This window comes from Pandoraea sp., from assembly GCF_041919235.1.
Lineage (GTDB): Bacteria > Pseudomonadota > Gammaproteobacteria > Burkholderiales > Burkholderiaceae > Pandoraea.
Window position 1 is genome coordinate 114,287 of record NZ_JAYRUC010000004.1, and the last position, 57,671, is coordinate 171,957.

A 57,671-nucleotide genomic window follows, 5' to 3' on the forward strand; every position below is an offset into this window, starting at 1 on the left:
CAGCCAGCGCCAGGTGCTGGTGCTGCAATACACCACGCCGCTCGCCCTGCATCCGGACGCCGCCGCCGATCTCGCGCGCGCCTCCGATCCGTCCGCAAGCGGCGACAAGCCCGGCCAGAAGGGCGGCACGCGTGCCGATCCGCAGCGCCTCCCGGCCGCCCGCAAGGGTCATTGAGGAATCGACATGCCACGACCGCAATACATTCTGCTGCCGGTCAATCCGTACTTCATCACGCTCAGCCTCGTGGTGGCGTTTCTGGTCAACCTGATGCCGTGGGGGCATGCCCCCGCCATGCCCGACTTCGTGGCGCTGGTGCTGATGTTCTGGAACATTCATCAGCCGCGCAAGGTTGGCATGGGCGTGGCGTTCGTCGTCGGACTGCTCATGGACGTGCACAACGCCGGCCTGCTCGGCGAGCACGCGCTTGCGTACACGCTGTTGTCCTATGGCGCCATCATGATTCATCGCCGCGTTCTGTTCTTCACGCTGCTCGGGCAAGCGCTGACCGTGCTGCCGCTGCTACTGCTCGCGCACGTGGTGCCGTTCATCATTCGTCTGGCGACCGGCGCGGCATTCCCGGGCTGGTGGCCGATCGCGGCGGGCTTCGTCGAAGCCCTGCTCTGGCCGGCCATCAGCATTCTGCTGCTGGCGCCGCAGAAGCGCGCCGTCGACCGCGACGACACGCGTCCGATCTGATGAGCCCCGTGCCCATACGATCGCACCATCGAGCCCCGCCCGCATGACCGAGTTCAAGAATCCCCAGCAACAACTGCAGACGTTTCATCTGCGGATCACGGCGGCTGCGCTTTTCGTGCTGATCTGCTTCAGTCTGCTCGTGGTGCGCTTCGTCTACCTGCAGGTCTTCCGTCACAATCAGTACGCGCTGCAAGCTGACGAGAACCGCGTCTCTCTTGCCCCGATCGTGCCCAATCGGGGCGTGATCATGGATCGCAACGGCGTGGTGCTCGCGCGCAACTATTCCGCCTATACACTGGAAATCACGCCGTCGAAGATCGGCCGCCCGCTCGAAGACCTCATCACCGATCTGTCCGACGTGGTCGAGATCACGCCGCGCGACCGGGCGCGTTTCAAGAAGCTCATGGACGACAGCAAGAGCTTCGAGAGCCTGCCGATCCGCACGCGGCTGACCGACACGGAAGTCGCACGCTTCACTGCACAGCGTTTCCGCTTCCCTGGCGTCGATGTGCACGCTCGCCTCTTCCGCCAATACCCGCTCGGCGAGACGGCCGCGCACGTGATCGGCTACATCGCCCGAATCTCGCAACGCGATCGCCAGCGTATCGAGGCGATGAGCGAGGAGAACGACAGCGACAGCGCCAAGTACGACATCCGCCGCGACGTCAACAACTACAAGGGCACCGATTACATCGGCAAGATCGGCGTCGAGCAGAGTTACGAAACGCAACTCCACGGCATTACCGGCTTCGAGGAAATCGAGGTGACGGCGGGCGGTCGCCCGGTGCGCACGATCTCTCGCACCCCCGCCACGCCGGGCGACAACCTCGTGCTGTCGATCGATATCAAGCTTCAGGAGGTCGCCGAGCAAGCCTTCGCCGGACGACGCGGCGCGGTGGTGGCCATCGAGCCGAAGACGGGCGACGTGCTCGCGTTCGTGTCCGCGCCGAGCTTCGATCCGAACCTGTTCGTCGAAGGCATCGACCAGCAGAACTGGGACGCCCTGAACAACTCGCCCGACCGGCCGCTGCTCAATCGGCCGCTGCGCGGTACCTACCCGATCGGCTCGACGTACAAGCCGTTCATGGCGCTCGCGGCGCTCGAACTGGGCAAGCGCACCCCGAATTGGGGCTTCCAGGACACGGGCTCGTTCACGCTCGGCAACCATACGTTCCGCAACGACGTTCGCAGCGGCCAGGGCTGGATCGACATGTACCGCTCCATCGTGGTGTCGAACGACACGTATTACTACATGCTCGCGCACGATCTCGGCGTGAACGCCATTCACGACTTCATGGCGCCGCTCGGCTTCGGCCAGTTGACGGGCATCGACATTGAAGGCGAAGCGCGCGGCATTCTGCCGTCAACCGAATGGAAGCGCAAGGCGTACAAGAAGCCTGCGCAACAGAAGTGGTACGACGGCGAGACGATCAGTCTGGGCATCGGGCAGGGCTACAACTCGTTCACGATCCTGCAACTGGCGCACGCCACGGCCACGCTGGCCAACAATGGGATCGTGATGAAACCTCACCTCGTGAAGGCTATCGAGGACCCCGTCACGCACACGCGCCAGCTCACCGTACCGCACGAAAGCGCGCGGCTGCCGTACAAACAGGCGAACATCGATTTCGTCAAACGCGCGATGGTCGGCGTGATCAAGGAAGGCACGGGACGCCAGGCCTTCATAGGCGCACCGTACGAAGCGGGCGGCAAGACCGGCACGGCGCAGGTCTACTCGCTCGGCAAGAACGAGAAGTACAACCACAACGCGATTCCCGAATTCAAGCGCGATCACGCGCTGTTCATCGCCTTTGCGCCTGCCGACGATCCGAAGATCGCCATCGCGCTGATCGTCGAGAACGCCGGATGGGGCGGCGCGCAAGCGGGCCCGGTCGCACGCCGTCTGCTCGATTACTACCTGATCGACGAACCGAAGGAGCGCGCCGCAGAAGCGGCCGCATTGCAGGCCGCAGCGTCGCCGGCGGCGGCATCGGGGGCGTCGGCGGTGTCCGCAGCGCCGGACGCCCCGCCCGCCAGCGCCGCCGCACCGGGGGGCACGACGCCGGTGGCACGCGCCGCTCCCCTCGCTTCTGGCGCGACGGCGGGCGCGACGGCGGGCGCATCGCGGGCGAACAACGGCAAGGCCGTCGCCGGGTCCACGTCGGCTACGGCGGCGCCGAAGCCCGCACCGGCGCCGCCGCGTCAGCCGGCCGTGAGTCCGACCGTCGCTGACGAAGCCCGTCACCGCGCCGCCATCCGTGCACAAGGTGCGCAAGGAGGAACGCCATGATGGCGCTCGACAAACATTCGTGGAAAGAGCAGGTCAAGCGCCTGTTCGTCGGTTTCGACAAGCCGCTGGCGCTGATCGTCTTCCTGCTGTTGTGCGTGGGACTGGTCACGCTCTACAGCGCCAGTATCGATGTGCCCGGGCGCGTCGAAGACCAGGTGCGCAACATCGTGCTCACGTTCATTCTGATGTGGCTGCTCGCGATGCTGCCCACCCAGACGTTGATGAAGTTCGCAGTCCCGCTCTATACGGCCGGCGTCGCGCTGCTCATTGCGGTGGCGATGTTCGGGCTGACGAAGAAGGGGGCGAAGCGCTGGCTGAACGTCGGCATGGTGATCCAGCCGTCCGAGATCATGAAGATCGCCATGCCGCTGATGCTGGCGTGGTACTTCCAGAAGCGCGAAGGCAACGTTCGCTGGTTCGACTATTTGGCCGCGCTGGCGTTGCTCGGCGTGCCCGTCGGGCTCATTGCCAAACAGCCCGACCTCGGCACGGGTCTGCTCGTGGCCGCCGCCGGACTGTACGTGATCTATCTGGCAGGCTTGTCGTGGAAGCTGATTCTGCCGGTGCTCGTCGCGGGTGTGATCGGCATCGGCACGATCCTCGCACTCGAGAACAGGATCTGTCAGCCGGGCGTCGAATGGTATGTCCTGCACGACTACCAGAAGCACCGCGTGTGCACGCTGCTCGACCCGACGTCGGACCCGCTGGGCAAGGGTTTTCACACGATTCAGTCGGTCATTGCCATCGGCTCGGGCGGCACGACGGGCAAGGGCTGGCTCAAAGGAACGCAGGCGCACCTCGAGTTCATTCCCGAGAAGCACACCGACTTCATTTTCGCCGTCTTCGCAGAAGAATTCGGGCTGATCGGCGAAGGCGTGCTGCTGGTGCTGTATCTGCTGCTGATTGCGCGCGGGCTGATGATCGCGGCATCCGGTGCAACCCTGTTCGGGCGGTTGCTCGCCGGGTCCGTCACGATGATTTTCTTCACCTACGCCTTCGTGAACATGGGCATGGTGAGCGGCATTCTGCCGGTCGTTGGCGTGCCGTTACCGTTCATGAGCTACGGCGGCACGGCACTGGTGACCCTCGGCCTCGGTGTCGGCATTCTGATGAGCGTCGCACGCGAGAAGCGGCTCATGCAGAGTTGACGATGTGACGCGACGCCGCGCCAACGCAATGGCAAGGCCATCGCCCTGCCGTTGCCGCATTGGGTCTGTGGCTAGCGCGCAGCCCCGCTTGACGGGGACTGCGCACGCTCGCGGTTCATGGCATCGAGCTTGCCCAGCGCCGCCACGTCGCCCTGGGCAGCGGCCTTCTCGTACCACAGACGCGCCCGCGCGAGATCCGGTGTCACAACGCCATAACCCCGCTCGTAGTAGCTCGCCACGATGTACTGCGACGGCAGATCGCCGCCGCGCGCGGCCTTCTCGTACCAACCGAACGCTGTCTTGTAATCCTTCGGGACGCCGCGCCCGATGAAGTATTCGTTAGCGATGGCCGCCTGCGCCTGCACGTGGCCCTGCCTTGCCGCCTTCTCGTACCAGAGATTGGCTTGGGGAATGGACTTGCCGACGACATAGCCGTCGTCGAACATCTTCCCGTAGACGTATTGCGCCTGCACCATGCCTGCGTTCGCCGCGCGTTCGAGCCAACGCACGGCGCCGTTCGGATCGGGCGCGCCGCCCTCGCCGTTGAGCAGCATCATGGCGTAATCGAATTGCGCGAGACGATTGCCCCGCTCGGCGGCCCGGCGGAATTCTTCGAGCGCCTGCGACTGCTGGCCCGCCTCGTAGTGGTATACGGCCTGGTCGGTCAGTGGCTGGGCCGGGGCGGGCGCCGGCACCTGCGCGGCGGCCACGGCATAGGGCATCGGTAGGCACACCGCACTCACCAGCGTGAGTGCGGCACCGGCAAAGCGCCGGCGCATGGCGTAAGACGGCGACATGACACACCTCCTCAGGCAGACTTTGCGCATATTGTGCGCCAAACTGAAAAGGCGTGCCGGCACGCACGTTCGCTCCGGTTCGCTCCGGTTCGCTCCGGTTCGCCCTTGCGCACGATGCGCGACGCCCGATTCGCCCATCAAAAAAGCCCCGGCACGAGGCCGAGGCTTTTCCGACGCAGAAGACGACCGGCTTACGGCTTGATGTACGCGTAACCCTTCTGCTGCAGACGCGTAAGCTCGACCACGCCAGACGGCGTAAAGTCGGCGTCGAGCACGAACTGGTCCTTCTTCAGTTTGCGCAGCTTGAGCGTGAGCTCGCACACCTCGAACTTGACGCCGCGTGCACGCAATGCCGAGATCAGCGGCCCGACGGTCGCCGCATCCTTGTAGCTCTCCATCAGGAAATCGACACCTTGCGAATGCGCAACGACCACGACGTCGGTGTCCGGCGCCGTATCGAGCTGATTGCGGATGTTGCGCAACGCGGCCAGCGCCTGATGCTCGGCATCGTCGATGTGATACACCACCTTGTCGCGCGCGAAGGCCGACGTCGCAGGCAAAGCGAATGCGGTAAGCAGGAATGCGGCCAGCAAGCCGCGCAGCAGCGTCTTCATTTGAGGAGTCCCCTATTAGTTACGTTGTGCCAGCCGCATCATAGCGCGTTGGCACGCCGCGGGGCACCGCGAGCAAGCGCCGAATACGGCGGTGGCGCCTCCCAGGCGGCGTCGGTCTGCGTCGCGATATCGGAGAACACAGGCCCCGCGTGTCGCACCCGATCGGGCAACGCCGCGCGGCCTTCTGCACGCGACCCCGCAAAATCCTGGCAGAAGTCACCGCGTCCGGCGGGCGGCGCGCTCGGCCGCGGACGCACGGACACCAGGGCCGCCTGCCGATTCGCCACCCGCTCAAGCGCGGACAAATTCCCGTGTGAATCCACTCGGTGCATCGCGACAATCTGCACGCGCGTTTGACTATCCTGGGCAACCACGTTGCCATTCGCTGAAATTCTTGGCATAACCTTTCCCGAAATGAAAAACCCGCCAGACACGATATCTGGCGGGTTGGGACTTTCGGTCATGTCGTCTACGGCGGCCGTCGATTTCAACGGTGGGAGTTTCGAATTTGCCTTGCCGTAGGCATGATCCCAACGAATGCGCGCGGCACCGGCGCAAATCGCACGGTCGACGGCCCGAACGCGCCGACGTCCACGACGCGACCTACGCCGTGACTTCCGACCAGCAGTTCGGCGTCTCGTACAACCGCAGGCGTACCAGGCGCAGGTCGCGGCCGTAGTGGGCGTCGAAGACGTTGCTCAGCGTGTCGAACGCGACAGCGGCCAGATTCTCGACGGTCGGCACGCGATCGAACACCACCGTCTTGTGATCGGGCATGGTATCGAGGAAGTTGCGCACGGCGGTATCGCCCTCGTAGACGAGGAACGCGTGATCCCACACCGACACGAGATGCTCGTTGGCCAATGCTTTCACGTCGGCGAAATCCATCACCATGCCATTGTCGGACGCGCCGCTTTCGCGACTCACCTCGCCCGCGAGCGTAATCTCGAGCACGTAGCGATGCCCGTGCAGGTTGCGGCACTGGCTGCGGTGATCGGGAATGCGGTGGCCCGCATCGAATTCAAGTTTCCGGGTAATCGTAATCACAGCCACGGCTCAGGGAATATTCAGGTATTTGTGCGTCTGCATCGACAGCGACCATCGCGGATGCGATTTGCAATAGTCGATCGCCAGCTTCGTATTCGTGTCGCGCAACGGGCCGTCCATCGGCTGGAGGTAGAAGTGCCGGAAATCGAGCGCTTCGTAATCGGCCAGACGTTGACGATCCTGCGGCACCACGACCTTGAGCTCATCGCCGCGCGTGACGATCAGCTCGGCATCGGCTTTCGGACTGACGCACACCCAGTCGATGCCCGCCGGGACGGCCTGCGTGCCGTTGGTTTCCACGGCGATGCGAAACCCCTCGGCGTGCAGCGCGTCGATGAGCGGCGCGTCGATCTGGAGGAGCGGCTCACCGCCCGTGCACACGACGAACCGGTGCGCACGATCGGCCTCCGGCCACAACGCCACGATCTGCGCGACGAGATCGGCCGGCGTGCGGTACTTTCCGCCATTCTCGCCGTCCGTGCCGACAAAATCGGTATCGCAGAACTGGCAGACGGCGTCAGTCCGGTCCTCTTCGCGGCCAGTCCACAGGTTGCACCCCGCAAACCGGCAGAACACCGCCGGGCGGCCGGCGTTCGCGCCCTCGCCCTGCAAGGTGTAGAAGATTTCCTTTACCGCGTACGTCATGGTTCTCTCGATTATCCAAGGCTCACGCCGCGCCGCAATCCCGATCGTTGCCGCGTGCGCGCCACTGTTCATAACCCCGCTGGCGCAACTGGCACGCCGGGCATTCGCCGCAACCGTAACCCCACGGATGCAGCACGCTGCGCTCGCCCAGATAGCACGTGTGCGTATCTTCGCGCACGGTCTCGACCAGCAGGGCGCCCCCCAGATCCTGCGCCATCTGCCATGTGTCGGCCTTGTCGATCCACATCAGCGGTGTCTCGACGATAAAGCGCTGGTCCATTCCCAGATTGAGCGCAACCTGGAGCGCCTTCATGGTGTCGTCGCGGCAGTCGGGGTAGCCCGAGAAATCCGTCTCGCACATTCCGCCGACCAGCACACGCAAACCGCGTCGATACGCAATGGTCGCACCAATCGTCAGGAACAGCAGATTCCGGCCCGGCACGAACGTATTCGGCAGATGATTCTCCGCCATGGCGATCGTGGTCTCGCGCGTGAGCGACGTCTCGCTGATCTGACCAAGGATCGACAGGTCGATCATATGGTCGTCGCCCAGACGCGGCGCCCACTGCGGGAAACGCTCGCGCAGTTTGGCGAGCACATCGGTGCGGCATTCCAGCTCCACGCTGTGGCGCTGGCCGTAATCGAAGCCCAGCGTCTCCACGCGCGCGTAGCGCGACAGTGCCCACGCGAGGCAGGTCGTCGAATCCTGTCCACCGGAGAACAGAACCAGAGCGGAATCGGTGCTTGTCGTCATGATCATGCGCTAGCAGTATCGCCCTCGCCGTCAGGGCGACGGGGGCCGGGGCACGCGCTTGCGGCCACCTCAGGGCGGCCCACGTGCGGGATATGTCACGCGATTTTGAACCGCGACGCCCCGCGTCGCTATCGCCGAGACGTGATACCCATCATTGGGCAGCGTTTTCGTTCAAACGCAAAAAGGGCTTGCGATGTGCGCAAGCCCTTCGAATTTGGTGGCCTGGGTCGGAATCGAACCAACGACACGCGGATTTTCAATCCGCTGCTCTACCAACTGAGCTACCGGGCCAAGAGAAAAGCGATTATAGAGACAGCAGGCGCTTTGCGCAAGCCCTCTGTCGAAAAATCTGCCGAGAAGCGGCATTGCGACGCGCCTGAGCACACCGCAATGTCATCAGGTCTTGCTCTTCGAGAGCTCCACGCCCAGTTGCTTGAGCTTGCGATACAAGTGCGTGCGCTCCAACCCCGTCTTCTCGGCCACGCGCGTCATGCTGCCGTGTTCCTTGGCCAGATGATAGGCGAAGTAGGCGCGCTCGAAGGCATCGCGCGCCTCGCGCAGCGGGACATCGAAGGAGATGTCCCCCGACATGCCTGCGCCGGCGCCTCCCGCGCCGCCATCGGCATCGTGCGCGCCGAGTGGGGCATGATGCGTGGCCGCGCCGTTCAGACCTGCGCCCGCATGGCGAGGCTCGCTCTCGCCGAAGACGCCTGCCTCCGGCGCATCGTCGTCGGCTTCGAACGCATGGGGTGCGCCGCCGGACAGATCGCGTTTTCCGCGCGCGAGGCCCTGTTCCACGGCCTGCAGCAGCTTCTGCAGTGCGATGGGTTTCTCAAGGAAATTGAGCGCACCGATCTTGGTCGCCTCGACGGCGGTGTCGATCGTGGCGTGGCCTGACATCATGATCACGGGCATGGTCAGCAATTGCTGCGCCGCCCACTCCTTGAGCAAGGTCACGCCGTCGGTATCGGGCATCCAGATATCGAGCAGCACGAGATCGGGCGTGTTCGTGGCGCGGAAGGCGCGCGCTTCCTGCGCGTTCTCCGCCACCTCCACGACATGCCCCTCGTCGCTCAGAATCTCCGAGAGCAGCTCCCGGATCCCCATTTCGTCGTCCACCACCAAAATGGTTGCCATTTACGCTACCTTCGTGTGTTCTGCCGGCTTGTTGCGCGACAGGTCCTGGTCGTCAGCCAATTGAGTAAACAAGATCGAAATCTGTGCGCCTGCACTGCCTTCGCCCTCGGGTAATGACCGGTTGCGGATGTCGATGCGCGCCTGATGCTCATCGACGATCTTCTTGACCATCGCCAGTCCAAGCCCGGTGCCCTTCGATTTGGTCGTCACGTAGGGCTCGAATGCGCGGGTCAGAATGCGCGCCGGGAAACCCGGCCCGTTGTCCGTGATCGTCAGACGCACTGCGGTGCGCTTCGGTTCGCCGGGATGCACATCCGTTCCTGCGTATTCTACTGTCTTCGTTTCCACCGTGATAAGAGGGTTTTCGGTTGCGCTGACCGCATCTTGAGCATTCTGCAGCAGATTATGAATAACCTGACGCAATTGCGTCGAGTCGCCGCGAATTTCCGGCAGGTCGGCCCCTAGGTAGGCACGAATCGCACCCCGCCCTTCATCCACACCGTATAACGTCAGCACCTCGCCGATCAACTCGTTGAGTTGCAGCGAATGCATGACCGCCGGTGGCAAGCGCGCGTAGTCACGGAAATCGTCGACCATGCGCTTCATCGCCGCCACCTGATTGACGATGGTCGTCGCGCCCCGGCGCAGCACCTCGGCATCGGCCGGCGGCAGCTTGTCGGACAATTTCATTTGCAAACGCTCGGCTGAGAGCTGAATCGGCGTGAGCGGATTCTTGATCTCATGCGCCAAACGCCGTGCCACTTCGGCCCACGCGACCGAACGCTGCGCCGAGATCACGTCGCTGATATCGTCGAACACCACGACGTAACCGCCGCCCGCGCTCGTCGGCACCCCGGCCACGGCGACCATCGGTTCGGGCAAATGCGAGCCGCGCACGAGCAGCGTGACGGCATCGGTCTCGCCCGGTAGCGTCAGGCCGATCTGCTGTTGCCAATGTCCGCCCGGCCCGAGATCGGCGTTCGCATCGCGATCGGCGAACGCGCGACGCAGCGTCTCGCCGAATTCCACCAGCGCCGGAATATGCGCAGGCGAACGGTTCAGCTCGCCCTGAAGGCTCTGCTTGAAGATGCGTTCGGCGCCCGCATTGGCCGTCGTCAGGCGGAAATCGCGGTCGAAGACGAACACGCCGGCCGTCAGGCTCGACAGAATACTCTCCAGGTGCGCCTTCGAGCTCTCCAGCGCGAGACGGTTGCGCTCGACCGTGGTGCGCGCATCGGACAACTGACGCGTCATCGCGTTGAACGCCTGCGTGAGGAAGCCGAGTTCGTCGTTGGTACGCACCTCGCCCTTGGGCGACAGATCGCCCGCCGCGACTTCCTGCGTGCCGCGCGCGAGCAGGAAGAGCGGCCGCGCGAGCTGATTGCCGAGGGCCAGCGCGAGCATCATCGCCACGAAGGTGGCGAGGAACAGCGACAACGTGAGCGTGCCGATATACATCTTACGCAGGCCTGTGCGGCCCAGCGCCTTTTCCTGGTATTCACGATAGGCGCTTTGCACCGCCTCGGCGTTCTGCGCCAGATTGGCCGGTACCAACTGCGTGACTTGCAGGAAGCGCTCTTCGTCTTGCAACGACGACGTGTAGCCCGACGGAATGCGTATCACCACACGCCAGCGCAGTTGATCGTGCGCCTGATGCCTGTCGTAGCCCTCGCTGCCGCCTTCGATGGCCGTGTAGCCGCGCGACTGCGCGCGGGCCTGACGCAGCATGAGCGCCGTCGGCAGATCGGGCACCAGCGCATTGAAGCTGCCCGATGCCGACGCGAGCACGCGGCCGTTTCCGTCGACGATGGTGGCGTCCTGCAGGCCGAACTGATCGCGCATGCGCAGCAGCGTGAGCGTGCCGCCCTTGTCGCCGCTCGCCCCAAGGTTATCGGCCACGAGTTGCGCTTTGGCGCTCAGATCCGATAGACCGTTGTTCAGAATGGCGCGTCCGAGTTCGAGGCCCGAATCGAGCGCCGTCTCCACGCGCACGTCGAACCACGATTCGATACTGCGCGAGACGAATTGCAGCGACACCAGATAAATGATGCCGCCGGGCAGCACGCCCACCAGCGCGAAGAAGATCGCAAGCTTGGCGAGCAGCCGCGTGCCGAAGCGCCGCTGACGCAGTCGCACGACGATGATCCACACCAGCGCGCCGACGATAAACACAAAGATGATCGCCACCGCGATGTTCGCGGTGTAGAGCAGCGAGTAATAACGATCGAAGAATTCGGTATTGGCCGAGGCAAGCGCGAGCAGGCCGAACAGGCCGATGGCCACCAGCGCCATCGTGACGATCAGCGTGCGAATGACGATGTGCTTGAGCAGGCTGCCGCCGTTATTTGACACGGGCCGCTCCAGGCACCAGCGCCGCGCTGAACGCGAGTGGCAGATTGCCCTTCAGACGGGCCGAGGTATGCGGGTGGTCGTCGGGCGACGCGCTCGACCCGAGTGCCCACCCCGTCATGCCGAAGCCCGAGGGCGCGCTTTCCAGCGCGGCAGCCGGCGCATGCGACGGGCTCTCTCCTGCAGGCGAAGCATTCCGGGTTGCGGCGGAGGTTGCCACCACAGACGATGCGGGCCAGTTGGCCGCCGCCGGCGGTACCGTGGGCGAGAACATGAACCGCGCCCAGTCCGAGCTCAGATTCCAGTCGCGATTGTTCACGGCGTCGATCTGAAACGGCTTGGGCATCAGTGCGTTGTCGAGCCGCATGCGCACGGCGGCCTGATATTGAGTGCCCGGCTTGACGACGCCTTTTTCAATCACCCGCCAGCCGCTCACGTTGCGTACGAGCGCGAGCGCCTCGCGCAACGAACCGAAGCCGAGTTGCAAGCCGCTGTTGCTGCTGTTGCCGTTGTTGCTGGACACCCGGTACTGGCGCGTGAGCGGCTGGAACCACAACCGCACGCTCTGCGAAGTGGTCACGACCTTCTCGTCGAACCAGTACCAGCGCGAGCGGGTGAGTTCGAAGTCGGTCGTGAAGTACAACGAGATGCCGCGATTGACCGCGTCTTCCAGGCTACTGTTGAGTTCGAAGGCAAAACGCGCATCGAGCGTCCAGCCACCCTCGGACGGTTCGAGCCGGGCTTCGCGCACCTGGATATCGCCGTCGGCGCGTGCGGGCGCAGCGAAGCCGAGCGCAAATATGCACAGCAGCAGCGGCAGCAAACTGGCCAATAGCCGTTGGGAGAAAGTCACCGTTTCTGGAAGCGAGCGTAGTAGAAGCCGTCATGGGCGCCGCCAGGCGTCATCAGCAGTTGCCCGGGAGCGTCCAATCGTACCGCATCTGCGCGAACACGTTCAAACCATTGCGCTTGCTGTTCGTTTTCCGCCGGAAAGACCGAACACGTGGCATAGATCAACTCGCCGCCCACGGCCAGCGTGTCCCAAAGGGCGAGCAAGATGCGACGCTGCTCCTGCACCAATGCCGCAATGTCGCTCTCGCGGCGTAGCCAGCGAATGTCCGGATGTCGCCGCACGATGCCGGACGCCGAACACGGCACGTCCGCCAGAATGCGCTCGAACGGCACGCCGTCCCAACCGCCGCCGGACCACTTCGACGGGGTGCCCGCGTCGCCGATGCGCACGTCCGCGAGCAGTCCAAGCCGCTCAAGGTTCTCGTGAATACGCGGCACGCGCGTGCGATCCGACTCGAGCGCCGTGACCTCGACGTCCGCCAGTTCCAACAGGTGACCGGTCTTGCCGCCCGGCGCCGCGCAGGCATCCAGCACCCGCATGCCCGCACGCGGGCTTTCCCCAAGCACGAGCGGTGCGGCCAGTTGCGCCCCGGCGTCCTGCACCGACACCCATCCGTCGGCAAATCCCGGCAGACGCTCCACCGGTACTGCCTGTGCGAGTCGCAACGCCACTGGACCGATGACCTCGGCGTCCATGCCGAGCGCCGCCAGGTTCGCTCGCATGGCGTCCACGCCGATGCGGCGGGTATTGACACGCAGCGTCATGGGGCCTCGGCCATCGCCTGCGGCGAGCAACGTCTCCCATTGCTCGGGATACGCGTCGCGCACGGTGTCGATCCACCAGGCGGGGTAGTTCCAACGCGCTTCGGGCTGCAGCGCGATCTGGGCCATCAGGGCGTCGCGCTCGCGCAGGAAGCGACGCAGCACGGCGTTGGCCAGGCCCTTCGCGCCCAGCGTTCGCCGTTGCGCCGCAATCGCCTCCACGGCCTGATCGACGACGGTGAATTCGGTGTACGCAGCATCCTCGGCGGTGTCCTGGAGCAATGCGAAGGCGCACAGCAGGATATCGCGCACGCGGGCTTGCAGTGCGGGCTTGACCAATACGGCGAGCAACGCGCGGCTGCTGCCCAGACGGCGAACGGCGCGATAGGCGAGATCCTGCGCGGCGGCGCGCACGGTCGGCGCGCATTGCGCGGTGGCTTGTGCCAGCGCCTGCGGCAACGCGGTACCCTTCTGGACGGATTCGAGGGCCTGCGCGGCGCGCTGCAGCGCGTAGGCCAGAGATTCGGTGGGCAGACTCGATTGCGGCATGAGCTTTCTACAAACAAACATGCCCGCGCGACGGCGGGCATGGGAGGCTAACGGACGGCTGTCGGGCGACAGGATAGCAGACTGGCGCCGGGCACGAAGACCACGCCCGCGCTGGCGCTCAAGGCCTCAGCCGGCAGGCTCAGGCCTCACTTCGCGCTCGCCGTGCACTCGATCAGACCGGATACTGCCCGGTGCGCGCCATCTCCATCAACCGGGCGACGCGCTCTTCGGTCGCCGGATGTGTCGAGAACAGGTTGGCGATCGCGCCGCCGGACAGCGGGTTCATGATCATCATCTGCGCGGTGGCCGGATGCTGCTCGGCCGCCTCGAACGGAATGCCCTGCGCGTAGCGGTGAATCTTGTCGAGCGCCATCGCAAGCGCCTGCGGATCGCCTGAGATTTCGGCGCCGCCGCGATCGGCTTCGAATTCGCGGGCACGCGAAATCGCCATCTGAATCAGTGCAGCCGCCAACGGCGCGAGAATCGCCACGGCGATACTTGCGATCGGATTGGACGGTCGGCCGTTCTCGTCGCGTCCGCCGAAGAACATGGCGAAGTTGGCCAGCGCCGAAATCGCACCGGCCATGGTCGCGGAGATCGTCGAGATGAGAATGTCGCGATGCTTCACGTGCGCCAGCTCGTGCGCCATTACGCCGCGCAGCTCGCGATCGGAGAGCACCCGCAAAATGCCGGTCGTGGCCGCCACCGCAGCATGCTCCGGATTACGGCCGGTCGCGAATGCGTTGGGTGCGTCCTCGTTGATCAGGTAGACCTTCGGCATCGGCAGGCCGGCACGCTGCGACAGCTCGCGCACCATGTTGTAGAACTGCGGCGCGCTCGTCTCGTCGACTTGCTGCGCGTTGTACATGCGCAGCACCATCTTGTCCGAGAACCAGTACGAAAAGAAATTCATCGCGAGCGCAAACGCCAGCGCGAGCATCATTCCCTGCCTGCCGCCGATCATGCCGCCCACCACCATGAACAACGCGGTGATGGCCGCCATCAGCAGGGTGGTCTTCATCCAATTGAACATGGTGTTCTCCTCTGCAAATCCTGATGACCCCAGAAAACCACGCACTTTGCGTGTTCCCGGGCATTAGATGGTGCCGGTCGTGGAAAATTCAACGGCGGCGGCTTCCGTTTGGAAATTTTCAGACGTTTGCCGGAATTTCCCGTCGATTCACGGACGTTTGCAGCGCCTTCCGCGCTGTTTTGACGTCCGGAACACCCGATTCATCCGATATTACGGCGTCTGCGCAAGACCTGGCGCGAAAACGTCGCCCGGCGTCAGCGTGAATCCCGCGAGGAAGTCGCGGACAGGCAAACGTTTACCGCCGGGCTTCTGACATTCGGTCACGCGAAGCGCACCTTCGCCGCAGGCGACGACGATGGCGTCGGCGCTCACCTCGACCACCGTGCCCGGGGCGGCCGCCGGCTTGCCCGCCACGGCGCTCGCACGCCACAGCTTGATCGGCGTGTCGTGCACGGTGCCAAGCGCGCCCGGGAACGGGTCGAACGCCCGCACCTGCCGCGCGAGCACTGCGGCTGGCTTGCGCCAGTCGAGCACCGCTTCGTGCTTGGCAATCTTCTCCGCGTAAGTCACCCCGGCCTCAGGCTGGGGGACGCACGGCAGATGTCCGTCGCGCGCGAGCTGGCGCAAGGCCTCGACGATCAACTGGCCGCCTAGCGCCGCCATGCGGTCGTGCAGCACCGCCGTGGTGTCTTCGGGGCCGATCGGCTCGGCCTCGCGCAGAATCATCGCGCCGGTGTCGAGGCCCGCGTCCATCTGCATGATGGTGATTCCGGTCTCGGTGTCGCCCGACTCGATGGCACGGTGAATCGGCGCCGCGCCGCGCCAGCGCGGCAACAGCGAGCCGTGAATATTCAGGCAGCCGTAACGGGGCAGATCGAGCACTTCCTGCGGCAGAATCAGACCATACGCGGCCACGACCATGACATCGGGTGCAAGCGCGCGTAACTGCTCGATGGCCGCTGCGGCTTCCTCTGGGTATTTGCCGTTACGGCGCAGCGACGGCGGCTGCGCAACCGGCATGCCACGCGCCTGCGCATACCGCTTGACCGGACTCGCGTGCAGCTTCATGCCCCGGCCTGCCGGACGATCGGGTTGAGTGAGCACCAACTCAACAGGAAAACCGGCGGCATCGATGGCGGCAAGCGCGATTTGCGCGAATTCCGGGGTACCGGCGAAGACGATGCGAAGCGTCATGTCGAACTCTCTCCTGCTGAACGCGATAACTTACTTGACGGTACCGTCAGCCACGACGGCAGCGGAGGCGGGGGGCGCAACGAAGGCGCGAAAGCGTTCATTGGTGTCGCCTGCGCGACCGCCCTGCCAGATCTCGCGCCAGCCGTGCGGCGCAGGAATGCGCGCATTCGCCTTGTCGAGGATCAACAGCACGCCGCAACGCGACGCCTGCGCAAGCGCTGGAATCTGCACCGGACGCACGTCGATGAAATAGTCGAGCATGGCGCGCTCCGACTCGCCAACGTTGTACGACCCGATGCAACGGTTCGCCAGCGGTGTGCCGGGCGGCGCAGCCTGCGCGAGCGACGCGTGCAATGCGGCGAATGGCGTGCGGTAACTACGCGCCTCGTTGATCCACGGCAGCAACAGCGTCGAGAGCGTTCCCCAGACGAACGTCAGCCCGGCGAAGCCGAAGACAAGCGCCCCCAACTGCCGGCGATGTGCGATGGCCATCGCCCACAGGGCGGCCACAACGACGGCCCCGAGCACAAGTCCCGGCGAGAACGGCAGCACGTAATCGAGGGGCAGCCACTTGCCGATCGGCCCGGCGGCGATGTGTCCGTTCCCGGTCAGTTGCAGGCCCCAGCGCACCCACAGGAACAGCCCCAGCGCGCTCATGAGCACGAGCGCCACGCCCGACCACGTCTTCTCGAGCCACGCCGGCAGACGTACGCCCGCGCCCAGCACCGCGATCGCCGGGAAGAGCGGCAACATATAAATATCGCGAATGGCCGACGAGGCCACCAACGTCAGTACGAACAGTCCGGCGTACAGCCAGAGCATGGCCAGCGCCGGACGCTCGATCACGTAACGCCGCACTCCGCCGCCCTCTCGCAGTTGCGCGATCAGCGCGCCGAGTGCAAGCCAGCCGGCCGGAAACGTCAGCCCGAGCAGGCTCGTGACGTCGCTCCAATACGACGTGCGTTCCCCACCGAGATGAACGAAGCCGAAAAACCGTCCGAAGTTGTTATCCCAGAACCATTCGATGAAGAGCGGCTCCGACGCTCGCCAGAACAGCACCGGCCAGATGACCAGCCAGGGCAGCGAGCCGAACAGCGCCCAGGCAAGCGCGACAGCGTAACGACGGGTGCGATAGGCGGGCACGAGGAGTACGGCCAATGCAGTGAGCCCCAGCACGCCGGGGACGAGCAGGCCCTTGCTCAGAAAGGCGATACCGGCGCCTGTCCCGAGAAGCAGGCCCCACAGGCGCGGTGAATTCTCGGCGTCGGCCAAGCGGGCCAGCGCCGCCAATGCAAGCGCGGCACCCGCGAGTTGAGGGATGTCTGCCGTGAGTTTGTGAATGTTCTCAACGGCCCCGAAACTGCCCACCATCAGCATGGGTGCGAGCCATTGGAAGGTCGGCGCGTGATCGTTATTTACGCGCGTCTGGCCATAGAGACGTTGCGCCAGACTGCCCACACAGATCACCGCGATCACCAGCCAGGCGAGTACGGCCAGTTGCGCGCCTTCGAAGACCGGCAGCACGCCGGACGCCAACCGCGCAAAGAACGCGCCGGTCCAGTACATGACGGGCGGCTTCTCCACAAACGGGTCGGCCGCCACGTAGGGCACGGTCAGGTCGTGGCCTCGAAAGAAGTTGAGCACCATGCCGACGGAGTAAGGCTCATCGGCTTTCCAGGGGTCCCGGTCGAACAGGCCCGCCAGCAGGAATGCAAACAGGAGTGCCGCGCTCAGCCAATAAATCGTGCGAGTGCGGGAAGACGGCGAAGCGATGGCGATGGACATCTCGGCAAACGGTCGGGAGTTGGCCCGACGGCAGACGTTCGAGACGCCCCGTCGCAGCGGCGAAAGGCGGGATCATGGGCCCGCGAGCGCTGCAAGTATAGAGGACTTTGCCGGGCGCGCCCACGCTGGGCGTCGCCCGACGGGACTTACGCGCGTTCGACCTGCTTTTTCATCTTTTGCTTGATGCGGTTGCGCTTGAGCGGGGAGAGGTACTCGACGAACACGCGCCCCTTGAGGTGATCCATCTCGTGCTGAATGCAAACGGCGAGCAAGCCGTCGGCGTCCAGTTCGAACTTCTCGCCCTGCGCATTGAGGGCACGCACGCGCACGCGGTCGGCGCGCTCGACCTCGTCATAGATGCCGGGCACCGACAGGCACCCCTCTTCAAAGATCTTTTGTTCGTCGCTGCGCCAGACGATCTCGGGGTTGATGAACACGCGCAACTCGTCACGCGTTTCCGAGAGATCCATCACGATGACCTTCTCGTGCACGTCGACCTGCGTGGCGGCAAGGCCGATACCGGGAGCGTCGTACATGGTCTCGGCCATGTCCTTGACGAGTTGACGGATTCGGTCGTCGACCTCGGCGACCGGCTTGGCCACCTTGTGCAGACGCGGATCGGGATATTGAAGAATTGTCAGTAATGCCATGATGAAAACGGGAATTCGCCGCATTGCCGGGTAAGGGGCCGCGAACGCACAATCTTGCGATGGAGGCTGCGTCGCGATGCTCGCGCCGCAGGCGATGCCTGCCTTGGCCCCCCGGTCAATGCTTACCGGATAATGAAAAATTTTAACATAGCGCCCCTGTCGGCGCTGGCGGCAGACAACACCCTGCCCGCCCGAGACGCCCGCCTCGGCGCCCCTCCTGCTGTCCCGACTGGCGTCCCGAATAGCGCCCCGACTGGCGCCCCGACTGGCGCCCCGACCGACATCCCTGCCGGCGCTGTCGCCGACGACGTTGCCGCACGCGTCGAACCGGCGCTGGACAACGACCCGGTCGGTGCCGACCCAGCGGAAATCAACGCCTGGCTGCGCCTATGTCACGCGCCCGGCCTACCGCCTGCTGCCGTGCGGCGTCTGCTGGCGGCATTCGGCCCGCCTGAAGCGATTTTTCGGGCGTCACGCGCCGAGCTTGCCGGCGTGCTGCCCAGCGATCTCGTGAGTCGTTTGCTGGCACCAGTGTCTGCGGTGCTGATGGCGCAGATTGCCCGCACGCTCGACTGGGCCGGCCGTCCTGGGTGCGCCGTGGTGACATTGGCCCAAACCGCCTACCCGCGCGCACTGCTGACCCTCGGCGACACGCCACCGATCCTCTATTGCCGCGGCGACATTCGTCTGCCGAACCGTGCGGGAGCGGTTGCGGCGGCCCTCGTCGGCAGCCGCCGCGCCACGCCCCAGGGACGCGACAACGCACGGCATTTCGCCCGGGCGCTTGGCGACGCGGGTGTCACTGTCGTGTCGGGGCTCGCGACCGGGATCGACGCCGCGGCGCATGAGGGTGCGCTCGAGACGGTCGGCGGCACCTGCGCGGTCGTGGGCACCGGGGCCGATCTTGTCTACCCGACACGCCATCAGGCCTTGGCCGAGCGCATCGCCGAGCGCGGCCTGTTGATGTCCGCGTTTCCCGTCGGTACGCCGCCCCGGCCCGATCACTTCCCGCGCCGCAACCGGTTGATCGCCGCGCTCGCGAGGTGCACCGTGGTGGTCGAAGCCGCAACGCACTCGGGCTCGCTCATTACCGCGCGTCTGGCGGGCGAGTTGGGCCGCGACGTGCTCGCCGTGCCGGGTTCGATCCATGCCCCCCAAAGCCGGGGCTGCCACGCGCTCATCCGGGACGGCGCGACGCTCGCGTCGTCGCCAGCGGACGTCTTGGAAGCCTTGGGTATCATGCCGCCGGTCGATGCCGCCTGCGTAACGCCGACCGCCCTCCCCCCGGACACGGCAGCAGTCCTGGAGGCGCTGGGTTATGATCCCGTCAGCGTCGACACCCTCTGCGGGCGCACCGGCATGGCGATCACGGCGGTGCTTGCGCATCTGAGCGTACTCGAACTCGATGGCCGGATTGCCCGACTGCCTGGCGGCCGGTTTGCCCGTTCGACGGCCCAGGGCGTAGGCTAGCGAATGCACCACCTGCCAAGGCCGATGCCCGAAATTCACCGGCACCGTCTGCGCGGCGCCCACTACCGAGAATTCGACACCCCGACCCAATGCCCGTTTTCGATCCCGTCGCCGACCGTTCCGCGCTGGCCGCCGCGCTAGCCGATGACAACACGCGTCTCGTGGCTTGTTTGTGTGCGGCGTGGTGCGGCACCTGCCGGGAATATGCGCAGACTTTCGAACAATTGGCAGCCCGCCATCCGATGTTATGTTTCGTGTGGGTGGATATCGAGACGCATGCCGAGTGGCTCGACGATCACGACATCGAGAACTTTCCCACCTTGCTGGTTCAAGATGCCCGGCAGCCCACCGGACAGGCCCGTTTTTTTGGGCCGGTGCTGCCCGCCATCGGCATTCTCGAGCGCATGCTCGACGCGCGTGTGCTGGGCGACGCCACCGTTGCCGCCCCCGCGCTGCGCGAGCACTTGCTTGTTGGATAACGCCTGCCGGAACCGGACGGCAAGACCCTCAGGTCCGCCGCCGAGCGATGTCGCGCCCTTGCCCGTCCCACGCTTGCCGCCGGCTTGGGACGCGCTTATGATGTGCCGCTTTCAGGCACGCCGTGTGCCCGATCCGACGGCAACGCCGGATTGGCTATATGTTATAAAGCCAACGAATGTCGCTTGGCGACCCCCCTTCAACACTACCTAACGTCATGTCAAAAGCTCTGATCATTGCCGAGAAACCGTCTGTCGCGAATGACATCGCGCGGGCGTTGGGCGGCTTTACCAAGCATGACGAGTACTTCGAGAACGACGAATACGTCGTCTCGTCGGCGGTTGGCCACCTCGTCGAAATCGGCGCGCCGGAAGACTATGAAGTCAAGCGCGGCAAGTGGAGCTTCGCCAACCTTCCCGTGATTCCCCCGCACTTCGACCTCAAGCCGATCGCCAAGAGCGAGTCGCGTCTGAAGGTGCTTACCCGACTGATCAAGCGCAAGGACGTGGACGTCCTGATCAACGCTTGTGACGCGGGGCGCGAAGGGGAGTTGATTTTCCGGCTGATCGCACAGCACGCGAAGGCGAAGCAGCCGGTCAAGCGTTTGTGGTTGCAATCGATGACGCCGCAGTCGATTCGCGACGGCTTCAGCCGCTTGCGCAGCGACGGCGACATGCTGCCGCTGGCCGACGCCGCGCGCAGCCGCGCCGAAGCCGACTGGCTCGTCGGCATCAACGGCACACGCGCGATGACCGCCTTCAACAGCAAGGGCGGCGGCTTCTTCCTGACGACCGTGGGCCGTGTACAAACGCCAACGCTGTCGATCGTGGTCGAGCGCGAAGAAAAGATTCGCAAGTTCGTCTCGCGCGATTATTGGGAAGTGCGCGCCGAATTCGTCGCGGCTGCGGGCTTTTACGAGGGCCGCTGGTACGACCCGAACTTCAAGCGCAACGAATTCGATCCGGAACAGCGCGATTCACGTCTGTGGAGCGTTGCGGCGGCCGAGTCGGTTGTGGCGGCGGTGCGCGGCAAGCACGGCACGGTCACGGAAGAATCGAAGCCGTCGACGCAACTCTCGCCGCTGCTGTTCGATCTGACGAGCCTGCAGCGCGAAGCCAACGGCCGCTTCGGCTTTTCTGCGAAGAACACGCTGGGTCTGGCGCAGGCGTTGTACGAAAAGCACAAGGTGCTGACCTACCCGCGTACTGACGCGCGCGCGCTGCCGGAAGACTATCTGGCCACCGTCAAAGAAACGATGGCCGTGCTCAAAGAGAGCAACAATTACCATCAGTTCGCCAATCAGGTCCTGAACAAGGACTGGGTCAAGCCGAACAAGCGGATCTTCGACAACAGCAAGATCAGCGATCACTTCGCCATCATCCCGACGCTGCAGGCGCCGAAGAACCTCTCCGAACCGGAGCAGAAGCTGTACGACCTCGTGGTCAAGCGCTTCCTGGCGGTGTTCTTCCCGGCGGCCGAGTATCTGGTGACCACCCGCATCACCGAAGTCGTGGGGCACCACTTCAAGACCGAAGGCAAGGTGCTCGTCAACGCCGGCTGGCTCGCCATTTATGGCAAGGAAGCGGCGGGCGACGGCAAGGACGGGAAGGAAGAGCAGCCGAACCTCGTGCCGGTCGCGAAGGACGAGAAGGTCGGCGTGGACAAGGTCGAAGCGGTCGGCCTGCAGACCAAGCCCCCGGCGCGCTACAGCGAAGCGACGCTGCTCTCGGCCATGGAAGGCGCGGGCAAGCTGGTCGAAGACGGCGAGCTGCGCGAGGCGATGGCAGGCAAGGGGCTGGGAACACCGGCCACGCGGGCGGCCATCATTGAAGGGTTGCTCACGGAAAAGTATCTCGTGCGCGAAGGCCGGGAGTTGCATCCGACGGCCAAGGCGTTCCAGTTGATGACGCTTCTGCGCGGCCTCGGCGTGGACGAACTCACCCTGCCGGAACTCACGGGCGAGTGGGAAGCGAAGCTCTCGCAGATCGAGCGCGGCGGCCTCAAGCGTGACGAGTTCATGCACGAGATCGCGCAAATGACGCAGACCATCGTCAAGCGCGCGAAGGAGTACGACTCGGACACGATCCCAGGCGACTACGCAACGCTCAGCACGCCTTGCCCGCATTGCGGCGGCGTGGTCAAAGAGAACTACCGCCGCTTCGCCTGCACGAACTGCAGCTTCTCGATCTCGAAGATCCCGGGCGGACGCCAGTTCGAGATCCCCGAAGTCGAAACGCTGCTCAAGGAAAAGACGATCGGCCCGCTGTCCGGGTTCCGCAGCAAGATGGGCCGTCCGTTCTCGGCGATTCTCAAGCTCTCTCCCGACGACGAGATGGGCTACAAGCTCGAGTTCGACTTCGGTCAGGACAACGGCGACGAAGACGGCGAAGCGCCGGACTTCACGGGCCAGGAGCCGGTCGGCAAGTGTCCGAAGTGCGGCGCTCGCGTGTTCGAGCACGGCATGCGTTATGTCTGCGAGAACGCCGTCGCCAGCCCGAAGACCTGCGACTTCACGTCGGGCAAGGTGATTCTTCAGCAGGAAATCTCGCGCGAGCAGATTCACAAGCTGCTCACCGAGGGCAAGACGGATCTGCTGACGAGCTTCAAGTCGTCACGCACGGGCCGCACGTTCAAGGCGTACCTCGCCAAGCAGAAGGACGGCACGATCGGCTTCGAATTCGAGGCGAAAGCACCGAAGAAGACCGCCTCGACGGCGGGCGACGCCGAAGGCGACGGCAAAGCGACACCGGCGCGCAAGACGGCGGTGAAGCGTGCTGCGGCGAAGGCGCCGGCGAAGAAGACGGCCGCCCGCAAGACCGCGGCAAAGGCCAAACCGGCCACGAAGGACGCCGAGTCCGGCGCGACGGACAACACGGCCATCGACGACGATCCCCCGTTCTGAGCGGCGTCCGCACGGCATTGCCCCGATCGCTCGGGGCAAAGAAAACGGCCACTTCCTTGCGGGAGTGGCCGTTTTGCCTTGTGCCGTTTTGCCTTTGCGCCAGATCGTGCCGCGAGCTACGTCACATCGCAATACCGGGGGTCGGCGCGCTCGGCGACGGAATTTTGGGCGGCACCCAGCGCTCGGCGGCCGAAATGCCTTCGTTCTGGCGGAAATATTCCACGGTCAGATCGATGAAGCCACGTGTCTTGGCCGACAGATACTTGCGGCTGGGATAGACGAGCGAGACATCGACCGGCGTCTGCGAGAAGTTGCGCAGCAGCGCGACAAGATCGCCGTCGCGCACGTCGTGACCCACGAGATACGACGGCAGAAACGCGATGCCGTGCCCCAGCAGCACCGACTGGCGCAGCAGCGCCGTGTTATTGCAGATGAACTTGTTCTGAACGCGCACACGCACTTCGCCGTCCGGCCCCGAAAACACGCGGTCGTCGCTCCAGAAGTCGTTCGGCAGGCCCAGCACGCCATGCTCGCCCAGCTCCTGCGGTGTGACAGGCTCGCCATGCTCGGCGATGTAGGCCGGCGATGCACACAGCATCACGCGCGTCTCGGCGAGCACTCGCGAAATCAGGCTTTCACTGTTGATCATGCGCGTGAGCAGAATGCCGCAGTCGTAGCCCTCTTCCACCAGATCGATGGCGCGGTCGGTCAGCGTGAGGTCGACCACCACCTTCGGATGCGTCTCCTGGTACTTCTTGACGAGCGGCGCGAGATTGCGCAAACCGAACGAGACCGGCGCGACGACCTTCAAGGTGCCTTTCGGATCGCGCGACGCGCTTGAGATGAGCGCATCGGCCTCGTCGACTTCGTCGATGATCTGCCGGCAGCGTTCGAGATACACCTGTCCGGCGCCGGTCAGCGACAGGCTGCGGGTGGTGCGGTTGAGCAGACGAACGCCAAGATGCGATTCGAGTTCCGCGACGTGCCGCGTGACCACAGCGGCCGACAGATCCATCTGGGCGGCCGTACGGGCAAAGCTCCCGTTGTCGGCCACTTTGACGAAAACGCGCATCGATTGCAGACGGTCCATGTTGTTTCCAATCTTGAGGTGCCGCGTCGTGCTGGCAGGAGATTAAGACGAGCATCGGCGGCCGACCGGCAATTCACCGGCGCTGCGCCTACCTGCGGGCACCGGGTGGACCGCCGCCCCAGACCGTTCCGGGGCGCGCCGCGCGCGTGCCGCCAGGACTCTCGACACGGCGGGGACTTCAATAAGGCGTAGGGCTGGTTCACGCAAAGGATGTGAACAGGTGCTAGCTTACCGTAGGCAGCCAAAATTTGCCCGGCGCGACAGCGACGATTGCGCATCACCGCCCCGTTCCATGCGCGCGTTGGCGTCCGGATACGTATCGAATGCCGGTCGCCACGCAACATCGTTCGCCATGACGCCCTTCGCCCGCAATGCCCCCCATGCCCTCCCATGCCCCCCACGCCGGGCGGGGTGTTTGACGCAAGTCAGAGCGGCGCGTTCGTGGCGACGCTACAGTCGAACGTCACCTATTGTTACCGGCCCGCCCATGAATCCCCTCTCCGTTTTGCCGACGCCGTGCGCCAACGCCCCGGCCTCAAGCGAATCGCCCACCGGCTCGCCATGCCCCGGCTGCGCAAAGCGCGCGTTGGACGAAGGCCACGGGCATTCGCGATGCGCGTCACGCTCGGCGGAGCGAACCGTTGCCGCTCCCGTTGCCGCCCCAAGGGTTCCGCTTCACTTCGACGCGGAACTGCTCGGCCGCTATGACGTGAATGGGCCGCGCTACACGTCGTACCCGACGGCACTGCAATTTCGCGACGACTTCGGCGCTGGCGACTACGTGCGCGCTGCGGCGCAGTCCAAGCGCACCGGCAAACCGCTCTCGCTCTACGTGCACGTTCCGTTTTGCGACACGGTGTGCTTCTACTGCGCGTGCACCAAGATCGTGACGAACAATCGTGCTCACGCGAACGCCTATGTGGAGCGTCTGCATGTGGAGATCGCGCGACAGGCCTCGCTGCTCGGTGCGGGTCGCTCGCTTGCGCAGATGCATTGGGGCGGTGGCACGCCGACGTTCCTCTCGTTGGAACAGATCGCCTCGCTCGTCGACGCCATCGGCCGCCACTTCGTGATGACGCACGACGACAGTGCCGAGTACGCCATTGAAATCGACCCGCGCAGTGCGGGTCCCGCGTCGATTCGCGCCTTGCGTGCGCTCGGCTTCAATCGTCTCTCCATCGGGGTGCAGGATTTCGATCCCCGCGTCCAGGAAGCCATTCATCGCGTACAACCACGCGCATTGGTCGAGGCCGCGCTCGATGCGGCACGAAGCTGCGGCTTCCGCTCGGTCAACTTCGATCTGATCTACGGCTTGCCGCATCAGACACCGGCGTCGTTCTCAAACACGCTCGACGCCGTGATCGAGATGGCGCCGGAGCGCCTGTCGGTTTTCAGCTACGCCCATCTGCCGCAGCAATTCAAGATGCAGCGCTGCCTGCCCGACGCCCTGCCGGACGGCCCGCAAAAGCTCGCGTTGCTGCAGACGATCATCGCCCGGCTCAGTGACGCGGGCTACGTGTACATCGGCATGGATCACTTCGCGCGCCCCGACGACGAGCTGGCGCGGGCGCAGGCCGCCGGTACCCTGCATCGCAACTTCCAGGGATACAGCACGCGGGCCGATTGCGACCTGATCGGTGTGGGCATGTCGGCCATCGGCCGTGTGGGGGATAGCTACGCGCAGAACGCCAAGACGCTCCAGTCGTATTACGACGCGATCGATGCTGGAGGACTTGCGATCTCCCGTGGCGTGCGGCTCGATGAAGACGACCACCTCCGGCGTGACGTCATCTCGCGCCTGATGTGTCGCATGTCGCTGGACTTCGCCACGATCGAGCAGGCGTACGGTATCGACTTCGCCTCGTATTTCGCGAGCGAACTGGGCGAGTTGGCCGATCTCGCGGCCGACGCGCTCGTGGCCATCGACACCCAAGGGCTGCGAATCTTGCCTGCGGGGCGTCTGTTGGTGCGCGTGGTCGCGCAGGTCTTCGACCGCTATCGCCGCAGCGAAGCGAATTCACAGTGCGCAAAAGTGATGTGAGCGCAGCGACGCGTTCGCCATAAAGTGGAACGCCCGGTGGAGGTCCCACCGGGCGCGCTCGTTGTCGACGTTATCGACGTTATCGACGTTATCGAGACAATCGAGGGTATCGATCGTGTCGACGCGTCAGCAGCATCGTCCGCCGCTCTTGCCGCCGTAGCGAGCCTCCTGCCGCTCCCGGAAGAACGCCTCGAAGCTCATCACCGGCTGATCCGGGTGGGTCGCCTGCATGTGCGCCACATACGTGTCGTAATCGGGCAGGCCGACCATCAAACGCATGGCCTGTCCCAGATATCGGCCGACCTTACCGACTTCGTCGAGCATGGCGTCGTCTCCCGGCGTTAGACCTGACGGCCTGCAGGCATCGACTCGAACGGTGTTTCCCGGGCCGTCGGCTTGTTGGCCCGACGGGCCACGAGGATGGTGCGCAGACCGAAGGCCGCGACGGCCACCACCACGAACATGAACACACCGGCGAGCGTCGCATCGACGTAATCGTTGAACACGATCTGCTGCATTTGCACCACCGACTTGGCCGGTGCGAGCAGCTTGCCGTCGGCGAGCGCCGTTTGATACTTCGCCGCGTGCGCAAGGAAGCCGACCTTCGGATCCGGATCGAACATCTTCTGCCAACCGGCCGTCAGCGTGCAGGCGAGCAGCCACAAGGTCGGCAGAATCGTGACCCAGGCGAAACGCTCACGCTTGAGCTTGAAGAGCACACACGTCGCGAGAATCAGCGCGATGGCGGCAAGCATCTGATTGGAGATGCCGAACAACGGCCACAGCGTATTGATGCCGCCCAGCGGATCGACCACCCCCTGATAGAGGAAGTAGCCCCACGCCGCCACGCACAACGCCGTGGCCGTCAGGTTGGCGGGCAACGAGTCCGTGCGTTTGAGCGACGGCACGAACGTGCCGAGCAGATCCTGCAGCATGAAGCGCCCGGCACGCGTGCCTGCGTCGACGGCCGTCAGGATGAACAGCGCCTCGAACAGAATCGCGAAGTGGTACCAGAACGCCATCATCGCTTCGCCGCCCGCCACCTGATGCAGGATGTGGGCCATGCCGACGGCGAGCGTCGGGGCGCCACCGGCACGCGAGATGATCGAGTTCTCGCCAACCGCGTGCGCGGTCGAGATCAGCACGTCCGGCGTGATGGTGAACCCCCAACCCGAGACGACGTGCGCCACGGCTTCCGGCGTCGTACCGATCACGGCCGCCGGGCTATTCATCGCGAAGTACACGCCCGGGTCGATCACCGATGCCGCGACCAGCGCCATGATGGCCACGAACGATTCCATCAACATGCCGCCGTAACCGATGAAGCGCGCATTGACTTCGTTATCGAGCAACTTGGGCGTGGTGCCCGACGAGATCAGCGCATGGAAGCCCGACACGGCGCCGCACGCGATCGTGATGAAGAGGAACGGGAACAACTTGCCCGACCAGACCGGGCCGCTGCCGTCGACGAATTGCGTGAGCGCCGGCATCTTCAACTCGGGGGCCACGACCAGAATGCCGATCGCCAGTGCCAGAATCGTGCCGATCTTCAGGAACGTCGACAGATAGTCGCGCGGCGCAAGCAACAGCCACACCGGCAACACCGATGCGATGAAGCCGTAGCCGATCAGCATCCACGTCAGTGCCTTGCCGTCGAACGTGAACAGCGGCGCAAGCGCGGCGCTGTCATGCACGCTCTGGCCGAAATAGATCGCGGCCATCAGCATCACGAAGCCGATGACCGACACTTCGCCGATGCGGCCCGGACGGATGTAGCGCGTGTAGATGCCCATGAAGAGCGCGATCGGAATCGTCAGCCCGACCGTGAAGGTGCCCCACGGCGAGCCCGCGAGCGCCTTGACCACGATCAGCGCCAGCACGGCGAGAATGATGATCATGATCAGGAACGCGCCGAACAGCGCGATCACGCCCGGAATCATGCCGAGTTCGGACTTCACGAGATCGCCCAGCGAGCGGCCGTCACGGCGCGTGGAGATGAACAGCACCATGAAGTCCTGCACCGCGCCGGCGAACACCACGCCGGCGAGAATCCACAACATGCCGGGCAGATAGCCCATCTGCGCGGCGAGCACCGGGCCGACGAGCGGACCCGCGCCGGCAATTGCTGCGAAGTGATGACCGAACAGCACGTAGCGATTGGTCGGCACGTAGTCCAACCCGTCGTTATGGCGCCAGGCCGGCGTCATGCGCGTGCTGTCGAGTTGCGCGACGCGTGTCGCGATGAACTTGCTGTAGAAGCGATAAGCGATCAGGTACACGCAGACGGCTGCGATCACGATCCAGAGTGCGCTGACGGTTTCGCCGCGCGATAGTGCCACCGTGCCGAGCGCGCACGCGCCGACGACGGCTACCGCTGCCCAGGGCAGTTGTTGCCAGATACGATTCATTGTCTCTCCTCGGAACTGCCTCCTTCGGGCAGCAACCCGGGACGGTGTCGTTGCAACACTGTCCCGCCTCTTGGGTCGTCGCGATGACGGCACCCTGAGCCGTGGCGCGCCGCGCGCACCCCTCTTTCGGGGGTCTGCGCACAACGAGGGCCGGCACCGTTGCGCGAAGCGTCGACATGCGGACATGCGACCCTGCGCAACGCGCCCGAGATGCTTGCGAGACATTCGGCAGCCCCGGCCACGATTCGGCGTGTAGTATTGGCGTTTGCCCGTCGCGCCACAAGCGCGGAACTACGCAGGTCCTCTACGTGCTACTACGTAGCGAAGTCCGGCGAGACGCGGCATTGAAGGGTTTCCGAATGCCATGAATCTCCGACAGAAATTTTTCGTCCTGGCGCTGCTGCCGGCAGCGTTGGCAATGGTTGCCATCGCGCTGGCCGTACGCCACCAAGGCAACGAGCTTTCGCGCGCGCAGCACGAAGCCGTGCAAACCGCGTCGCTGGCCAACAAGCGGGCCGAGCTGCTGCATTACGTGAGCCTTGCGCGCAAGGCCATCGAGCCGCTGTATAACGGCCCCGACACGCCCGCCGCTCGCGAGGAAGCGCTCGCCATCCTCGCCCGCATGGAGTTCGGCCAGGACGGATATTTCTTCGTCTACGATCTCGAAGGGCGCAGCCTGATGCACCCACGTCAACCCGAAATTGTCGGCCACAACCTCTGGTCGCTCAAGGACGCGTCGGGTGCGCCCACGATCCAGCGCCTGATCGCGGCAGCGCGCGGCGGCGGCGGCTATGTGCAGTACCCGTGGGAGAAGCCGTCGCTCCACCAGATGGCGCCGAAGCTCGGCTACGTCGTCGCCCTGCCGCGTTGGAACTGGATGATCGGTACGGGAATTTATCTCGACGACGTGCAGGCTACGCTCCGCCAATCGGACGAACGCGCGCAGGCGAACATTGGCCGCACGCTGATCTGGATCACGCTCATCGCGTCCTCGTGTCTGGTCATCGTGGGCCTTTGCGGGCTTGTCGTGAACATCACCGAACTCAAGACCGCCGACGCGAAACTGCGCCAGTTAGCGCGTCAGGTCGTCGAATCGCAGGAACTCGAGCGCTCCCGCATTTCGCGCGAGTTGCACGATGGCATCAGCCAGCTACTCGTCTCGGTCAAGTTGCTGCTCGAGTCCGCGTCGATGCGTCTGCCAGGCGCACCTGCAGCCGCCAGCAGCACGCTGGGCGTGGCGATCGAGCGCTTGAACGGCACGCTCGGTGAAGTGCGGCGCATTTCGCAAGCCTTGCGCCCGGCCATGCTCGACGATCTCGGGCTGGCCGCCGCCATCGATCAGCTCGCGCGAGAATTCGGCTCGCATGCGAATCTGCCGGTGGAGATGACTGTCGATGGCGAGGCGCCTGTGCTCGACGACAACCTCAACACGATGCTCTACCGCATCGCGCAAGAGGCGCTGACCAACATCGAGCGGCACGCGCAGGCGACGCGCGTGTCGATCCTGCTGCGCTTCCAGCCCGACGGCATTCAATTGTCGATTGCCGACGATGGACGCGGATTCGATGTGACCGACGTGCATCACGATCCCAACCACGGCATTGGTTTGCGCAATATGCGAGAGCGGCTCGACGCCGTTGGCGGCTCACTGAGCATTCAGTCGTGGCCCGGCCTTACCACCATCAGCGCGTGGGTGCCCCTCGCGCCCGCCGCCGCGAAATCGGCGCTTCGTGCGACATCACGCAAATGACGCAAGCTCACCCTATCCGACTGCTGTTGATCGACGATCACCCGCTTGTGCGCGACGGACTGCGCGCGCGATTCGACGCCGCGCCCAACCTCCAGGTCGTTGGAGAGGCGGGCAATGCTCAGGAAGCGCTCGCGCGGGCGAAGACATCGTCGCCGGATCTCGCGCTGATGGACATCAGCATGCGCGGCACGAATGGCATCGAACTGACGGCGCAGTTTCGCGAGCAGTTTCCGCACATCGCGGTGCTGATACTCTCGATGCATGACAACGCCGAATATGTGCGTCAAGCAGTCCGCGCCGGGGCACGCGGTTACGTGCTCAAGGACGCGCCCGCCCATGAGATCGTGACCGCCATCGAGCGCGTGGCACGCGGCGAAGCCTATTACAGCGCCGCCATTGCCGCGCGCGTGGTGCAGGCGTCGACTGCGCACACGCCCATCGATTCGCTCACGCCTCGTGAGCGCGAAATCCTCTCGCGCATTGCCCATGGCCTGGCGAACAAGCAAATCGCCACAGAAATGGATCTGTCGGTCCGCACCGTGGAGACGCACCGGCTCAACATCAAGCGCAAGCTCGGCATCGAAGGGCAGGCCGAGCTGATCAAGTTCGCGGTGGAGAATCGTCTGTAAGTCGACCGTGTCGCAACTCATGTGCACGGAATCAATGCAGAAACGGGTTGTATACCTCCACGCCCGTATTGGAAAAGTCCCTGACGTTACGCGTGACGACCACAAGTCGATGCACCAGCGCCGTGGCGGCGATCAGTTTGTCGATGGCGTGCTCTGAATTGGGTACGCGCAAGCGCGCCCAAACATTACAGATCGTCTGGTCCACCGGTAGGATTTCTCGGGCGTAATCGCACTTCAACTTTTCGAGCCACGTCTGGATGAGCGCAGCCTGTCGCGCATCATTCCTATGTCGAAGCACGCCAACACCACGTTGCAACTCTCCCAACGTGACGACGGAGAGAAAGCGCGGCGACTTGTTGCGGTCGGTTAGACGAATGAAGCGCTGAACCCCCACATCGCCGCCGCCACATTTCCGACATTCGCTAATGACATTTGTATCGAGCAAGTACATCAGAATATCGCCGGTTTAGTTGATGCGCTCGAAGTCGCTGTCCAGTCCGACGTTCGGCATGGCCAGCAGTGCTTCTCCGAACGTTCGAAACCCCGGTACGCGCGCCACGTTGTCCAGAATCGTCAGCACCTCCTCCTCCGGCGTTCTCCCGTACATCGCTGCGCGCGATCGGATCGATCGCATGAGCGGTTCATCGATACCTTCGATCAACATCATGTGCATAAGCGCCCTCTCCTGTTCCAATAACGAAAAGTCGTTGTCCGAAACGAACAACAGGAGAAATGCTATCACCGCACCCCTTTCGAAAACCGGTCGAATCCCCCACCGTCAAGCCTTTCGGAAGTATCACAAGCCAACGAAAAATCCCGCCGAAGTCGCCCTCGGCGGGATCGTGGTACGCAACGCAATGGCGTGACCGGCCGTGCCGGTCATCAACGACGTTCGGCGCGCCGTCGTGCCAACATCGGACAAATCACGACTTCAGCCGACGCTCGATGTCAGCCTTCGTATCGAGCAACGCCTGCGGCAGGCGATGCTTGAGCGTGTCGAACAGCTCGGTGTGCAGCTTGAGCTCCTCGTGCCATGCCGCCGGGTCCATCGACGTCACGTCCTCGAACTGGGCTTGCGTGAACGAGAGTCCGTTCCAGTTCAGATCCTCGTAACGCGGCGTGATGCCGAACGCGTTCTCCACACCCTGTGCCGTGCCATCGATACGGCCGAGCATCCACGCCAGCACGCGCATGTTCTCGCCGAAGCCCGGCCATACGAATTTGCCGTCGGCGCCCTTGCGGAACCAGTTCACGCAGTAGATCTTCGGCAACGTTGCGCCGGTCTTGTCGAGATGCGCGCCGGTGTCGAGCCAGTGCTGGAAGTAGTCGCTCATGTTGTAGCCACAGAACGGCAGCATGGCGAACGGATCGCGGCGCACCACGCCCTGCTGGCCCGCCGCGGCCGCGGTCGTCTCCGAGCCCATCGTCGCGGCCATGTACACGCCCTCGGTCCAGTCGCGCGCCTCCGTCACCAGCGGCACGGTCGTCGAGCGGCGGCCACCGAAGATGAACGCATCGATCGCCACACCGGCCGGGTTCTCCCAATCGGCGTCGATCGACGGACATTGCGAAGCCGGCGCCGTGAAACGCGAGTTCGGATGCGCGGCCTTCCGCCCCGTCTCCTTAGCACTGGCCGGCGTCCAGTCCTTGCCCTGCCAGTCGATCAGATGCGCGGGCGGCGTGTCGGTCAGCCCCTCCCACCACACGTCTCCGTCGTCCGTCAGTGCCACGTTGGTGAAAATGACATTCTCGCCAAGGGTCGCCAGCGCATTCGGATTGGTCTTCTCGCTGGTGCCCGGCGCCACGCCGAAGAAACCGGCTTCCGGGTTGATTGCATACAGTCGGCCGTCCTTGCCCGGCTTGATCCATGCAATGTCGTCGCCGATGGTCTCGACCTTCCAGCCTTCAAAACCCTTCGGCGCGATCAGCATGGCGAAGTTGGTCTTGCCGCAGGCCGACGGGAACGCCGCCGCCACGTGATATTTCCTGCCCTCGGGCGAGGTCACGCCCAGAATCAGCATGTGCTCGGCCAGCCAGCCTTCGTCGCGGCCCATCTTCGAGGCGATGCGAAGCGCGAAGCACTTCTTGCCCAGCAGCGCGTTGCCGCCGTAGCCCGAGCCATAGCTCCAGATCTCGCGGGTCTCCGGGAAGTGAACGATGTACTTCGTGCTGTTGCACGGCCAAGCCACGTCCTGCTCGCCGGCGGCCAGCGGTTTGCCCACCGAGTGCACGCACGGCACGAACTCGCCGTCGGTGCCGAGCACGTCGTACACGGCGCGGCCCATGCGCGTCATGATGCGCATGTTCACGGCCACGTAGGGCGTGTCGGACAATTCCACGCCGATGTGGGCGATCGGCGACCCCAGCGGCCCCATCGAGAACGGCACGACGTACATCGTGCGCCCCCGCATGCAGCCCTCGAACAGGCCGTCGAGCGTCGTGCGCATTTCATGCGGATCGACCCAGTGATTGGTCGGACCGGCATCTTCGCGCCTTTCGCTGCAAATGAATGTGCGATCTTCCACGCGGGCGACGTCCGAGGGGTCCGACAGCGCGAGAAACGAGTTGGGGCGCTTGGCCGGGTTGAGCCGCTTCATCGTGCCGGCGGCCACCATCTGTTCGCACAAACGGTCGTACTCCTCCTGCGAGCCGTCGCACCAGACAACCCGCTGGGGTTGCGTGATCGCAGCGATGTGCGACACCCAGTCGATCAGTTTGCGGTGACGCACCCAGACAGGCAGATCACGTGTAGCGACGTTGGACGAGGAGGAGGCGTTGAGCGCGGACGCGCTCACACTGGCTTGCGTCATGGGGGTTGTCTCCATGCAGAGTCGAGAAATGGGGGCGAGCACCGGGCGTGCGACCAACGCTGATGCCTAAGGTGCGTCGCGCGGACGCCGTCGATCGCAGGGCGGCCCTTACGGTTGGGGATACCGGACGGGCACGATTGCCCCGGCGATTGCCGCGTGCGCAGTCAATCGGCGCGCTCGCCGGCCCAGGCCGCGTGAAGTGGGGCGCGTATCGTACGTCTCGCGACGCACATCGCGACACACGAAGGAAGGCAGAGGGCAACACGCGCACCGATACGTGCGCTACAAGCGTCTCGCTCACCGGGTCCGACTTGCTTTTGCGGGGTGGGTTCGATTTTTTGCCATCGTGTTGAGGCGGTTTCGCCATGGTTGCCAGGACACCTGCCATACTATGCAAAACGAGGCGTCAGCATACCACCGCGCAAATCGCGCCGGTGCTGCGTCGCAACAAGGCCGGCGAGGGCTGGGTCCCGACAATCGCCGTCCGTGTCAACGACCAGTACGCCCGCCGTCGCGGCGGCCCCCGACCATTGTTCCGTCCGCGCAGGATGTCCGCGTCCCGCGCCGATCCGATTACGTTTTGCCATGAAAATTGCCATTCTCGACGACTACCAGGACGCCGTTCGCAAGCTCGACTGCTTCTCCCTGCTAGCCGGTCACGACGTCAAGGTCTTCAACAACACGGTCAAAGGCGTCGGGCAACTGGCCGCCCGCGTCGGCGAGGCGGAAGTGCTCGTGCTGATTCGCGAGCGCACCGCCATCACCGCGCAGCTCATCGACAAGCTGCCGCGTTTGCGCATCATCAGCCAGACCGGACGGGCGGGCCATCACATCGACATCGATGCGTGTACCGCTCGCGGCGTCGCGGTACTCGAAGGCATCGGCTCGCCCACCGCGCCGGCCGAACTCACTTGGGCACTGATCATGGCTGCCCAGCGCCGGATTCCTCAATACGTCTCCAGTCTCAAACACGGCGCGTGGCAACAATCGGGCCTGAAATCGTCGAGCATGCCGCCAAACTTCGGTCTGGGGCAGGTGCTGCGCGGCCAGACGCTCGGCCTCTGGGGCTACGGCAAGATCGGCCGCCTCATCGCGGGTTACGGCCGCGCGTTCGGCATGGAAGTGATGGTGTGGGGCCGCGAGGGTTCGCGTGAAGCCGCCGCCGCCGATGGACTGCGTGTGGCGAACAGCAAGGAAGAACTGTTCACGCAAAGCGACGTGCTGTCGTTGCACCTGCGTCTGAACGACGAGACCCGTCATCTCGTCAAACTCGAGGATCTGCTGCAGATGAAGCCGACCGCGCTGTTCGTGAATACGAGTCGCGCCGAATTGGTGGAGGAGAACGCACTGATCACGGCACTCAACCGCGCCCGCCCGGGGATGGCGGCCATCGACGTTTTCGAGAGTGAGCCGATTCTGCAGGGCAACCCCCTGCTCAGACTCGAGAATTGCGTGTGCACGCCGCACATTGGCTACGTCGAGCGCGAAAGCTACGAGCTGTATTTCCGCGTGGCCTTCCAGAACATCGTCGACTTCCTGAACGGCGATCGCACGCACGTCGCGAACCCGGCCGCGTTGCTCGGCTTCGGACGCTAGCATCTGCCGCCCTGCCGCCATGGCGGCAGGGTGACGTGTCATTCATCGTAGCTACCTGATCGTATCCAGATGTCTCAGGAAGGTCTCGCCGTCCTGGCAGCCCAGCGCGAATGCGGGCGCCATCATGTCGGGGCGCGTGTAATCCCAACTCGAAATCGGCACGGGCACGGACGGCTGCACGTACAGGCGGTCCTGTGCGCCGTGATGCTGGGTGAAGATTTGCGGACGTGGATAACGCCGTGTCACCAGCACCAGCACTTGGCCCGGCGTGGGGTCGAGCGCGTCGACGGGTACGTTGTCGACCATGCCGCCGTCGAGCACGGCGCGTCCGCCGCGCCGCAGAATCGGCGTGAACGGCGGCGTGCATGACGATTGCAACATCAGATCGGCCAGATCCGCCGTCGTCCGGCAATCCTGCGCACGTACGAATTCGGGCGTGAAGCCGAGCTGCCGGGCAAGCGTCGGATGCAGCGTGCGACGCACGTGCTTGTCGATGTTGTAGGCCACCAGTCCGGCCGCCGTCGCGGTGCGCGGTCCGAGCCAGCGCGGAATGTGCGACACGCCGACGCGGATCTCCGGCCCGTCGGCGAGCTTGTCCAACTGGCCGTCATAGATATCGAGCAGCGCCTGCCGGTAGATGCGGTAATGCGGAAACACCCGCTCGCGGCGCAGCAGGTTCCCCCAGTAGGCGTTCTTGCGATTGTTCGCGAGCGCCTGACGGTAGTAATCCATCACCCAGTCCGACGCGCGCATCTGCAACATGCACGCCGTGGCTGCACCGGCCGATATCCCGGCAATGACACGCGGGCGCAGCGGGACGTCGCGCGACACGCGCTCCCAGAATCCCGCTTGCCACCAGCATCGGTTACCGCCCCCGGCGAATACGATCTGATCGAACACTTGGCCCCCTCGGCGATATCGTGCTCGCGACGCTGAACGCGTCGCGGCGGTGTTCTCAAAGCAGCGCGTACGTCGTCGTCGCGTGCACGGCCATCTTGCCCGACGCGTCGAGAATCTCGATCTCGCCGAACACCAGGTTCTTGCCGCGACGCAGAATCCGGGCGATCACACGCAAATCGCCGTCGGTCACCGGACGCATGAACTGCGTATTGAGCGTGACGGTCGTCATCGGCTGGAAGCCGCCGAGCGCGGCCGAGAGGGCCACCACCATCGCCGTGTCGGCGACGGCCATGAATACCTGCCCGCAGATCACGCCACCACCGTGCTTGAACGCGGCGTCGAACGGCAATCGCAATTCGCTTTGCTCCGGCCCGGTCGCCTCGATCTGCAGATTCAATTGCCGGACCCACGGCGAGACGAGTGCCTCGAGCATTTTCTGCGCTTGCTCCAGCTCCATCCTGACAATCCTCCGAAGTTCGTTGTGACGCCGATGATAGCCCCAAAACAACGACGCCACCCCGTCAAGGGTGGCGTCTGGGTCATGCGCCGGCGTCACTTGCGCGAACGGCAACCGCCGGCCGCTCATCCCTGAGTCTTGTCCTCGCGAATGCGTTGGCGCTGACGATTTTCGCGATGCTCGATACCGGCCTGCTCGCCGGCGCTCACGTGGCCGTGCTTGCCAGCGTGCGCTTCGGCGGCGTCGACGTGCGCTTGGCCCTGCTCGAGACTGCCGACCTGGCGGGTGTTCAACGTACCGGCGGCTTGTCCTTGAGCGATGTGCTTCTCTTGCGCGACGTTGCGTTGCACGTCAGCCTGCATGCGCTCGGACGACACCGACGCGGGATTTGCCACCCGGCCGTTGTGCTTGAGCCGCTCGATGTTCGCGCTTTCCTCGTTCTGGGCACGGGCGATGCGGGCCCTTTGGGCGGCCGTGTCACGGGTGCGATCGGCATGGGCCTGCATCCGGTCGATCGTCGCCTCGCCCTTCTCCAGACGCGAGGCTTCCTGTGTCGTCAGTTGACCGCGCTTCAACCCGTTTTCGATGCGTTGCTGCTGATTGATGTCGCGAACCGTCTCGCTCGGGGCGCTCTGCGCAAAGGCCTGCGCGGCGAACATGCCGCCGAGGGCGACGCCCAGGGCGCTGAGCAGCAGAGATTTACGGACGTTCATGATGGAATCCTTATTGGCGTTGGGTGTGCACTAAGAAAACCTGAACACGATCCGGGGCGGTGTGTATTCAGGAAGAAGGCGGCACTGCCATCGGCTGGCGGTGTCCTCATGCGGATTAACGGCGCCGGGGAGCGCCGCGCCGACATGCCGCGTGTAACCATGCAGTCCGAAAAGTAACCACTTGTAATCGGCGCGCCGGGTCCGATTCGGGCGATGCCCATGAAATCGCTCAGACATCCGCAGACAGCGTCGTAACGATTTGATACAGTGGTGCCCATTTGGCCGGTATGCCCTGTCGTGGCGCGTGCCTGCCATGACCTGTCAGCCCCCTTACGCGAACACGCGAGTCAAGAAGGAGCCTTCACCATGCAGAGCACCAGAGACGATCTCGGCAAACTGATCTTGCGCCTCACCCTCGGTATCCTGCTGTTGTTTCACGGCGTGAACAAAGTCATCAACGGCGTCGGCTTTATCGAGGGCATGATCACGGCGCACGGCCTGCCGAGCTTTATCGCCTACGGCGCCTATCTGGGCGAAGTGCTTGCTCCGATCCTGTTGATTCTCGGCGTCCTCACCCGCCTGGGTGGCCTGCTCGTGGTCGCCAACATGCTCATCGCCTTCTCGCTGGTCCACCTCGGCCAACTCGGCGACCTCGCAAAGACCGGCGGCTGGGCGCTGGAGCTGCAAGGCTTCTATCTGTTCACGGGCCTTTGCGTGATGCTCTTCGGGGCCGGCCGTTACAGCGTCTCAGGCGGGCGCGGCGCCTGGGACTGATCGAAAGACGAGACCTATCGGTTACCGAACGTCGCACGCACGGTCGCACCGATTGGCCTGACGGCCCGCCCTGTCGCACGTCGGCAAAGGCGGGCCGAGTCGTTTCGGACTATTGCAGGCGCGGGCGCTGGTAACGCCAGGTAATACAGCGGTTGCACTTTGCAACGTGTTCAGGCGGTGGATGACCTACTCTGAAGCTGCCAATTCCGCCAATTCCGGCAGTTCCGGCAGTATCCACAGGAGTCAACACCATGCGCAAACTGAAGATCGCCGCCGCGTCGGCCGTCCTCGTCGCCACATCGATGTTCGGCATCGCCCATGCCGCCGACGCCAACGCGCCGGCCACGGGTCCGCACGCCGCCATGCGCCACATGCGCGGAGAACACGGCCCCTGGGGGCTGGGTGACATTCGCAAGCTGCACGATCAATTGAAACTCAACGCGCAGCAAGAGCAAGCCTGGCAGCAGGCGGTGAGCACGTCGCAGCAGAATCGCGACGCGATGCGCAAGAACGGCGAGCAATTCCGCCAGATGTTCGCGCAGGCGAAGGATCAGCCTGTGCTCGATCTGGCCGGCATGCGCGCCGCCCGGGAGAAGGTCTTCGACGAGAACCGCCAGCTTCGCAACCAGACGGAAGACGCCTGGTTGAACGTGTACAACGGCCTGAACAACGACCAGAAGACACTCGTGAGCAGCGCCATCAAGGCACGCTGGACCAAGATGAAGGCCTGGCACGACAAGGCCATGCAGCATCGCGGCCGCATGCACAAGGGCGCGCCGCCGGCGCAACCGCCGGCCGGTCAGGCGCAGTAAGTATCGCAAGCGCGAGACACGTGTTCCCGGGCGCGCTTGCCCGGTGTGTCACGCAACGCCCGTCCCCTGGACCGATTCAGGGAACGGGCGTTTTTTTGTCGTGAAGCACGCGCGAATGGCGCCCGGCGGCGCAGCGCACACTGCGCCAGCGCTCAGGTCTCGCTCCAGCGTCGCAGCAGGTTGTGATAGCAGCCAACGAGCGTGCGCCGCGCCACCTCGTCTGCGTCCGTCGAATTGAGATGCTGGATCGCGGTATCCATGTCGAAGAGCAGCGAGCGCTGCATGTCGTCTCTCACAAGGCTCTGCACCCAGAAGAAGCACCCGACCCGTGCGCCGCGCGTGATCGGGTTCACGCGATGCAGGCTGGTCGCCGGATATAGCACCAGATCACCCGCCGCAAGCTTCACCTGATGCGCCCCGTATTGGTCCTCGATCACGAGTTCGCCACCGTCGTAGTCTTGCGGCGACGTCAGAAAGAGCGTGGCGGAGAGATCGGTGCGAATGCGCATTCCGCTGCCCGGTTGCAGACGAATCGCGCCGTCCACATGATTGCCGAAGTGCATGCCTTCGCCGTAGCGGTTGAACATCGGCGCGTAGACCTTGTTTGGCAACGCAGCGCTGATGAACAGCGGATTGCGCTCGAGCACGCCGAGAATCGCGTCGCCCAGTTCGCGCGCGACGGCCGAGCGCTCGTCGATCTGCTGATTCTGTTTGACGGGCGCCCCCTGATAGCCCGCCGTGGCCAGTCCGTCGACCCAGGCGTCGCCCGCGTTGTCGAGCGTTGTGCGAACCCGGCGCACCTGGTCGGCGCTGAGCACATTCGGTATGCGGAGCAACATCGGCGGGCGTCCCTCGAGAAAGAACCGGGCGCAAACGCGGCGACTCCGCCAGCGCGCGCCCTGTATTGTGCGTGATTCTGCGCCAGACCGGACGGCAGGACGGGGCAACGGTGTAACGGCCAACGGCGCACCGCCGATCGCCCCCGGTCCGGCGCCATCGACATCCTGTCAGAACCGGTAAGTGCCCGTGAGCAGGGCCGTGCGCCCGATACCGGGTGCCGCCCGTCCGCCGTCGGACGGAATCAGTGCGTCGAAGTAGGTTTTGTTGAACACGTTGAGCAGGTTCAGGCGAATGTCGTATTTCGGCTGATGGTAGGCGATGGTGGCGTCCCAGCGGGTGTAGCCGCCCACGCGAATCAGGTTCGTGTTCGCCGCGTAGCGCATCGACATGTAGTTCATGCCGCCGCCCACCTCCCAGTGGCCGAGCGTGTATGTCGACCAGAGCGTCAGCGAGTGACGTGGCGTGTTGGCCAGCACATGGCCCTGCGTGCCGTCGTTCGCCTGCAAGACTTGCGAGTTCAGGAACATGTAGCCGCCCATCACCTGCCAGTTCGACGTGATGTGGCCGGTGGCGCTCACTTGCGCGCCGCGAATGCGGACCTTGCCCGCGTTCGTATATTCGCCCGACGTGCCGGTCTGCGTGCGCGCGTTGTTCTGCGTGACCTGGAAGAGCGCGGTGTTGAGCGACAGAGTGTCGTCGAACAGATTCCACTTGCTGCCGACCTCGAACGATTCGTTCGTCGCGGGCGGCAGGGCTTGCGTGTTGTTGGTGACGGTGAGCGTTTCGAGCGACGGGTTGAACGACGTGCCGTACGAGAAGTAATACGACTGCGCATCGCTTGGCTGATAAATCACGCCCGTGCGCACGCTCGTGTAGTTGACCGTCTGCGTCGCGTAGCCCGGCTTGCTTATGGTGTTCGATAGCTGCGCCTTGTAGCGATCCCAGCGCAGCCCGCCGACGACTTTCCAGTGCCGGCTCAGCTCGATGGTGTCGTTCGCATAGAACGCGACCGTCTCGGCCGTGCCCTGGGCCAGATTGCCGGTGGTCGTCGTCACGTTCGGCAGATTCGCGTAATACGCCGTGCTGTTGGCCGGAATCCAGCCGAGGAAGCCCGTCGACTGCCCGGCGCCGGTACGCGAGTACGCCTGGTTCTCGTAGGTATCGCGGCCGATCTCCGCGCCGGCGATCAGGGTGTGCTTGAGCGGCCCGGTCGCGAACGTCTTCACGATGTCGGTCTGGTTGTAGAGCGACGTATCGGTGATCTTCCGGTCGTGGCTCTGCAACTGCACCCAGAGCTGATCGAGCGAATACGACGGAATACCCGCCGTCGGACCGACGGGCAGCGACGTGAAGCCACCGCTGCCGTTGGCGATGCCCACGGCATGCGGCGAGGTTTGAACGGCGTCGATGACGTAGCGGCTGTACTGCGTCTGGTTTGTAATCTTGAGACTGGCGTCGACCCGGTGTTCGATCTTCGCCGAGAGGCTCATGACGTCCTGTACCGTGCGGTCGCTGGTCAGGCCGTAGAACTGGTGCTTCGAGATCGGCAACGGACTGCCGTTGTAGCCCACCGTGCCGTAATCCGCCAAATCACGGTTGTGCTCGACGAGTGCCGAGAGCGTGATCTGCGTGGGCGTGCCGATGCCCAGCTTGAGCGTGGGCGCGACGCCCCAGTCCTGATTGTTGATGACGTCGCGCGTCGTGTGGATGTCCTGCGCAAAGCCGTTGATCCGAAACGCAGCGGTATCCGAGAGCGGATGATTGAAATCGAACGAGCCGCGATACCGGTCGTTCGTGCCCAGGGTGCCGGAGACTTCGTTGAGCGGCTTGAGATTCGCCTGCTTGCTCACCTGATTGATGATGCCGCCGGTCGAGCCTCGTCCGAACAGCATCGACGACGGCCCTTCGAGCACCTCGATGGAATCCAGGTAGAACGTGTCGCGATAGTATTGGCCGCGATCGCGAAACCCATCGAGATAGATATCGGTGCGCGCCGCGAAGCCGCGCAAGTTGATGTTGTTGCCGATCTGCCCGCCCTCGGCGCCGCCCAGGGTGATGGCCGGCGAATTGCGCAGCGCATCGGCAAACGACGTCGCCCCCTGCGCCTGCATGACCGCCTTGTCGATCACGGTGACCGATTGCGCAATGTCGCGAATCGCCGTAGGCACCTTGCCGCCTACGGTCGAGACGTCGCGCTGATATTCGTCACGAATCGACGTGCCGGACACCTCGGTCTGCGGCAGCGCAGCGGAGGGCGCGTTGGCGGGGGCAGCGCTCTGCGCAGTGCCGTCGAGCGTTGCCGGAACGGCGCTCTGTGCCATGACCGGTGAGGCATAAGTCATGGCGAAAGGTGTGGCGAAGAGCGCCATCATCGACAAAGCCAGCGGCGTGCGTTGCATCATGATCGGTTTTGGAGTGCGTCGTGGTCGGAATACGGGAGAATCGTGCCGACGGATAACGCGCCCAGACGAACGCAACCTTCGCAATCCCGGTCGTCATCCTCGACATCGAGTGCGAATATAAATAGGAATGATTTGCATTACAACAAATTTACGCGATGGCAATGCGGTGAGGTTCCGAACGATCGCGCAACGCGTTGCGCCATACCGGCACCAATACGGTGCGCGCGATTCGTAAGGTAATGAAAGCACGGCGATTGCTGTGTCGATCTCTGCCCGAGGCCGGTCCCGACCGGTCCCGTTCGACACCCACAACCGAGGGTTTTCCCTAGGACCAATGACGCAACGACGCAACGATAGCTCGACGATGGCACGACGTCTCGCCGTGCCAGCGGATCGGTTGTGCAGGTGATTTGCGGCGCCGGACGCTGCGATGCGGTGACGGACGACGCGACGAAAATGGCAACACGCGACGCGGTGCCCACTAAAACGGCAACCGCGGCAGGAAGGCTTCGATCTGGCGTGACACCCACAATATCGTGCGAATTTCTCAGGTATTTCCGACGGAATTCATACACGTGTTTATACTTGGGTCTGCAATACAAAAGGCATTCGGCCGGAGCCTCCCCCGGAACGGCCTCGGCGTCTCGTCCGGCCCCGATGGCAGCAGGTGCTGCCTTCCGGATATGTTGGCTTGGTTCGACGACATCATGAAATTCGCTACACCGGCGCAACGCCCATGGGGTGGGGCCGGTGCAGCCTATTTGCCGTCCAGGGACAATGCAAGTCACCAGATCGCTCTACCTGCTCGGACCGATGCGTGTCGAACAAGGCAAACAGGCCTGCGCCGTGAAATACACGAAAGCGCGCGGCCTGCTCGCCTATCTTGCCCTTCAGCCGGGCTTTCACACGCGCGGCGCGCTCGCCGATCTGTTCTGGCCCGATGAAGACGGCCAGGGCGGTCGTGACAAGCTCAAGCGCATGCTCTTCCATCTGCGCGACACCCTCGGCGACGAACTCTTCGAATCGGACCGTCAAGTCGTGCGTCTGCGTCCCGAAACCGGTCTCTGGATCGATGCGCACGTGTTCTCGAGCGTGATCGAGCAGGCGAACCGTGCGCTCGACGCCGTAACCGGCCTGGATCTGGCCGCCCATCTCCAACATCTGGCCGATGCGGTCGCGCTCTACCAAGGGCCATTCCTGCACGGGCTATCGGTACGCGACACGCCCGATCTCGAACAGTGGATCGAGCTGCAACGCGATGAATATCAGCGCCGACGTGTCTTTGGCGAACGGTTGCTCGCCGACGGGTACGCGCGACTGGGCGACCTCGATCAGGCACTCGCCCATGCACGCCAGCTCGTCGCGCTGGCCCCGTTCGACGAATCGGGCTGGCAGTGCCTGCTCGCGCTGTTGCTGCGCGTCGGCCGCCGCGACGAAGCGCAAGCCGAGTACGGCCGCCTGTGCGAGATCCTTCTCGAAGAACTCGGTGAGGCACCGGGCGAAGCACTCACGCAGTTGCTGCAGACGCCGACTGCCAGCATGGAACAGCGTGCCACCGGCCCCGAGCGTCGCCAATTGACGGTCGTGGCCATCGAACTGGCGCCCAACGGCATCGACGATCCCGATCAACTCGTGGGCACGTTGCGGCCCCCGCTCGTGCAGTGCGAGACGATGCTGCGTCAGTCGTGGGGCTATACCGTGCGCACGCCGACGGGCGGGCTGCTCGGCTATTTCGGATACCCCACCGCGCTCGAAGGCGCCGGACGTCACGCCGTCGAGGCCGCCATGCGCTGCGCGCAGGCCAGCACCGCACGTGTCGGCGTCGGGGTGGGCGTTCACACCGGACTCGTCATCAGTTCGGCGGCCGACGACAGCCCCGATACCGCAGGACGTGTCTCGCGCTCGGCCACGCAGCTCGCCGAGATGGCACTGCCCGGCGAAGTGCTGATTTGCGACGCCACCCAGCGCCTCATCGGCGTGGTCATTGCCACGACGGCGCATGGCAGTGTGCGCGAGCGCCACGCCAATCGCGAGATTCCCGTGTTTCGCGTCAATCCCGATCCCACGCCGGAGCGCCGTTCACGCCGCCGCGCGGCCATGCTCTTCGGCCGCGACGCCCCGCTCGCCGAACTCGCCGCCCTGCACATCGCGATGCGCGATGCCAGCGCCGCGCAGGGCATGTTGGCGCTCGTGATCGGCGAAGCCGGTATCGGCAAATCGGCACTGGTGCGTCATTTCATCGAGACGCGCGGCCTGCGCGCGATCGAACTGGCCTGTGCCCAGGACGGTGCCGGCACCCCGTTCCATCCGATCGCGCGCTGGCTGCGCACGCAATCGGCCACCGATGCCTCACAACTGCCTCAACCCGCCATGTTGGCTCATCGGCGCCTGCGCGCGTTGTTCGACATGCAGGCCGACGGCAATGTGCCGCACGCGTGGAAGCAGGCGGTACTCGACGAAGCACCGGCCCTGCTCGCGGCCCTGCTGCCCGACGGCGGGGTAATCACGTTCGACGACGCCCACTGGGCCGATCCGTCCACCCAGGAATTGCTGGCGCTCATGGCGGAAGATCCGCCGGGCGGGCGTTTGTTGATGGTGTGCGCGCGGCCCGAGTTCGAACTGCCGTGGTGTCATACCGTGCGTTTGCGCCGAATCGATCTGGCACCGCTCGACGCAGGTGCGGCAGCGTCCATCGTGCGCGCAGCGACGCCGCGCGTGGCACTCCCCGCCGCCATGCGCGAGCGCATCGCGCATCTGGCCGAAGGCGTACCGCTGTTCCTGCAAGAGCTGGCACGGGCCACCGCCGCACAACAGGGCGGGCGCGGGTCCGCCGGCGCAATGCCGATGCCGGCAAGCCTGCAGGAACTGATGATGGCGCGCATCGACGCTGCGGGCAGCGCCAAACCGGTCGCCCACTTCGCGTCGTGCCTCGGCCCGGCGTTTCAGGCCGAAGTGCTCGCCGCCGCGAGCGGTCGTTCGATGGCGCTCGTCGAGCGCGCCCTCGACACGCTCGTCGCCTGCGCGCTCATACAGCGTCAAGACGGTGGCCGCTATGTCTTCCGTCACGCGTTGCTGCACAAGGCCGCCTACGATGCGCAGCCGCAGGAACGCCGTCAGGACGCGCATCGCCGCATCGCCCTCGCCATGCGCGAACACGATGCGACGTCCGTGCAGACCGAACCCGAAGTGCTCGCGTGGCATTTCCGTCAGGCCGACGAACCGGACGCCGCCATCGAGCACTATCGTCTCGCGGGCGAATACGCGACGGGTCGTCAGGCGTTTCGGGAAGCGTGCGCCCACTACCAGAGCGCGCTCGACGTCTTGCGACAAACGGGCACCGGTGCCCAGACGGCGCAGCGGGAGCTGCAACTGCGCATGGCGCTCGGCGTACCGCTCGTCTCGCTGCACGGCTACGGCTCGGAGCCGGCGCGTCACAACTTCGAGACGGCCCTCGCGCTCGCGCAGCCGATGGGCGACGACGTTGCGCTGTTCCCCGTCTACTGGGGATTGTGGCTCGGCTCGAGCTCGTGGAGCGACTTCAACCGAAGCATCGAACTCGCGCGCAAACTCATTCTCATCGCGGACCAGGCGGGCGCCGCACCGTTGCTCGCCCACGCCTACTATGCACTGGGTAATAGCCTGTGTTGCCACGGCGACTTCCACGGCGCCGTGACGGCGCTCGAAACCGGTCTCTCGCATTACCGCCCCGAACACGCCGACACCGGCCTGGGCGAAGACGCCCGCATCACCGCGCTGTCGTTCCTCTCGTGGGCCTACTGGTTCACCGGTCGCCACGACGCGTCGCTCGCGGCCAGCGAAGAAGCGCTGGCGATGGGACGCCGGCAAGGCCGTCGCTACTCGTTCTCGTTCGCCCTGGTGTTCGCCGCGATGTTGCGACGGCTGCGTCGCGAGGTCGCCTCTGCCGAAGCACTGGCCGGTGAGGCCACCGAAGTGGCCTCGGAGACCGGCGTCGCGCTCTGGGCGCTCGCCGGCCAGACCATTCGTGGCTGGGCGCTTGCCTCGCGCGGCGACGTCAGCGGCCTCGAGCGCATCACCGACAGTGTGGGACGGTTGGGCGAGATCATGGGCGGCGTCGAAGGCATCTTCTTCGGGTTGCTGGTGGAAGCGTGCGTCGGCACGGGCGACACCGCGCTCGGGCTGCACGCGGTGGAGCGCGGTGCCCACGTGGCAGCGCGGCGCGGCGACGCCCATTGGCAAGCCGAATTCCTGCGCCGCAAAGGCGACTTTCTGCGCGCGGGCCATCACCCCGACGACGCCGTACGTCCGTGGCTCGAACACGCGCTGCAGATCGCGCGGGCGCAGGCGTCGCCGATGCTCGTCCTGCGCGCGGCGCTCAGTCTGTTGCGCCTGAGCGGTGGCAACGCACCCGGCGACGCCGAATGCGTCGCACTGCTGCGCGAAGCGCTCGACGCGTTGCAGGGCGGCGAAACGCTCGCAGACGTGCAGGAGGCACGTGCCATGATCGCCGAAGTGTCCGCACGCCGGCCAACACGCCGCACCGCGTAGCGGCGACAACCGATCGATCGGGCATCGGCACGTTCGCGTCGCGGCAGCGCCGCGCTCGGATTCCCTGAATAGCCGCTATCAGGCACTTCGTATGTCCGCGCAGGGCCCGGCCGCTATATTGCGGCGACCGGTGCCCCCCCGCCCATACACCGAATTCGACATGCCCATCGACTCCATGCGCGTGCTCCCCAGCGATTCGCCGGACACCCCACTCACTGCCAGCGGCACGCCGCTCGCCCCGGTGCCGCCCCCGCCCGCCTCGCTCTTTCCACGCTTCTCACGCTTCCCACACGTTCCGCCCGTCTCGCCCGTCTCGCGCGAAGTCGTCGTCACTGGCTGCGTCGATCGTCGTCACTCCTTCGATCTCTGCGCGCTCATGCGACTGCCGACCCAACTGACCGGGCCGCTCGACATCGTCTGCCTGTCGGGCCGGAAAGTGCGCGGCGCGAGCGATTACAAAGGCGTACGCCTGACCGCGCTGCTCGACGTCGCGCGGTTGCGCCTGCCGCAGGCACGCGATTTCACGCGGGCTTTCGTGCTGGCCCAAGGCGCTGACGGCTACACCGTCGTGTTCTCCTGGCACGAGTTGTACAACACCCCGGTCGGCGTCGGCGCCCTCGTCGTCTATGAACGCGACGGACGGCCACTTGCCGACGACGAGGGAGGCATCGGCCTAATCTCGACGTGCGATCTTCGCGTGGCGCTACGCCAGGTACGTGCACTCACGCGGCTTTCCGTCCATCTGGCCGATCCGCACACGCCTTGATGCGCGCCGCGCGTGCCGTGTGCCGCTTACACTGGCGGCACCTTTCCTACCGCAACGCGAACCATGACGGCCCCTCTGCACAAGCCTGTCGCAACGCCCCCCCACGCCCACGCTCGCTGGCGTATGCCGCCTGAATGGCACCCGCACGCCGCCTGCTGGATGGCGTGGCCGAGCCACTCCGTCATGTCGGGCGCACGTCGGCATGAGGTCATCGGCGAGTTGGCGCACATCGCCCACGCGATCGCGCTGTTCGAACCGTTGCATGTCGCCGTCGATCCTGCGCATCTGGAGGAAGCCCGACGCCTCATGCCGGCGAACGCCGCGCTTCACCCCATGCCGGTCGACGATCACTGGATGCGCGACACCGGCCCCACCTTCGTTCTCGACGACGCGCTGACGCTGCATGCGCTGCGTTGGAACTTCAACGGCTGGGGACACAAGATGAGGCCGATGCCCGACGCCGACCCGAGGCTTGCGGCGCGCGTTGCGCTGGCGCTCGGCGCTGATACGTCGGCCGCGCCGCTCGTGGCCGAGGGCGGGTCGTTGCATGTGGATGGCGAAGGCACGTTGATCGTGACGCAGACATCGATTCTCAACCCGAACCGCAATCCCGGCATGACGCGTCGCGAGGCCGAGGCCGCGTTCCGCCATTGGCTTGGCGTGACGCACATTGTGTGGCTGCCCGGATCGCAGCTCGACACCATCACGGACGGTCACGTCGACGGGGTGGCGAGCTTCGTGCGCCCGGGCGTGCTGCTCGCGACGAGCGCCGACGGTGACGACGAATGGTCGCGCGAGGCGAGAGAGAACCTGCGGGCGCTACGCCTCGCACGCGATGCGCATGGACGGCGCTTCGACATCGGCCTGCTGCCCTCCCCCGACTTCGATGTCTTGCCCGCCAGCGTCGCGGACGATCCCGACTTTGCGCCGGAGTATGTGAATTTCTATCTGCCCAATGGCGGCGTTGTGATGGCGTCGTTTGGCGATTCTGCGGCCGACGCGCACGCTCGCGACATCGTGCAACGGGCGTTCCCCGACAGACGCGTCGTGCAAGTACCGCTTCGCGGCATTGCCCGGCGCGGCGGCGGCATTCACTGCTGCACGCAGCAACAGCCCGCAGCGCGTTTTCCGGCCGTTACCGGCGCGCGCAACGCCAGTGCGTCCTAACGCGACGTACTGCCGCGCTTTCGGGGCGCGGCGACCTTCGTGCCTGTTGCCCGCGGCTTTGCTGGCGCCTTGACTGCGGCCTTCGCCAGGGCGCTGCGCTCGGCCGCCGGCTTGCGCGTCACGCGCTTCGGCGCGACGACTTCCACCGTCGACGAGGTCTTGACCGCCATCGACTTGCGACGTGGCACGCCAGGCGCACTCGTTCCGAGTTGGGCGCGCACACGTTGCTGCATGTCCACGATATCCGAATCGAGAATGAGACGACCGCGCAGCTTGCCGTTCATGCGCTTGATGTAGGTGCGCGCTTCCTGCATGTGGAAGTGCATGAGTTCGCGCACGCGTTGCGCGTCGCCCGCGCGCGCCGCATTGGTAATCTGGCGATGAATGTCGACGTTCGCCGTGCCGAACTTCTCATGCTCGCGCCTCGGCGTCTCGTTCCCGAACACGATGAGTTGGCGGATCATCTCGTTGATGAGCTCGCACGTGAAGCGCAGAAAGCTGTTGGGATTGGCGGCCGCGAGAATATCGTGAAAGTCCACATCGGCCTGTCGCTGGCGCAGCAACTCGCGCCGATCGTGCGACGCGGGGCTGCAACACGCCATGTTGTGCTCAAGCGCTTCGAAGTCGGCTTCGCTCAGATGCGGCACGGCCCCGGCGGCAAGTTCCGGCTCGAGCAACTGGCGCACCGTATAGATGTCGTCGATGCTCACTTCCTTGAAGAAGAGATAGTTCTGCATGAGCTGGAACGTGCGCTCGAGCGGCACTTCCACTACCATGCCGCCCCCCGAAGGTCCCGTGCTGACCTTGATAAGCCCCTGCACTTCGAGCGACTTGAGCGCTTCGCGGATGGTGCTCTTCGACACGCCGAACATCTGCTGCAGTTCCACTTCTCGCGGCAGGCGGTCGCCGGGCAGCAGATTGCCCTCGGTAATCAGGCGCTTGATGGCTTCGGCAACGAGATCGCCGCGTTTTTGCTGCTTGATTTCCAACGGCTCTCGCATCGCTTGCACGTCCAATGCCATGTGGCGCCTCACAAAGGTCTGTTCGCATCAATCGCCGGCTCGAACGCACGCTTGGCCGGCTGTGCCGGCTAGGAATTTTTTCCGATTGACAGTCAAAACCATTATACCTACGATCAAATCCATCCTATTTATCATAATAAATATGACGGATAGGGATAAGGCCCCGGACGTTGCAAGTCGTTACTGTCAGGTCGCTTTTTCAGGTCTCTGGCCGGTTGTTGTGTGACGCGCTGCACGTTTGCACCCCATGAACGATTGCTCCCTTCCCTGGAGACCCAATTGAATCGTCGTGAAATGTTGAAGCTCGCCGCTGCGGCGTCTCTGCCTGCCTCCTTGTTCACCGCTCGCGACGTGTTCGCGCAAAGCACCGGCGCCATCCAGTTGGCGTGTCCGGTGCCGATGTCAGGCCCATTCGCCGCCAACGGCAAGTTCGCCGATCTTGGCATGAAACTCGTCGTCGAGCAGTACGGCAAAGTCCTCGGCCGGCCGCTCGCCTATACCACGCTGGACACCGAAGGTAAGCCCGCCACGGCCATCCGGCGCGTGCAGGAAATCGCGCAACAGAAAGGCGCGCGGTTCTTCGCGGGTGGCATTCTGTCGTCCGAGGCGCTCGCCATGGGCAAGGAAGTCGAGAAGGCCGGTGGCGTCTTCATCACCACGGCCGGCGCGGACGAAATCACGGGCAAGGATTGCAACAGCGCCACGTTCCGCTGGTCGGTACCGACCTTCGGCGCCATCGAGCAAACGGTGCGCCCGCTCATCGAGTCGATGCCCAAAGCCAAGCGCTGGTACACGATCACGCCGCAATACGTGTTCGGCGAAGGTCTGCTCACCGCCGCGAAGAACGTCTTCAAGGAAAAGGGCATCGAGCACGTCGGCAACAGCTATCACTCGCTCTCCGAGAAGGAGTTCTCGGGCTATCTCACGAACGCGGTCGCGGCCAAACCCGACGTGTTGCTGCTCCTGAACTTCGGCTCGCAATCGTCCGACGCGCTGCGTCAGGCGGTGAGTTTCGGCATGAAGAAGAACTGCACGATCCTGATGGCGTGGGCCTCGGGTCTGGAGCAGTTCGAGACCCTCGGCGCCGATCTGTGCGAGGGTGTGTACTTCGGTGCGCAATACTGGCACGCGGTTGCCTCGCCGCTGAATCTCGACCTCGTCAAGCGCACGCAGGATCGCTTCAAGCAGAACCCGAATTACAGCCTTGCGGGCTCGTACATCTGCACGAAGCTCATGCTCGACGGCATGATCAAGGCGGGCAGCGCCGATCCGAAGGCCGTCATTGCCGCGATGGAAGGCATGAAGTACGACGGCCTCACGGGGCCGGAAGAGATCCGCAAGGGCGATCATCAAGTGCTCAAAAACTACTATCTGCTCAAGGGCAAGGCGAAGTCGAAGATGAAGAACGCCGACGACTATGCCGACATTGTCAACGCCGGGAAATCGTTCCTGCCGCTCGACAAGACCGAGTGCAAGATGGCCTGACGCGGTAGCGCAGCGCGCAAGCGCTGCGTGACGCCGCGCTCGGTGTCGCTCGCGGGGGCGCATGGCGTCCCCCGCATGTGTCGTCTGTGCCACGCGGCGAGCGCCGCGCGGCACACGGTGCTCCACGTCCACTCAAGTTCTCCGGGACGCGCATGAACGTCTATTTGCTGCAAGTCATCAATGGCGTCGGGATCGGGATGTTGTACTTCCTGCTCGCCGTCGGCCTATCGATCATCTTCGGCCTGCTGCGCTTCGTGAACTTTGCGCACGGCGCCTTCTACCTGCTCGGCGCGTATTGCTGCTACCAGGCGATGCAATGGGGCCTGTCGTTCTGGCTCGCGCTGATCGTCTGCCCGATCGTCGTAGCCGCGCTCGCATGGATTGCCGAGAAGGTGCTGCTCTCGCGCATCTACGAGAAGCCCCACGAGTTCCACATCCTCGTCACGGTCGGCCTGGCGCTCGTCGTGCAGGAGCTGATCATCATCGTGTGGGGGCCGCTCGGCGACAACGTCCCAGTGCCCAACGTACTCGATGGCGTGGTGATGTGGGGCAACTTCATCTATCCGAAGTACCGGCTCTTTCTCATCGGCTTCACTGCGGTGTTCGCCGCCCTGCTCTGGTGGCTGCTCGAAGGCACGCGGCTGGGCAGTGCGGTGCGTGCGGGCAGCGAGTCGTCCGAGATGGTGTCGTTGCTCGGCATCAACGTGTTCCGTGTGTTCAGCCTCGCGTTCGCGCTCGGCGCCGGCACGGCCGCGCTGGCCGGCGTGTTGGCGGCGCCCATACGGGGCGTCGATCCGTTCATGGGCATCGAAGCGTTGGGCATAGCGTTCGTGGTCGTCGTGATCGGTGGCATGGGAAGTTTCGCCGGGGCGCTCGTGGGCGGACTCGTGATCGGGATCGTGCAAAGCCTGATGAGCACGATCTGGCCGGAAGGTGCGCGACTGATGATCTATGTGGCGATGGCAGCGGTGCTGCTCATGCGGCCGCACGGCCTGCTCGGGAGGGGATGATGCTGGCACGTTACCGTTTTTGGTGGTTCGCTGCCGCCGTCACACTGATTCTGCCGGCCACGCTGTCGTCGGGCACGCTCGCGACCGAGGTCCTCATCTACGCGCTTGCCGCGCTTGGCTGCAATCTGCTGCTCGGCTACACCGGGTTGCTTTCCTTCGGCCAGGGTATTTTCTTCGGTCTCGGCAGCTACTCGCTGGGCATCATGCTCACGCGCACGGCCCTGCCCATGCCGCTTGCCATCCTTGCGTCGATCGTATTGGGTGCGGCCATCGCGGCCATCGTCGGCAGTTTTGCGATCCGGCAGAAGGGCACCTACTTCGTGATGCTCACGCTGGCGTGTGCGCAAATGTTCTACTTCCTTGCCTACACCGCGACGGACTGGACCGGCGGCGACAACGGACTGCTCGATATCCCGCGCAAGTCGCTCGCGATCGGCGGCACGACGCTGGTGCCGCTCGAAACACCCTGGCAGTACTACACCTTCGTCGCCGTCGTGTTCCTGATCGTCTTCGCGGCATTGCTCCGCGTGGCCGATTCGGTGTTCGGTCGCACGCTCCTCGCCATCCGGGACAACGAGACCCGCGCAGCGGCGATCGGCTACCACGTGAAATCGTTCAAGTTGATGGCCTTCGCGATCTCGGGCGCGGTCACGGCATTGGCGGGCGCATTGCACGCGCTGATGACGGGTATCGCGCCGCTGTCCAACATCGAGTACCACACGAGCGAGACGATCCTCGTGATGACGGTGATCGGCGGCACGGGGAATCTCTTCGCGTCGGTACTGGGTGCTGCGTTCTACGTGCTCGCCGCCGACTGGCTCTCCACGCTCTGGCCGCGCTGGCTGCTGTTGCTCGGCCTGCTGCTCATCGCGGTGAGTCTGTTCATGCATCGCGGCCTGTGGGGCGTGGGCGAGTCGCTATGGCGGCGCATCACCCGAAAACCCGGCGACACGAACGGCAAACTGGATACGCAGGGAGACCCGACATGAGCGAAGCCCTCATCGAAGCCACCGGCATCGTCAAGCGCTACGGCAAGTTCACTGCGCTGCATGGCGTCGATCTGCGTGTGGCCCCGCGCACGGTACATTCCGTCATCGGGCCCAACGGCGCAGGCAAGACCACCCTCTTTCATATGCTCACCGGCACTGTTCCGGTCTCGGGCGGACGCATTCGGTTCGACGGCCACGACGTCACGTTCGAAGCCGATTACCGGCGTGTGCAACGCGGCATCGCGCGCTCGTTTCAGGTGACCGCGCTCTTTCAGAATCTGTCGGTGCGCGAGAACCTGCGGCTGGCTGCGCTCGGGGTCTCGCCGCGCCGCGCGCTGTCATGCTGGCACAAGGCGGACGGCCCGCGCGCCTGCGCGAGCGTCGTCGACGACGTGCTCACGCGCCTCGCCCTCACCCGGCACGCCGGCACGGCCGCAGGCGCGCTCTCGCACGGGCAGCAACGCCGTCTCGAAGTGGGCATGGCGCTCGCGGCGCGTCCCAAGGCAATCTTTCTCGACGAGCCGACGTCGGGGATGGGCATCGACGATCTCGACGACATGAAGCAGCTCATTCGCGGCCTGCGCGACGACCATACCGTTGTGCTCATCGAGCACAACATGAACATTGTGATGGACATCTCCGACACGATCACCGTCATGCAGCAGGGGCGCGTGCTCGTCGAAGGCAAGCCGGACGCCATCCGCGCCGACGATCGTGTGCGCACCGCCTATCTCGGCAACATGATTACCGGAGGCCGCGCATGATTCTCGACGTCGCGGGCATTCACAGCTATTACGGCAAGAGCCACATTCTGCAGGGCGTAACGCTGCGCATCGGCGACGGCGAACTCGTCACGCTGCTCGGGCGCAACGGTGCGGGCAAATCGACCACGCTCAAAACCATTGCGGGCGTGGTGCCGCCCAAGGCGGGCAGCATCGCGTTTCTGGGCAAGCCCATTGCCGGACTGCCTGCGCATCGCATTGCGGCGCGCGGCGTCTGCCTGGTGCCCGAACATCGCGGCATCTTCAAGCTGCTCACCGTCGAAGAGAATCTCAAGCTCGGCGCGCGACGCGACTCGCCGTGGCAGCTTGCCGACATCTATCGCATCTTTCCGCGCCTGCAGGAGCGTCGCAAGAACGGTGGCGCGCAACTCTCCGGCGGCGAACAGCAGATGCTCGCGATCGGACGCGCCCTGATGAATCACCCGCGTCTGCTCATGCTCGACGAACCGGTCGAGGGTCTCGCGCCCGTGATCGTCGAGGAGATCGTGGCGCAGTTGAAGCTCATCAAGCAAGCCGGCGTGGCGATCCTGCTCGTCGAACAGAATCTGGAAGTCTGCACGCAGCTCGCCGACCGGCATTACATCGTCGAGCAGGGCGTGATCGTGTATGGCGCGGACAACGCCGCGTTCCTCGCCGACGACGTCGTCAAGGACCGTTACCTCGGCGTGGGCGTGGCTTGAGCCGCACATCAATCGTTGCCTCCGACGCGCGCCGCCACCGCCCGAACCATCGAGCGTGCGAGCGCGCCATTCTGCCAACGCATGCGTGAGCGCACCCCGCGCCGCATGCCCTGAAGGACTTTTGAACATGGAACGTCTCGATCAACCGGCTGGCGCAGTGCGCGTCGACGGCGCGCGCCTGTGGGACAGCCTCATGCAACTCGCGCGAATCGGCGCGACCGAGAAGGGCGGTGTCTGCCGTCTCGCATTGACCGATCTCGACCAGCAGGGTCGCGATCTGTTCGTGCAGTGGGCGAAGGAGATCGGTTGCACGGTGCGTGTCGATGCCATCGGCAACATCTTTGCGCGACGCGCGGGACGCAACGACGCGCTGCCCCCCGTCATGACCGGCAGCCACATCGACACCCAGCCGACGGGTGGCAAGTTCGACGGCAACTACGGCGTGCTCGCCGGACTGGAGGTGCTGCGCACGCTCAACGACCACGGCGTCGTGACACAGGCGCCCCTCGAAGTCGCTGTCTGGACCAACGAGGAAGGATCGCGCTTCGTTCCCGTGATGATGGGCTCGGGTGTTTACGCCGGCGCATTCACGCTGGATCATGCCCTCGCGCAGAAAGATCGCGACGGCGTCAGCGTTGCCGACGCGCTGCGCGCGATCGGCTATGCCGGCACGGCGTCGGCCGTCGGTCAGCCGGGCGCAGTTGGTGCGTATTTCGAGGCACATATCGAGCAAGGGCCCGTGCTCGAAGCGCATGGGAAGACCATCGGCGTAGTGCAAGGCGCATTGGGTCAGCGCTGGTACGACGTCACCGTCACCGGCATGGAAGCGCACGCCGGCCCCACGCCGATGGCACTTCGCCGCGACGCGTTGCTGGCCGCCGCGCAGTTGATTCAGGCGGTGAACCGCATCGCAGGCGAGCACGCGCCGCACGCGCGCGGCACGGTCGGCTGGATCGACAACTATCCGAATTCGCGCAATGTGATTCCGGGCCGGGTCAAGCTCTCCGTCGATCTGCGCGCGGCCGACGACGCCACGCTGGACGCCTTGAACGCGAAGCTGCACGCCGAATGCGCCGCGCTAAGCACGCAGGGCATCGACATCACCGTCGAGCAGGTCGTGTACTTCCCGCCGCAGCCGTTTTCCCCGGGACTCGTCGAGGCGATTCGCGAGGGCGCGCACGCGCTTGGCCTGTCGTCGATGGAAGTCATCAGCGGTGCGGGGCACGATGCAGTCTACCTAGCGCGCGTCGCGCCGACAGCGATGATCTTCGTGCCGTGCAAGGACGGTATCAGCCACAACGAAATCGAAGATGCCGATCCGGTGCATCTCGAAGCCGGTTGCAACGTACTGTTGCAGGCCATGCTGCAACGGGCGGGAGGTGTCGCATGAAAGTGATGATCGCGCGGATGAATCACGAGACGAATACGTTCTCGCCGGTCCCCACGCCGCTCGAAGCCTTTGGAAATCACGGTCCGACCTACGACGAAGCGGCGTATCGCGACAACAAGGGCATGCGCACGGCGATGGCCGCATTCATCGACCTGGCCGAGCGCGCCGGTGCCGAGATCGTGACGCCGGTCTCCGCCAGCGCCAACCCCAGCGGCCCGGTGGCGGCAAGCGCCTATGACGAACTGTGTCGCCGGATCGTGGCGCACGCGCGCGGCGTCGATGCGATCCTGCTCGACCTGCATGGCGCGATGGTCGCGCAGAACAGCGACGACGGCGAAGGCGATCTGCTCGAACGCGTGCGCGCGGCTGCACCCGATACGCCGATTGCCGTCGCACTCGACCTGCATGCGAACGTCACGCCGAAGATCGTGGCGAACGCCGATATCGTCGTGGGATTCAAGACCTATCCGCACGTCGATATGTACGAGACGGGCGAGCACGCCGCACGCCTGCTGTTCGAGATGCTCGCGGGCAAACGCCATCCACGGGTCGTGTGGCAGCAGCCACCGTTGATGGTGCATACGCTGCGCAGCACGAGCCATGGCGGGGCGATGAAGCGCGCACTCGACGCGGCGCGGCACGCCGAAGCCGAGGAGGGCATTCCGGCGGTATCGGTGTTCTCGGGCTTCTCGCTCGCGGACATCCCGGCGCCGTGCATCAGTGTTGTCGTGACGGCGGACGACGGCGACGATGGTGTGGCGCGCGCACAGGCCGTCGCCGACCGCATCGCTTCGCAGATCTGGGAAGCGCGCGACGATTTCGTCTATCGCAGCGCCCCGCTGGCCGATTCGATTGCCGAAGCGAAACAATTGGCCGAGGGCGCCGACCAGCCGGTACTGCTGCTCGATCATAGCGATAACTGCATGTCCGGCGGCACATGCGACACGATGGACGTGCTCGAAGCCGCGCTCGCGGGCGGGCTAACGGGCATCGGCGTCGGTCCGCTGTGCGACCCGGAAGCGGTCGCTACGCTGATCGCCGCGGGCGAAGGCGCAGAGGTCACCCTGGCCATCGGCAACAAACGTCCGCTCACGCAATTGGGCATCGCCAAGACGCCCGCAGTCCTGACCGGTGTCGTGCGCAAGATCGGCGACGGCGAGTATGTCGTCACCGGGCCGACGTACACTGGACAACGCTGCTACATGGGTCGCACGGTGCTATTCGATATCGGGCCTGCGCGCATCGTCGTGACCGAGCGAACCCACGAGCCTTGGGATCTCGGGGTGTTCACCTGCGTGGGCCTCGATCCTCGCCGCGAGCGTTTCCTGCTGCTCAAGTCGCGCATGTACTGCCGCCCGGTGTTCGTGCCGATCGCCAAGGGGCTGGTCGAGTGCGACAGCGAGGGCGTGACGAGCTCGAACTACGCGCTGTTCCCGTTCTCGCGTGTGAACCGCCCGGTGTATCCGCTGCATCCGGACA

47 protein-coding genes, 1 tRNA gene and 1 pseudogene (2 of these 49 running past the window's edge) are annotated in these 57,671 nt (G+C 64.7%); 23 read left to right on the top strand and 26 right to left on the bottom strand.

The window, feature by feature from the left end; all coding sequences use genetic code 11:
* The 4 genes in view from mreC to rodA are tightly spaced (at most 43 nt apart) and all read left to right on the top strand, a layout consistent with a single transcriptional unit that may run on beyond the window.
* Positions 1 to 175, top strand: partial view of a rod shape-determining protein MreC gene (mreC, locus tag ACE3UG_RS04505; protein WP_374620234.1) — the 3' end only. It extends 794 nt beyond the left edge of the window; 175 of the gene's 969 nt are visible here — the last part of the coding sequence; its start codon lies beyond the left edge, outside the window; its stop codon occupies positions 173 to 175.
* A 9-nt stretch (positions 176 to 184) separates the two neighbouring features.
* On the top strand, positions 185 to 697 hold the full coding sequence (gene mreD / locus ACE3UG_RS04510) for a rod shape-determining protein MreD (RefSeq protein ID WP_374620237.1): 513 nt from the start codon (positions 185 to 187) through the stop codon (positions 695 to 697).
* A 43-nt stretch (positions 698 to 740) separates the two neighbouring features.
* On the top strand, positions 741 to 2,987 hold the full coding sequence (mrdA, locus tag ACE3UG_RS04515; protein WP_374620240.1) for a penicillin-binding protein 2: 2,247 nt from the start codon (positions 741 to 743) through the stop codon (positions 2,985 to 2,987).
* Positions 2,987 to 4,135 carry a rod shape-determining protein RodA gene (gene rodA, locus ACE3UG_RS04520; protein ID WP_374620461.1) on the top strand — a complete coding sequence of 383 codons (1,149 nt, stop codon included), beginning with the start codon at positions 2,987 to 2,989 and terminating at the stop codon, positions 4,133 to 4,135. The genes mrdA and rodA overlap by 1 nt, the downstream gene beginning before the upstream one ends.
* Before the next feature lie 71 nt (positions 4,136 to 4,206).
* On the opposite strand, the gene ACE3UG_RS04525 is transcribed toward rodA, so the two are convergent.
* The 14 genes and pseudogenes from ACE3UG_RS04525 to def form a co-directional block, all read right to left on the bottom strand.
* On the bottom strand, positions 4,207 to 4,932 hold the full coding sequence (locus tag ACE3UG_RS04525) for a tetratricopeptide repeat protein (RefSeq protein ID WP_374620242.1): 726 nt from the start codon (positions 4,930 to 4,932) through the stop codon (positions 4,207 to 4,209).
* A 191-nt stretch (positions 4,933 to 5,123) separates the two neighbouring features.
* Positions 5,124 to 5,546 carry a DsrE family protein gene (locus tag ACE3UG_RS04530; protein ID WP_374620244.1) on the bottom strand — a complete coding sequence of 141 codons (423 nt, stop codon included), beginning with the start codon at positions 5,544 to 5,546 and terminating at the stop codon, positions 5,124 to 5,126.
* A 603-nt stretch (positions 5,547 to 6,149) separates the two neighbouring features.
* Positions 6,150 to 6,590 carry a 6-carboxytetrahydropterin synthase QueD gene (gene queD / locus ACE3UG_RS04535; protein ID WP_374620464.1) on the bottom strand — a complete coding sequence of 147 codons (441 nt, stop codon included), beginning with the start codon at positions 6,588 to 6,590 and terminating at the stop codon, positions 6,150 to 6,152.
* 12 nt (positions 6,591 to 6,602) lie between these two features.
* Positions 6,603 to 7,238: a 7-carboxy-7-deazaguanine synthase gene (queE, locus tag ACE3UG_RS04540; RefSeq protein WP_374620246.1), complete on the bottom strand. Its 636-nt coding sequence runs from the start codon at positions 7,236 to 7,238 to the stop codon at positions 6,603 to 6,605.
* 22 nt (positions 7,239 to 7,260) lie between these two features.
* The gene (gene queC, locus ACE3UG_RS04545) at positions 7,261 to 7,998 is read right to left on the bottom strand and encodes a 7-cyano-7-deazaguanine synthase QueC (RefSeq protein ID WP_374620249.1); all 738 of its coding nucleotides are present in this window, start codon (positions 7,996 to 7,998) and stop codon (positions 7,261 to 7,263) included.
* Between the two features lie 209 nt (positions 7,999 to 8,207).
* Positions 8,208 to 8,283: transfer RNA gene (locus ACE3UG_RS04550), tRNA-Phe, on the bottom strand.
* A 105-nt stretch (positions 8,284 to 8,388) separates the two neighbouring features.
* The gene (locus ACE3UG_RS04555) at positions 8,389 to 9,129 is read right to left on the bottom strand and encodes a response regulator (RefSeq protein WP_374620251.1); all 741 of its coding nucleotides are present in this window, start codon (positions 9,127 to 9,129) and stop codon (positions 8,389 to 8,391) included.
* Entirely contained in the window at positions 9,130 to 11,421 is a 2,292-nt protein-coding gene (locus ACE3UG_RS04560; RefSeq protein ID WP_374620467.1) for an ATP-binding protein, read from the bottom strand.
* A gap of 322 nt (positions 11,422 to 11,743) precedes the next feature.
* A pseudogene (locus ACE3UG_RS04565) lies at positions 11,744 to 12,331 on the bottom strand (DUF4390 domain-containing protein); the annotation flags it as partial.
* On the bottom strand, positions 12,328 to 13,641 hold the full coding sequence (rsmB, locus tag ACE3UG_RS04570; protein WP_374620253.1) for a 16S rRNA (cytosine(967)-C(5))-methyltransferase RsmB: 1,314 nt from the start codon (positions 13,639 to 13,641) through the stop codon (positions 12,328 to 12,330). The gene rsmB and the pseudogene ACE3UG_RS04565, both read right to left, overlap by 4 nt.
* Positions 13,642 to 13,813: 172 nt before the next feature.
* The gene (gene htpX, locus ACE3UG_RS04575; RefSeq protein ID WP_374620255.1) at positions 13,814 to 14,674 is read right to left on the bottom strand and encodes a zinc metalloprotease HtpX; all 861 of its coding nucleotides are present in this window, start codon (positions 14,672 to 14,674) and stop codon (positions 13,814 to 13,816) included.
* Between the two features lie 210 nt (positions 14,675 to 14,884).
* Complete coding sequence (gene fmt / locus ACE3UG_RS04580) at positions 14,885 to 15,868, bottom strand: methionyl-tRNA formyltransferase (protein WP_374620257.1); 984 nt, start codon at positions 15,866 to 15,868, stop codon at positions 14,885 to 14,887.
* A 30-nt stretch (positions 15,869 to 15,898) separates the two neighbouring features.
* Positions 15,899 to 17,653, bottom strand: a complete 1,755-nt coding sequence (locus ACE3UG_RS04585; protein WP_374620260.1) for an ArnT family glycosyltransferase — start codon at positions 17,651 to 17,653, stop codon at positions 15,899 to 15,901.
* A gap of 146 nt (positions 17,654 to 17,799) precedes the next feature.
* Entirely contained in the window at positions 17,800 to 18,303 is a 504-nt protein-coding gene (def, locus tag ACE3UG_RS04590) for a peptide deformylase (protein ID WP_374620263.1), read from the bottom strand.
* Between the two features lie 132 nt (positions 18,304 to 18,435).
* On the opposite strand from def, the gene dprA reads away from it, so the two are divergent.
* The 3 genes from dprA (at position 18,436) to ACE3UG_RS04605 (ending at position 23,152) form a co-directional block, all read left to right on the top strand.
* Positions 18,436 to 19,773, top strand: coding sequence for a DNA-processing protein DprA (gene dprA, locus ACE3UG_RS04595; RefSeq protein WP_374620266.1), 1,338 nt, complete (start codon positions 18,436 to 18,438; stop codon positions 19,771 to 19,773).
* Positions 19,774 to 19,862: 89 nt separating this feature from the next.
* Positions 19,863 to 20,252: a thioredoxin family protein gene (locus ACE3UG_RS04600; protein WP_374620268.1), complete on the top strand. Its 390-nt coding sequence runs from the start codon at positions 19,863 to 19,865 to the stop codon at positions 20,250 to 20,252.
* 215 nt (positions 20,253 to 20,467) lie between these two features.
* Complete coding sequence (locus ACE3UG_RS04605) at positions 20,468 to 23,152, top strand: DNA topoisomerase III (RefSeq protein WP_374620271.1); 2,685 nt, start codon at positions 20,468 to 20,470, stop codon at positions 23,150 to 23,152.
* A 121-nt stretch (positions 23,153 to 23,273) separates the two neighbouring features.
* Here the strand turns inward: ACE3UG_RS04605 and ACE3UG_RS04610 are convergent, their stop codons facing one another.
* Positions 23,274 to 24,242, bottom strand: a complete 969-nt coding sequence (locus tag ACE3UG_RS04610; protein WP_374620274.1) for a LysR family transcriptional regulator — start codon at positions 24,240 to 24,242, stop codon at positions 23,274 to 23,276.
* Positions 24,243 to 24,729: 487 nt separating this feature from the next.
* Between ACE3UG_RS04610 and hemN the strand changes: the two genes are divergently transcribed.
* Positions 24,730 to 26,283, top strand: a complete 1,554-nt coding sequence (hemN, locus tag ACE3UG_RS04615) for an oxygen-independent coproporphyrinogen III oxidase (RefSeq protein ID WP_374620276.1) — start codon at positions 24,730 to 24,732, stop codon at positions 26,281 to 26,283.
* Positions 26,284 to 26,409: 126 nt separating this feature from the next.
* On the opposite strand, the gene ACE3UG_RS04620 is transcribed toward hemN, so the two are convergent.
* Together ACE3UG_RS04620 and ACE3UG_RS04625 are read right to left on the bottom strand one after the other, a co-directional pair.
* On the bottom strand, positions 26,410 to 26,607 hold the full coding sequence (locus ACE3UG_RS04620) for a YbdD/YjiX family protein (protein WP_374620279.1): 198 nt from the start codon (positions 26,605 to 26,607) through the stop codon (positions 26,410 to 26,412).
* Positions 26,608 to 26,624: 17 nt separating this feature from the next.
* Complete coding sequence (locus ACE3UG_RS04625) at positions 26,625 to 28,691, bottom strand: carbon starvation CstA family protein (RefSeq protein WP_374620282.1); 2,067 nt, start codon at positions 28,689 to 28,691, stop codon at positions 26,625 to 26,627.
* 364 nt (positions 28,692 to 29,055) lie between these two features.
* Here ACE3UG_RS04625 and ACE3UG_RS04630 point away from each other — a divergent pair, with 364 nt between their 5' ends.
* Positions 29,056 to 30,441: a cache domain-containing protein gene (locus ACE3UG_RS04630; protein ID WP_374620284.1), complete on the top strand. Its 1,386-nt coding sequence runs from the start codon at positions 29,056 to 29,058 to the stop codon at positions 30,439 to 30,441.
* On the top strand, positions 30,438 to 31,070 hold the full coding sequence (locus tag ACE3UG_RS04635; protein WP_374620286.1) for a response regulator: 633 nt from the start codon (positions 30,438 to 30,440) through the stop codon (positions 31,068 to 31,070). The genes ACE3UG_RS04630 and ACE3UG_RS04635 overlap by 4 nt, the downstream gene beginning before the upstream one ends.
* A gap of 31 nt (positions 31,071 to 31,101) precedes the next feature.
* On the opposite strand, the gene ACE3UG_RS04640 is transcribed toward ACE3UG_RS04635, so the two are convergent.
* The 3 genes from ACE3UG_RS04640 to ACE3UG_RS04650 all read right to left on the bottom strand — a co-directional run bounded on the left by ACE3UG_RS04640 (position 31,102) and on the right by ACE3UG_RS04650 (position 33,880).
* Complete coding sequence (locus tag ACE3UG_RS04640; protein ID WP_374620288.1) at positions 31,102 to 31,521, bottom strand: type II toxin-antitoxin system VapC family toxin; 420 nt, start codon at positions 31,519 to 31,521, stop codon at positions 31,102 to 31,104.
* A 15-nt stretch (positions 31,522 to 31,536) separates the two neighbouring features.
* Positions 31,537 to 31,737 (bottom strand): DNA-binding protein, encoded by a 201-nt coding sequence (locus ACE3UG_RS04645; protein WP_374620290.1) that lies wholly within the window; start codon positions 31,735 to 31,737, stop codon positions 31,537 to 31,539.
* Positions 31,738 to 31,993: 256 nt separating this feature from the next.
* On the bottom strand, positions 31,994 to 33,880 hold the full coding sequence (locus tag ACE3UG_RS04650) for a phosphoenolpyruvate carboxykinase (GTP) (RefSeq protein WP_374620292.1): 1,887 nt from the start codon (positions 33,878 to 33,880) through the stop codon (positions 31,994 to 31,996).
* A gap of 585 nt (positions 33,881 to 34,465) precedes the next feature.
* On the opposite strand from ACE3UG_RS04650, the gene ACE3UG_RS04655 reads away from it, so the two are divergent.
* Positions 34,466 to 35,476, top strand: coding sequence for a D-2-hydroxyacid dehydrogenase family protein (locus ACE3UG_RS04655; RefSeq protein ID WP_374620294.1), 1,011 nt, complete (start codon positions 34,466 to 34,468; stop codon positions 35,474 to 35,476).
* Positions 35,477 to 35,527: 51 nt separating this feature from the next.
* Here ACE3UG_RS04655 and ACE3UG_RS04660 read toward each other — a convergent pair whose 3' ends face one another.
* From ACE3UG_RS04660 to ACE3UG_RS04670, 3 genes are all read right to left on the bottom strand, one after another.
* Positions 35,528 to 36,376, bottom strand: a complete 849-nt coding sequence (locus tag ACE3UG_RS04660) for a patatin-like phospholipase family protein (protein WP_374620296.1) — start codon at positions 36,374 to 36,376, stop codon at positions 35,528 to 35,530.
* A gap of 55 nt (positions 36,377 to 36,431) precedes the next feature.
* Complete coding sequence (locus tag ACE3UG_RS04665; protein ID WP_374620298.1) at positions 36,432 to 36,833, bottom strand: PaaI family thioesterase; 402 nt, start codon at positions 36,831 to 36,833, stop codon at positions 36,432 to 36,434.
* Positions 36,834 to 36,958: 125 nt separating this feature from the next.
* Positions 36,959 to 37,546, bottom strand: coding sequence for a hypothetical protein (locus ACE3UG_RS04670; RefSeq protein ID WP_374620301.1), 588 nt, complete (start codon positions 37,544 to 37,546; stop codon positions 36,959 to 36,961).
* Between the two features lie 366 nt (positions 37,547 to 37,912).
* On the opposite strand from ACE3UG_RS04670, the gene ACE3UG_RS04675 reads away from it, so the two are divergent.
* Together ACE3UG_RS04675 and ACE3UG_RS04680 are read left to right on the top strand one after the other, a co-directional pair.
* On the top strand, positions 37,913 to 38,320 hold the full coding sequence (locus ACE3UG_RS04675; protein ID WP_374620303.1) for a DoxX family protein: 408 nt from the start codon (positions 37,913 to 37,915) through the stop codon (positions 38,318 to 38,320).
* A 251-nt stretch (positions 38,321 to 38,571) separates the two neighbouring features.
* A complete protein-coding gene (locus tag ACE3UG_RS04680; protein ID WP_374620305.1) occupies positions 38,572 to 39,132 on the top strand; it encodes a periplasmic heavy metal sensor in 561 nt (186 codons plus the stop codon).
* Positions 39,133 to 39,284: 152 nt separating this feature from the next.
* Here ACE3UG_RS04680 and ACE3UG_RS04685 read toward each other — a convergent pair whose 3' ends face one another.
* Together ACE3UG_RS04685 and ACE3UG_RS04690 are read right to left on the bottom strand one after the other, a co-directional pair.
* Positions 39,285 to 39,971 (bottom strand): Fe2+-dependent dioxygenase, encoded by a 687-nt coding sequence (locus ACE3UG_RS04685; RefSeq protein ID WP_374620307.1) that lies wholly within the window; start codon positions 39,969 to 39,971, stop codon positions 39,285 to 39,287.
* 168 nt (positions 39,972 to 40,139) lie between these two features.
* Positions 40,140 to 42,374, bottom strand: a complete 2,235-nt coding sequence (locus ACE3UG_RS04690) for a TonB-dependent receptor (RefSeq protein ID WP_374620309.1) — start codon at positions 42,372 to 42,374, stop codon at positions 40,140 to 40,142.
* 777 nt (positions 42,375 to 43,151) lie between these two features.
* Here ACE3UG_RS04690 and ACE3UG_RS04695 point away from each other — a divergent pair.
* The 3 genes from ACE3UG_RS04695 (at position 43,152) to ACE3UG_RS04705 (ending at position 48,834) form a co-directional block, all read left to right on the top strand.
* Positions 43,152 to 46,901, top strand: coding sequence for a BTAD domain-containing putative transcriptional regulator (locus tag ACE3UG_RS04695; RefSeq protein WP_374620311.1), 3,750 nt, complete (start codon positions 43,152 to 43,154; stop codon positions 46,899 to 46,901).
* 160 nt (positions 46,902 to 47,061) lie between these two features.
* Entirely contained in the window at positions 47,062 to 47,667 is a 606-nt protein-coding gene (locus ACE3UG_RS04700; protein WP_374620313.1) for a molybdopterin-dependent oxidoreductase, read from the top strand.
* A gap of 63 nt (positions 47,668 to 47,730) precedes the next feature.
* The gene (locus tag ACE3UG_RS04705) at positions 47,731 to 48,834 is read left to right on the top strand and encodes an agmatine/peptidylarginine deiminase (protein WP_374620315.1); all 1,104 of its coding nucleotides are present in this window, start codon (positions 47,731 to 47,733) and stop codon (positions 48,832 to 48,834) included.
* Here the strand turns inward: ACE3UG_RS04705 and ACE3UG_RS04710 are convergent.
* The gene (locus tag ACE3UG_RS04710; RefSeq protein ID WP_374620318.1) at positions 48,831 to 49,856 is read right to left on the bottom strand and encodes a FadR/GntR family transcriptional regulator; all 1,026 of its coding nucleotides are present in this window, start codon (positions 49,854 to 49,856) and stop codon (positions 48,831 to 48,833) included. The genes ACE3UG_RS04705 and ACE3UG_RS04710 overlap by 4 nt on opposite strands.
* A 279-nt stretch (positions 49,857 to 50,135) precedes the next feature.
* Here ACE3UG_RS04710 and ACE3UG_RS04715 point away from each other — a divergent pair, with 279 nt between their 5' ends.
* From ACE3UG_RS04715 to ACE3UG_RS04745, 7 genes are all read left to right on the top strand, one after another.
* Positions 50,136 to 51,341, top strand: a complete 1,206-nt coding sequence (locus ACE3UG_RS04715) for an ABC transporter substrate-binding protein (protein ID WP_374620320.1) — start codon at positions 50,136 to 50,138, stop codon at positions 51,339 to 51,341.
* A gap of 152 nt (positions 51,342 to 51,493) precedes the next feature.
* Positions 51,494 to 52,351 carry a branched-chain amino acid ABC transporter permease gene (locus tag ACE3UG_RS04720; protein WP_374620322.1) on the top strand — a complete coding sequence of 286 codons (858 nt, stop codon included), beginning with the start codon at positions 51,494 to 51,496 and terminating at the stop codon, positions 52,349 to 52,351.
* Positions 52,351 to 53,340: a branched-chain amino acid ABC transporter permease gene (locus ACE3UG_RS04725; protein WP_374620469.1), complete on the top strand. Its 990-nt coding sequence runs from the start codon at positions 52,351 to 52,353 to the stop codon at positions 53,338 to 53,340. Before ACE3UG_RS04720 ends, ACE3UG_RS04725 begins: the two co-directional genes overlap by 1 nt.
* Positions 53,337 to 54,104 carry an ABC transporter ATP-binding protein gene (locus ACE3UG_RS04730; RefSeq protein ID WP_374620324.1) on the top strand — a complete coding sequence of 256 codons (768 nt, stop codon included), beginning with the start codon at positions 53,337 to 53,339 and terminating at the stop codon, positions 54,102 to 54,104. The genes ACE3UG_RS04725 and ACE3UG_RS04730 overlap by 4 nt, the downstream gene beginning before the upstream one ends.
* Positions 54,101 to 54,802, top strand: a complete 702-nt coding sequence (locus tag ACE3UG_RS04735) for an ABC transporter ATP-binding protein (protein ID WP_374620326.1) — start codon at positions 54,101 to 54,103, stop codon at positions 54,800 to 54,802. The genes ACE3UG_RS04730 and ACE3UG_RS04735 overlap by 4 nt, the downstream gene beginning before the upstream one ends.
* Before the next feature lie 127 nt (positions 54,803 to 54,929).
* A complete protein-coding gene (locus tag ACE3UG_RS04740; protein ID WP_374620328.1) occupies positions 54,930 to 56,192 on the top strand; it encodes a Zn-dependent hydrolase in 1,263 nt (420 codons plus the stop codon).
* Positions 56,189 to 57,671, top strand: partial view of a M81 family metallopeptidase gene (locus ACE3UG_RS04745; RefSeq protein ID WP_374620330.1) — the 5' portion only. It continues 20 nt past the right edge of the window; 1,483 of the gene's 1,503 nt are visible here — the first part of the coding sequence; the start codon lies at positions 56,189 to 56,191; its stop codon lies beyond the right edge, outside the window. The genes ACE3UG_RS04740 and ACE3UG_RS04745 overlap by 4 nt, the downstream gene beginning before the upstream one ends.

Coding starts and splice junctions, on each gene's coding strand:
- mreD (WP_374620237.1), top strand. CDS start 185: ATGCCACGACCGCAATACATTCTGCTGCCGGTCAATCCGTACTTCATC.
- mrdA (WP_374620240.1), top strand. CDS start 741: ATGACCGAGTTCAAGAATCCCCAGCAACAACTGCAGACGTTTCATCTG.
- rodA (WP_374620461.1), top strand. CDS start 2,987: ATGGCGCTCGACAAACATTCGTGGAAAGAGCAGGTCAAGCGCCTGTTC.
- ACE3UG_RS04525 (WP_374620242.1), bottom strand. CDS start 4,932: ATGTCGCCGTCTTACGCCATGCGCCGGCGCTTTGCCGGTGCCGCACTC.
- ACE3UG_RS04530 (WP_374620244.1), bottom strand. CDS start 5,546: ATGAAGACGCTGCTGCGCGGCTTGCTGGCCGCATTCCTGCTTACCGCA.
- queE (WP_374620246.1), bottom strand. CDS start 7,238: ATGACGTACGCGGTAAAGGAAATCTTCTACACCTTGCAGGGCGAGGGC.
- queC (WP_374620249.1), bottom strand. CDS start 7,998: ATGATCATGACGACAAGCACCGATTCCGCTCTGGTTCTGTTCTCCGGT.
- ACE3UG_RS04555 (WP_374620251.1), bottom strand. CDS start 9,129: ATGGCAACCATTTTGGTGGTGGACGACGAAATGGGGATCCGGGAGCTG.
- ACE3UG_RS04560 (WP_374620467.1), bottom strand. CDS start 11,421: ATGGCGCTGGTGGCCATCGGCCTGTTCGGCCTGCTCGCGCTTGCCTCG.
- rsmB (WP_374620253.1), bottom strand. CDS start 13,641: ATGCCGCAATCGAGTCTGCCCACCGAATCTCTGGCCTACGCGCTGCAG.
- htpX (WP_374620255.1), bottom strand. CDS start 14,674: ATGTTCAATTGGATGAAGACCACCCTGCTGATGGCGGCCATCACCGCG.
- fmt (WP_374620257.1), bottom strand. CDS start 15,868: ATGACGCTTCGCATCGTCTTCGCCGGTACCCCGGAATTCGCGCAAATC.
- ACE3UG_RS04585 (WP_374620260.1), bottom strand. CDS start 17,653: ATGTCCATCGCCATCGCTTCGCCGTCTTCCCGCACTCGCACGATTTAT.
- def (WP_374620263.1), bottom strand. CDS start 18,303: ATGGCATTACTGACAATTCTTCAATATCCCGATCCGCGTCTGCACAAG.
- dprA (WP_374620266.1), top strand. CDS start 18,436: ATGAAAAATTTTAACATAGCGCCCCTGTCGGCGCTGGCGGCAGACAAC.
- ACE3UG_RS04600 (WP_374620268.1), top strand. CDS start 19,863: ATGCCCGTTTTCGATCCCGTCGCCGACCGTTCCGCGCTGGCCGCCGCG.
- ACE3UG_RS04605 (WP_374620271.1), top strand. CDS start 20,468: ATGTCAAAAGCTCTGATCATTGCCGAGAAACCGTCTGTCGCGAATGAC.
- ACE3UG_RS04610 (WP_374620274.1), bottom strand. CDS start 24,242: ATGGACCGTCTGCAATCGATGCGCGTTTTCGTCAAAGTGGCCGACAAC.
- hemN (WP_374620276.1), top strand. CDS start 24,730: ATGAATCCCCTCTCCGTTTTGCCGACGCCGTGCGCCAACGCCCCGGCC.
- ACE3UG_RS04620 (WP_374620279.1), bottom strand. CDS start 26,607: ATGCTCGACGAAGTCGGTAAGGTCGGCCGATATCTGGGACAGGCCATG.
- ACE3UG_RS04625 (WP_374620282.1), bottom strand. CDS start 28,691: ATGAATCGTATCTGGCAACAACTGCCCTGGGCAGCGGTAGCCGTCGTC.
- ACE3UG_RS04630 (WP_374620284.1), top strand. CDS start 29,056: ATGAATCTCCGACAGAAATTTTTCGTCCTGGCGCTGCTGCCGGCAGCG.
- ACE3UG_RS04635 (WP_374620286.1), top strand. CDS start 30,438: ATGACGCAAGCTCACCCTATCCGACTGCTGTTGATCGACGATCACCCG.
- ACE3UG_RS04640 (WP_374620288.1), bottom strand. CDS start 31,521: ATGTACTTGCTCGATACAAATGTCATTAGCGAATGTCGGAAATGTGGC.
- ACE3UG_RS04645 (WP_374620290.1), bottom strand. CDS start 31,737: ATGATGTTGATCGAAGGTATCGATGAACCGCTCATGCGATCGATCCGA.
- ACE3UG_RS04650 (WP_374620292.1), bottom strand. CDS start 33,880: ATGACGCAAGCCAGTGTGAGCGCGTCCGCGCTCAACGCCTCCTCCTCG.
- ACE3UG_RS04655 (WP_374620294.1), top strand. CDS start 34,466: ATGAAAATTGCCATTCTCGACGACTACCAGGACGCCGTTCGCAAGCTC.
- ACE3UG_RS04665 (WP_374620298.1), bottom strand. CDS start 36,833: ATGGAGCTGGAGCAAGCGCAGAAAATGCTCGAGGCACTCGTCTCGCCG.
- ACE3UG_RS04670 (WP_374620301.1), bottom strand. CDS start 37,546: ATGAACGTCCGTAAATCTCTGCTGCTCAGCGCCCTGGGCGTCGCCCTC.
- ACE3UG_RS04675 (WP_374620303.1), top strand. CDS start 37,913: ATGCAGAGCACCAGAGACGATCTCGGCAAACTGATCTTGCGCCTCACC.
- ACE3UG_RS04680 (WP_374620305.1), top strand. CDS start 38,572: ATGCGCAAACTGAAGATCGCCGCCGCGTCGGCCGTCCTCGTCGCCACA.
- ACE3UG_RS04685 (WP_374620307.1), bottom strand. CDS start 39,971: ATGTTGCTCCGCATACCGAATGTGCTCAGCGCCGACCAGGTGCGCCGG.
- ACE3UG_RS04690 (WP_374620309.1), bottom strand. CDS start 42,374: ATGATGCAACGCACGCCGCTGGCTTTGTCGATGATGGCGCTCTTCGCC.
- ACE3UG_RS04695 (WP_374620311.1), top strand. CDS start 43,152: ATGCAAGTCACCAGATCGCTCTACCTGCTCGGACCGATGCGTGTCGAA.
- ACE3UG_RS04700 (WP_374620313.1), top strand. CDS start 47,062: ATGCCCATCGACTCCATGCGCGTGCTCCCCAGCGATTCGCCGGACACC.
- ACE3UG_RS04705 (WP_374620315.1), top strand. CDS start 47,731: ATGACGGCCCCTCTGCACAAGCCTGTCGCAACGCCCCCCCACGCCCAC.
- ACE3UG_RS04710 (WP_374620318.1), bottom strand. CDS start 49,856: ATGGCATTGGACGTGCAAGCGATGCGAGAGCCGTTGGAAATCAAGCAG.
- ACE3UG_RS04720 (WP_374620322.1), top strand. CDS start 51,494: ATGAACGTCTATTTGCTGCAAGTCATCAATGGCGTCGGGATCGGGATG.
- ACE3UG_RS04725 (WP_374620469.1), top strand. CDS start 52,351: ATGCTGGCACGTTACCGTTTTTGGTGGTTCGCTGCCGCCGTCACACTG.
- ACE3UG_RS04730 (WP_374620324.1), top strand. CDS start 53,337: ATGAGCGAAGCCCTCATCGAAGCCACCGGCATCGTCAAGCGCTACGGC.
- ACE3UG_RS04735 (WP_374620326.1), top strand. CDS start 54,101: ATGATTCTCGACGTCGCGGGCATTCACAGCTATTACGGCAAGAGCCAC.
- ACE3UG_RS04740 (WP_374620328.1), top strand. CDS start 54,930: ATGGAACGTCTCGATCAACCGGCTGGCGCAGTGCGCGTCGACGGCGCG.